This is a genomic window from Pseudomonas sp. IT-P260, assembly GCF_949768395.1.
In the GTDB taxonomy this organism is placed as follows: domain Bacteria; phylum Pseudomonadota; class Gammaproteobacteria; order Pseudomonadales; family Pseudomonadaceae; genus Aquipseudomonas; species Aquipseudomonas parakoreensis.
Window position 1 is genome coordinate 1 of sequence record NZ_CATKPO010000007.1, and the last position, 55,454, is coordinate 55,454.

A 55,454-nucleotide genomic window follows, 5' to 3' on the forward strand; every position below is an offset into this window, starting at 1 on the left:
CCTACAAGGGGAGGGGTAGGCCGGTTACTCGCTGACGTCAGGAATCTTGCGCGGTGCCATGAAGTACATCCAGGTCAGCGCAATGAAGTACATCGCCGGGATCAGCGTGAACAGCACCGTGTAGTTGTTGTTGGTGACGGTCAGGATGTGGCCGACGATCTGGGTCATGAACATTCCGCCAATCGCTGCGCACATGCCGCCGAAACCGAACACCGTGCTCATCATGTGCTTGGGCGTGTAGTCCATCACCAGGCTCCAGATGTTCGCGGTCCAGGCCTGATGCGCGCCGATCGCCAGGGAGATTGCCGCGACGGCGACCCACAGGTTGCTCGAACCGGCGGCCATGATCACGCCGATGATGCAGCAGGCGAACAGGAACATCGACAGCAGCCGCGCCTTGATCGAGTTCATGCCGCGACCGATCAGGAACGAAGACAGAATGCCGCCACCGACGCTGCCGAAGTCGGCTGTCACGTAGATGATGATCAGCGGAATACCCATCTGAGTGACGTTGATGCCCAGGTTGTATTGCTGGTTGAGAAACGGCGGCAACCAATACAGGTAGAACCAGAACACCGGCGCCGTCAGCGAATAGGCGAGGGCGAACGCCCAGGTGCCGCGCATGCGCAGGATGCGTGAGAACGGGACGCGGGCCTGTTGCGGTTCGACTTCTTTCTGGATGTATTCCAGCTCCGACTGTTTGACGCTCGGATGGTCTTCCGGGTTGAAGTATTTCAAGCCCCAGAACAGCAGCCAGATCCCGCCCAGTGCCGACATGCACAGGAACGCTGCCTGCCAGCCCCAGACGTGGAGAATCAGCGGCAGCAGCATCGGCGTGAACATGGCGCCGACGTTGGTCCCGGCGTTGAAGATACCGGTGGCCACCGCGCGTTCACCGGCCGGGAACCACAGGCGCGTGGTTTTCACGCAGGCCGGGTAGTTGGCCGCTTCGGTCAGGCCGAGGATAAACCGGCAGACCATGAAGCCGACGGCCGACGTCGCCAGACCGTGGGCACCGGTGGCCAGGCTCCAGAGCAGCACCGCACAGAAGAACACGCGCTTCACGCCGACCCGGTCGATCAGGCGTCCCTGCAGGACGAAGCCGATCGCGTAGCCGACCTGAAACCAGAAGTTGATGTTGGCGTAATCCATCGCCGTCCAGCTCATTTCTTTGGCAAGAATGGGCTGCATGACGCCGAGGGCTGCGCGGTCGATGTAGTTCAGGGTCGTGGCGAAAAACACCAGCGCCAGCATGCCCCAACGGGTCTTGCCGACAGCCATGGCGCCGCGGATCTTGTCGCCGATGCCACCCGTGGCAGTGCTCATGGCCGGAGCCATGCGGGAAGTCTGTGAAGGAATCATTGTTCCACCCGTTTTTGAATTTGTTATGTGGTGTTGTTTGCACGCACTGCGACCGAAGGTTCATTTCCGGACTCAATGTGAAGTCGATGGTGGGCAGTGGACGAAAAATCGTCAATTCGCCGAAACGCCATAGTGTTCGATAATCGCACGCAAAACTAACCGGCTGGTACACTTTAAATTGCTGCTGAAGACGATGCAGCCAATAATTTCCTCACGATAAAAAACGTACCTCTGCAGGCGCTGCCGAAGGCCGCGATCTTTGTTTGTGAAGATCAAAAGATCGCAGCCTTCGGCAGCTCCTACAGAGGCGCGTGACAAGACGATCCCCATCGGGAGTAGCAACATGCAGCGTTCCATTGCCACCGTTTCCCTGAGCGGCACCCTGCCGGAAAAGCTCGAAGCCATTGCCGCCGCCGGGTTCGACGGCGTCGAGATTTTCGAGAACGATCTTCTGTATTACGACGGCAGTCCGCGGGAAATCAGGCAGATGTGCGCTGACCTGGGGATCGCCATCACCCTGTTCCAGCCATTCCGCGATTTTGAAGGCTGCCGCCGAGATCGGCTGGCGCGCAATCTGGAGCGGGCCGAGCGCAAGTTCGATTTGATGCAGGAGCTGGGCACCGACCTGGTGCTGGTCTGCAGCAACGCCTCGGCAGACAGCGTCGGCGACCGGCAGATTCTGGTCGATGACCTGCGCTTGCTGGCCGAACGGGCCGGCGCGCGCGGGTTGCGCATCGGCTATGAAGCGCTGGCCTGGGGCCGGCACGTCAATACGTATCAACAGGTCTGGGACATCGTCCGCCAGGCCGATCACCCGGCCCTCGGCGTGCTGCTCGACAGCTTTCACACCTTGTCGTTGAAAGGCGATCCAAGCGCGATTGCCGACATTCCCGGCGACAAGATCTTCTTCGTGCAAATGGCCGACGCGCCGATCCTCGCCATGGATGTTCTGGAGTGGAGCCGGCATTTCCGTTGCTTCCCCGGGCAGGGCGAATTCGATCTGCCGGGCTTCCTCGCACCGATCATCCAAAGCGGTTACACCGGCCCGTTGTCGCTGGAAATTTTCAACGACGGCTTCCGCGCCGCGCCACCTCGAGCGAATGCCGCCGATGGTCTGCGTTCGCTGTTGTACCTGGAAGAGAAGACCCGTCAGCGGCTGGAGCAGCAACCAACGCCGGTGGCCAACCGCGAGATCCTCTTCGAAACGCCGCCGGCCAGCGAGTACAACGGCATTGAGTTTCTTGAATTCGCTGTCGACGAAAGCCTCGGCGCCAAACTGAGCAACTGGCTGGAGCGCCTGGGCTTCGTCAAGGCCGGGCAGCATCGCTCCAAGAGCGTGAGCCTGCTGCGTCAGGGCGATATCAACCTGATCCTCAACGCCGAACCGTATTCGTTCGGCCACAGTTTCTTTGAGGCGCACGGCCCGTCGCTGTGCGCCACCGCCGTGCGGGTCAAGGACAGCGCCAGCGCCCTGGCCCGCGCCGTCGCCTACAAGGGCCAGCCCTATCGCGGCCTGGTCGGCCCCAACGAACTGGAACTGGCCGCGGTGCGTGCACCGGACGGCAGCCTGATTTATCTGGTGGACGAAGCGGCGGATGTCTATGGCACCGACTTCAATCTGCTGCCGAACGCTCAGGCCCGTGGCGGCCTCAAGCGCATCGACCACATGGCCATGGCGTTGCCGGCCGACAGCCTCGACAGTTGGGTGCTGTTCTACAAGAGCCTGCTGGATTTCGAGGCCGACGATGAAGTGGTGCTGCCTGATCCGTACGGGCTGGTGAAGAGCCGCGCGTTGCGCAGCCGCGACAGTTCGATCCGCTTGCCGCTGAATATCTCGGAGAACCGCAATACCGCGATCTCTCACGCATTGTCGAGTTATCGCGGTTCCGGTGTGCATCACATCGCCTTCGATTGTGACGACATCTTCGCTGAAGTCAGCCGCGCCAAAGAGGCTGGCGTGCCGTTGCTGGATATCCCGCTCAACTATTACGACGACCTCGCTGCGCGCTTCGATTTCGACGATGAATTCCTCAGCGAACTGGCGTACTACAACGTGCTCTACGACCGCGATGCCCAGGGCGGTGAGCTGTTCCACGTTTATACCGAGCCGTTCGAGGGACGCTTCTTCTTCGAGATCATCCAGCGTAAAAACGGCTATGCCGGTTATGGTGCGGCGAACGTCGCGGTACGTCTGGCGGCGATGGCCAAATCACGCAGCGGCGCGGTGCGCCAGGCGAAGTTGTAGGAATTTCGTAAACGCGGGATTAAACACGGGCCGCGTGGCTTCCTTCACTGTGCAGCGCGGCCCATAATCGCCCACCTGTGCAGTGATGGCCGTGAGCCCGCAATGACAATGACTTCAGAACTCCCCGCCGCCTCCGTCGTATCCGGCATCGAGCCGCGCAAGAGTCGCAAGAACAACCCGGAAAAGACCCGCGAGAACATCCTGCAGGAGGCGATCGTCGAGTTCGTCCAGCAGGGTTTGTCCGGTGCCCGCGTTGACGCAATCGCCGAGCGTATCCATACCTCCAAACGCATGATCTATTACTACTTCGGCAGTAAGGAGCAGTTGTACGTCGAGGTGCTGGAGAAGCTTTACGGCGATATCCGCAGCACCGAAAACCGCCTGCACCTGGCCGAGTTGCCGCCAGTGGTGGCGATCCGCCGACTGGTGGAGTTCACCTTTGACCACCACGACCGCAACGTCGATTTTGTGCGCATCGTCTGTATCGAAAACATCCACAACGCCGAATTCGTGAAGCGTTCGGACGCGATCAAGGCGATGAACAATACGATCCTCGATTCGCTGGGCGAGATTTTGCGCCGCGGTGCCGAGGAGGGCGTCTTCCGCGCCGGACTCGACGCGCTGGATGTGCACCTGTTGATCAGTTCGTTCTGCTTCTACCGCGTCTCGAACCGCCACACCTTCGGTGAGATCTTTCAGATCGATCTGCCGGACGAAAGCATCAAGCAGCGTCATCGCGAGATGATCTGCGAATCGGTGTTGCGCTACTTGCAGCCGTGACACTGTTCCTGTGGGAGCGAGCCTGCTCGCGAAAGCATACTGTCAGTCGATGCATCTGTTAGCTGACACACCGCTTTCGCGAGCAGGCTCGCTCCCACAACGGCGGTCGTTCAGCCGTTCATGCTTTGAAAATGCGCCAGCATGCGCTGCGCATCCGGCACCACGCCGCTGAACAGCTCAAACGCCTTCACCGCTTGAAACACCGCCATGTTGCCGCCGTCCAGCGTGCGGCAGCCCAAGGCGCGGGCGTTGCGCAGCAGTTCGGTTTCCAGCGGGAAGTACACGATCTCCGCGACCCACAACTCCTTGCGCAGCAACTCCACCGGCACGGGCATGCCCGGCAGTTTGGCCATGCCCATCGGCGTGGTGTTCACCAGACCATCGGCCTGATTCAGCGTACCCGGCAGATCGCGCCCGGCCACCGCGCGACCTGAGCCGAAATGCTGGTTGAGGTTGTTCGCCAGACTCTCGGCGCGCTCGCGATCGACGTCGAAAATACTCAGTTGCTGCACGCCTTCGCTCAACAGCGCATGGGCCACCGCCGCGCCTGCGCCACCGGCACCCATCTGCACGACACGCTCACGGGCGACATCTTGCAAGCCGCGACGAAAACCTTCGGCAAAACCCAGGCAGTCGGTGTTGTGGCCGATGCGTTTGCCGTCCTTGAGCACCACGGTGTTGACCGCGCCGATGCCGCGGGCTTCCGGCGACAGTTCGTCGAGCAGCGGGATGATCGCCTGCTTGCACGGGAAGGTGATGTTCAGGCCGGTGTAGTTCATCCGTTCGGCGGCTTGCAGCAAGTCGGGCAGGGCATTGCTGTCGAGTTGCAACTGATCGAGGTCGATCAGCCGATACAGATAGCGCAAGCCTTGGGCATCGCCTTCGTGTTCATGCAGGGCTGGCGTGCGCGAGGCTTGAATGCCCGCGCCGATCAGGCCAGCCAGTATTACCGGTTTACGGGTCATGCTGCGCGCCCCTTCAGTCGCTGACTGAAATGCTCCAGGGCCAGGCGATAGCCATGGCTGCCGAAGCCGCACATCACCGCCGTGGCGATGGCCGAGACGAACGAGTGATGGCGGAATGGCTCGCGGGCATGCACGTTGGACAGATGCACTTCGATCACTGGCAACTCACTGGCGACCAAGGCGTCGCGGATCGCCACCGAGGTGTGCGTCCAGGCTGCCGGGTTGATCACGATCCCGGCGCAACGGCCGCGTGCCGCGTGAATCCAGTCGAGCAGTTCGCCTTCGTGATTGGTCTGGCGAAACTCCACGGCCAGGCCGAATTCTTCGGCGGCGCGCCCGCACAGAGCAGAAATATCAGCCAGGGTTTCGTGACCGTAGGTTGCCGGTTCACGGGTGCCGAGCAGGTTCAGGTTCGGGCCGTTGAGCACCAGAACGATAGGGGGCATGGGGGCAAACTCCACTTATTGTTTTTGGCTTGGGCTGAGGGTTTCAGCCTGTGGAGGTAAAATGTACCAGATGGTTACCATGGTCAATTGAACGGCGTTGCCTCCGACGTTTTATGTTCGGTGATCGCACAGATCAAGAAACTGCACCCACAAAAAAGCCGTCAATCACGACGGCTTTCTCGTATCCGGCATTCGCCATCAACGCCGGGTCAGCAACACCCCGGACTCCATGTGATGTGTCCATGGGAACTGGTCGAACATCGCGCAGCGGGTGATGCGGTGCGTGTCGTGCAGTTGGGCGATGTTGGCCGCGAGGGTTTCCGGGTTGCAGGAGATGTACAGGATGTTGTCGAAGCGCCGGGTCAGTTCGCAGGTGTCCGGGTCCATGCCGGCGCGCGGCGGGTCGACGAACACACTGCCGAACTCGTAGCTCTTCAGGTCGATGCCCTGCAGGCGACGGAACGGGCGCACTTCGTTGAGTGCTTCGGTCAGCTCTTCGGCGGACAGACGTACCAGCGTGACGTTATCCACAGCGTTTTCGCTGAGGTTGCTCAGTGCGGCGTTGACCGAGGTCTTGCTGATCTCGGTGGCCAGCACGTTGCGCACGCGGGTGGCGAGCGGCAGGGTGAAGTTGCCGTTGCCGCAGTACAGCTCCAGCAGATCGTCAGGACGATCGCCCAGTGCTTCGTAGGCCCAGTTGAGCATTTTCTGGTTCACCGTGCCGTTGGGCTGGGTGAACGCGCCTTCCGGCTGACGGTAGCTGAAGGTGCGACCGCCGACGTCGAGTTTCTCCACCACGTAATCGTGGCCGATCACTTCGCGCTTGCCCTTGGAACGCCCGATGACGCTGACGTTGAGATCAGCCGCCAACTTCGACGCGGCCGCATGCCAGTGCTCGTCCAGTGGACGGTGATAGCACAGGGTAATCATTGCATCGCCGGCCAGGGTGGTGAGGAATTCCACCTGGAACAGCTTGTGGCTCAGCGCCGCGCTGGCTTGCCACGCGGCCTTGAGCTGCGGCATCAACTGGTTGATGCGCAGGCTGGCAATCGGGAACTCTTCGATCAGGATCGGCGTGCGTTTGTCGTCCTGGGAGAACATCGCGTAGTGCCGCTCACCGGCCTCGCGCCACAGGCGAAATTCCGCGCGCAGGCGGAAGTTCTGCAGCGGCGAGTCGAACACGGTCGGCTCTGGCGCATCGAACGGGGCCAGCAGGTCACGCAAACGCGTGACCTTGTCTTCGAGCTGAGTGGCGTAGGCCTGGGAATCGAATGTCATGCGTTGAACCAACCCAACTTGATCACGAACAGAATCGACAGAATCACCAGCGCCGGGTTCAGCTCACGGGCGCGGCCCGACAGCAGCTTGATCACGGTCCAGGCGATGAAACCGAAGGCGATGCCGTTGGCGATCGAGTAAGTGAACGGCATCGCCAGCGCGGTGACCACGACTGGTGCGGCAACGGTGATGTCTTCCCAGTCTATTTCCGCCAGGCCCGAGGTCATCAGCACCGCGACGAACAGCAGCGCCGGAGCGGTGGCGAACGCCGGAACGCTGGCCGCCAGTGGCGAGAAGAACAGCGCCAGCAGGAACAGGATCGCCACAACAATGGCTGTCAGACCGGTACGGCCGCCTGCACTCACGCCCGCAGCGGATTCGATGTAGCTGGTGGTGGTCGAAGTACCCAGCAGCGAGCCGGCCATCGCCGCGGTGCTGTCGGCGATCAGTGCACGACCCATTTTCGGCATGTGGCCGTCCTTGCCCATCAGGCCGGCGCGCTTGGCGACGCCGATCAGGGTGCCGGAGTTGTCGAACAGGTCGACGAACAGGAAGGCGAAGATCACGCTGACCAGACCGATGTCCAGGGCGCCCTTGATATCCAGTTGCATGAAGGTCGGGGCCAGAGAAGGTGGCATCGAGGTCACGCCGCCGAACGGGGTGAAGCCCATGGCGATGGAAATGATGGTCACCGCCAGAATGCCGATCAGTACCGCGCCGCGCACTTTCAGCGCTTCGAGGGCGACGATCAGGGCGAAGCCGAGGGTGGCGAGAATCGGCGCCGGGGCTTTCAGGTCACCGAGGCCGACCATGGTCGCCGGGTTGCTGACCACGATGCCCGCGTTGTGCAGGGCGATCAGCGCCAGGAACAGGCCGATACCGGCGGCAATCGCCGAGCGCAGCGGCAGCGGGATGCTGTTGATGATCCATTCGCGGATGCGGAAGATCGACAGCAGGAAGAAGCACACCGCCGAGATGAACACCGCGCCCAGCGCCACTTGCCAGGTGTGGCCCATGTGCAGGACCACGGTATAAGTGAAGAAGGCGTTCAGGCCCATGCCCGGGGCGAGGGCGATCGGGTAGTTGGCGATCAGGCCCATGATGGTCGAGCCGATGGCGGCTGCCAGACAGGTGGCGACGAACACCGCGCCCTTGTCCATGCCGGTCTCGCCGAGGATGCTCGGGTTGACGAACAGAATGTAGGCCATGGCCAGGAAAGTCGTGACGCCCGCCAGAATCTCGGTCCGCACGTTGGTGTTGTGTGCCTTGAGTTGAAACAGCCTTTCCAGCATGTCTGCTCCCCGTGGCGCGCGTGGCGCCGTGAATGTATCGACCTCAACAGCAAAGCACAGACCGTCGCAAGCGCCTGGGAATTTGTGGTGGGCCGGAAAAAGCCGCGCATCATACCAGCAGCGTGAGGAATATGGCGGTTGTTGGTGCCGAACGTCGTCGAAGTTTTGTAGCAGGGTTATCTGCGCCATACTGCGCGCTGAATTTTTCGGGGAAACGCGATCACATGGGCAAGCGCTGGATGCAGGCTTTCGGGTTAATGGCAGGGCTGATGGCCGGGCCGACGGCGGTGCTGGCAGCCTCGGCGCCACCGTTGACCGAAGTGAAAGTGATCAAGGTCCAGTCGCCGGCCTGTGGCCTGGAAGATATTGGCGATAACCAGCCGCAAACCCAGTGCAATCACAGCGGCCCGAGCATCAAGGTGTATGTCCTGGAAATCGGCTATGGCCAGAACCAGCCGCACGCCACGCTGGACGGTTTTGAAGTGAATGGCACCCGCGCCCCGGTGTGCGCTTTCGATACCGGCAATCTGACCGAATGCACCCCCGGCAGCAAAACGGTCGGCTCGCTGTATACCTTCGATCTGGCGGGCAAGCAGGAAGGCACGTTCAGCTTCAGCAACACCTCGATCAACGCGCCACGCAATACGATGTCGACCCAGCTTTACATCAAGTAACGGCTGTCAGCAAACAGGCAGGGCAAAGCTGACTACGCTTTAAAGATCACTCAGCGGATAGCGCCCATGACCTTTAGAGCCCTGATTACCCTCGCCGAGGGCATCGATGATCTGCACAGCGTGACCCTGATCGACGTGCTGCGCCGCGCCGGCATTGAAGTGGTGGCGGCCAGCATCGAAGGCCGGCGCATGCTGACCTGCGCACGCGGTACGCGCCTGACGGCGGACGGCATGCTGGTCGATGTGCTGGCGCAGACGTTTGACCTGATCGTCCTGCCCGGCGGGGCTGTCGGTTCTCAACATCTGGCGGCGCATCAGCCGCTGCAACAATTGCTCAAGGATCAGGCCAGCGCCGGCCGCCTGTTCGCCGCCATCGGCGAAGCCCCGGCCATTGCCCTGCAAGCCTCAGGCGTATTACGCCAACGGCGCATGACCTGCCTGCCGAGTGCCAGTCATCAATTGTCGGGCTGTACGTTTGTTGATCAACCGGTGGTGGTCGACGGCAATTGCATCACCGCCCAGGGCTCCGGCGCCGCACTGGACTTTGCCCTGATGTTGGTGGAGCAGCTTGGTGGCAAGGCATTGCGGGCGAAAGTGGCGGGGGAGATGTAGGTGTGATGGCTTTAGGCGTGGGCAGCGATAGGCGTAATGGCTGGTTGCTCCCGATGCTCTGCTTGCCACAGATCGTAATCGGTTTGAACGCCTAGCCACACACGCGCCTTGCCAATACCTGCTCGCTCCAGCCTTACTGCCAGATCCGGGCTGATCGGTGCATGGCCGTGCAATACGCGGGAAAGATGAGGGCGGGCGAAGCCCAGATGTCGGGCCAATTCACTCACGCTGATACCTAACTCTGGCAAGACATCCATGAGCAGCGTTTCACCGGGGTGTGGCGGGTTGTGCATGGGCATGAGCCTGCCTCCTGTCAGTGGTAGTCCAGATAATCGACCCATTCGATGTCCGAACCGACAAAACGAAAGATAACCCGCCAGTTGCCTGAAACACTGAGCGACCAATATTCGGACAGTTCACCCTTCAGTGGATGCAGGCGCCAACCCGGCAGATCAAGGTCTGCGGGAAGTGCTGCGCGATCCATGAACTGCAGCATACGCGCCAGCCGTTTTGCGTGATCGGCGCGAATTCCGCGGGTCGAACCTGTTTCATAGAAACCACGAAGGCCTTTGTGCTGAAAGGATTTGATCATGGCGGCGAGTGTAAGGCGATACATTACACTTTGTGCGGTAACTATGTACCGCACCTTTTCGATCAATTTGTGCTTGGCGTGTTGATTAGGCTGATGTGCCTCAGACCTTCGCCTCTTCCACCGGCACATGCATCCGGTCGCGTTTGGCCAGGGTCGGGAACAGTTTGATCCACGTCCCGGTGACCACCAGTGTGCCGATCCCGCCCATCACCACGGCTGGGACGGTGCCGAACCAGTGTGCGGTGAGGCCGGATTCGAATTCGCCCAGCTGATTCGAGGCGCCGATGAACAGGCCGTTCACCGCGCTGACCCGGCCGCGCATTTCGTCCGGGGTTTCCAGTTGCACGAAGGAGGCGCGGATCACCATGCTGATCATGTCCGCCGCGCCGAGCACCACCAGCACCGCCAGTGAGAACCAGAACGAGGTCGACAGGCCGAAGGCGATGGTCGCCACGCCGAAGACGCCGACGGCGGTGAACATCACGCGCCCGACATTGCGCTCGACGGCGAATCGCGCCAGAAACAGCGACATCCCCAGCGCGCCGACCGCCGGCGCCGAACGCAGCAGGCCCAGGCCCCACGGCCCGGTGAGCAGAATGTCCTTGGCGAACACCGGCAGCAACGCAGTGGCGCCGCCGAGCAGCACGGCGAACAGGTCCAGCGAGATCGCCCCGAGAATGTCCGGACGGCTGCGAATGAAACGGATGCCCGCCAGCAACGAGTCGAGCGTGGCTTTGCCTTTGTTCAGAGGCGTCTGTCGCGCGGGCAGGTTGAGCATCAAAGTGCAGGCGATGACGTAAAGCAACACCGTCGGGCCGTAGACCCAGACACTGCCAAACGCGTAAAGCAGGCCGCCCAGTGCCGGGGCGACGATGGTGGCTGACTGTTGCGCCGATTGCGCGGCGGCGACGGCGCGCGGGAACAATGCCGTGGGCACGATACTTGGCAGCAGCGCCTGGGTCGTCGGCATCTCGAAGGAGCGCGCGGCACCGAGCAGAAAGGCGAGGATGAAGATCAGTTCCCGGGTGACGTGATCGGTGGCGCTGCCAATGGCCAGGGTCAGCGCGATCAACGCCTGCAATGACTGGCAGATCGCCGCGACCCGGCGCCGGTCATAGCGGTCGGCGACGTGACCGGTGTGCAGCATGAACAGCACCCGTGGCGCGAATTCCACCAGACCGACCAGGCCCAGGTCGAGCACGTTGCCGGTCAACTGATACAGATTCCAGCCGATCGCCACCGTGAGCATCTGAAAGCCACTGGCGGTGAAGATCCGGGCGAACCAGAACGCGAGAAATGGACGATGGTGACGTAACAGCAGGGGCTCTTGGCTGGGCATCTGAAGGACGGTCTGGCTCGGGGCGGAACGGTGAGGTTATCACCAGTCTGTAACAGGAAGTTGCCATGGCGAAAAATTTAGTTAGCCAGACATCTATCTCCGTTCTGGATGCCGATCCCCCTGTGGCGAGGGGATTCATCCCCGATCGACTGCGTAGCAGTCGTGAAAACTGCCGACACGACCAAAAGGCAGTGTGTATCGGAGGGGGGCTGCTTCGCCGCCCATCGGGGATGAATCCCCTCGCTACAGGTCGTGCCGTTCTGGGAATGTATTTCAGAGCGTTGCCCAAGCGCTGAGGCAACTTGTCACGCGGCAAACGACCACGCCGTTCTTCGTCGGAAATGGGACTACTCTTTTAACGTTGCTTGATCCAGATCAAGACCCTCCCGGGCCATGTTCTGGTGGCCCGTTGGCCAGACTCCCTGCGTTGCGATGGCTGTTAAAAAAGAACGAATCAGAATTCGCCGCACTCCATATCCGTGGGGGCAGTAGGCAGGGGCCACAAGCCCCAATGCCGGTATTACCTGACAGAGGAAGACTTATGTTCGGTTTAGAGGCACTCGATCTCGCCCGAATTCAGTTCGCGTTCACCATCTCGTTCCACATCCTGTTCCCGGCCATCACCATTGGCCTGGCGAGTTACCTGGCGGTGCTTGAAGGGTTGTGGTTGAAAACCCATAACGACACTTACCGGGATCTTTACCACTTCTGGTCGAAGATATTTGCCGTGAACTTCGGCATGGGTGTGGTCTCCGGCCTGGTCATGGCCTACCAGTTCGGCACCAACTGGAGCCGTTTCTCGGACTTCGCCGGTTCCGTCACCGGACCGTTGCTGACCTACGAGGTGCTCACGGCATTCTTTCTCGAGGCCGGTTTCCTCGGGGTGATGCTGTTCGGCTGGAACAAGGTCGGACGCAAACTGCACTTCTTCTCCACGGTGATGGTGGCGATCGGCACGCTGATCTCGACGTTCTGGATTCTCGCGTCCAACAGTTGGATGCAGACGCCGCAAGGCTTCGAGATCGTCAACGGTCAAGTGATCCCGACCGACTGGCTGGCGATCGTCTTCAACCCGTCGTTCCCATATCGCCTGATGCACATGGCGACGGCGGCGTTCGTCGCCACGGCGTTCTTCGTCGGCTCGTCAGCGGCCTGGCACTTGCTGCGCGGCAGGGACAACCCGGCGATCCGCACCATGCTGTCGATGGCGATGTGGATGGCGCTGATCGTCGCGCCGATCCAGGCGGTCATCGGTGACTTCCACGGCCTCAATACCCTCGAGCATCAGCCGGCGAAAATCGCCGCGATCGAAGGCCATTGGGAAAACAAAGGCAACGAAGCGACGCCGTTGATCCTGTTCGGCTGGCCGGACATGAAAGAAGAGAAAACCAAATTCGCCGTAGAGATCCCGTACCTCGGCAGCCTGATCCTGACCCACTCGCTGGATAAGCAGGTGCCGGCGCTCAAGGAGTTCCCGCCTGAAGACCGGCCGAACTCGACCATCGTGTTCTGGTCGTTCCGGGTCATGGTCGGCCTCGGTTTCCTGATGATCTTTACCGGTCTGTGGAGCCTGTGGCTGCGCAAGCGCGACACGCTCTACACCTCACGCCCGTTCCTGTATCTGGCGTTGTGGATGGGGCCGTCCGGCCTGATCGCGATCCTCGCCGGCTGGTTCACCACCGAGATCGGTCGTCAGCCGTGGGTGGTCTACGGGCTGATGCGCACGGCGGATGCGTCCTCCAACCACAGCTTCATGCAGATGAGCATCACTCTGATCATGTTTGTCGTGGTGTATTTCGCGCTGTTCGGTGCAGGGCTCGGTTACATGATGCGCCTGGTGCGCAAAGGGCCGAAAACCGACGAAGGCAAGGAGACCAACGAAGGGGGTCCCGGCCAGAAACGCACCCCGGCGCGTCCGCTGTCCGCCGCCGATGACGAAGGCGCCGACGCTGACTCGCCGCGCAGCCTGGAAAAGGAGATTTGACTCATGGGTATTGATCTTCCGCTGATCTGGGCCGTGATCATCATCTTCGGCATCATGATGTACGTGGTCATGGACGGTTTCGACCTGGGGATCGGGATTCTCTTCCCGTTCATTCCCGGCAAGACCGACCGTGACGTGATGATGAACACCGTCGCCCCGGTGTGGGACGGCAATGAAACCTGGCTGGTATTGGGCGGCGCGGCGTTGTTTGGCGCGTTCCCGCTGGCCTATTCGGTGGTGCTGTCGGCGCTGTACCTGCCGCTGATTTTCATGCTGATCGGGCTGATTTTCCGCGGCGTGGCATTCGAGTTCCGCTTCAAGGCCAAGGACGACAAACGTCACCTGTGGGACAAGGCGTTCATCGGCGGTTCGGTGGCGGCGACGTTCTTCCAGGGCGTGGCACTTGGGGCGTTCATCGACGGCTTGCCGGTGGTCAATCGGCAATACGCCGGCGGTTCACTGGACTGGCTGACACCGTTCACTCTGTTCTGCGGCGCCGCGCTGGTGGTGGCCTATGCCTTGCTCGGTTGTACCTGGTTGATCATGAAGACCGAAGGCAAGTTGCAGGAGCAGATGCACAACCTGGCGCGGCCGCTGGCGTTCGTGCTGCTGGCCGTAATCGGTATCGTCAGCCTGTGGACGCCGCTGGCGCATCCGGAAATCGCCACTCGCTGGTTCAGCATGCCGAATCTGTTCTGGTTCATGCCGGTGCCGATTCTGGTGCTGGTCACCTTGTACGGGCTGATCCGCGCGGTGGCACGCAACGCCAACTACATGCCGTTCCTGCTGACCCTGGTGCTGATTTTTCTCGGTTACAGCGGTCTGGGCATCAGCCTGTGGCCGAACATCGTGCCGCCGTCGATCTCGATCTGGGACGCCGCCGCACCGCCGCAAAGCCAGGGCTTCATGCTGGTCGGTACGCTGTTCATCATCCCGTTCATCCTGGGTTACACCTTCTGGAGCTACTACGTGTTCCGCGGCAAGGTCACCCATGAAGACGGTTACCACTAGACTGCCGCCCCGCACACCTGTGGGAGCGAACCTGCTCGCGATGGCGTCCCTGGCGACGCCATCGCCTGATGGAGGAACGATGCAATGAACGGCAAACATTCCCTGCACGAGATTGAAGAAGCCGAAAAAAAGCCGCTGTGGCAGCGGCTCGGCTGGTTGGCCCTGATCTGGATCGGTAGCGTCGGCGCGCTGTTCATTGCCGCCAGTCTGATGCGCCTGTTCATGAGCGCGGCCGGCCTGACCACACACTGAGACATCCCGTCCCGTTGCCCTTGGGCACGGTTTTATGACCCTCTGTACCGCGGAGGGTTTTTTTTGCCTGATGCTTTACTTGCGGGCTTTGAGAATCACGAATTTCGGCGTGGCCGCCACTTGCTCAACGCCACGGAACAGTCGCGCCAGCTTGCTGTGATAGCCCAGGTGGCGGTTGCCGACGATGTACAGAGCACCGCCCACCACCAGCGCCTCACGGGCCTGCTGGAACATGCGCCAGGCGAGGAAATCGCCGACCACTTGCTGTTGATGGAACGGCGGATTGCACAACACCACGTCCAGCGATTGCGGCTCCTGCCCGGCCAGACCATCGCCGGCGCGCACGATCACTTCGCGCTCGCCGAGCGCGGCGCGCCAGTTTTCCGCAGCCGATTGCACGGCCATGAACGATTCGTCGACCAGCGTGTAGTGTGCGTCAGGGTTGTGCAGAGCACTGGCAATGGCCAGTACGCCGTTACCGCAGCCAAGGTCGGCGACCCGGGCGCTGCCGAGGTTTTTGGGCAGGTGCGGGAGAAAGGCCCGGGTGCCGATATCCAGACCTTCACGGCAGAACACGTTGGCGTGGTTGAGCAACTCGATGGCCGGCTCGTCGAGCTGGTAGCGCGACGGGTAGGGCGAGGTCGCCGGGGCTTTGGCCTCGGGTGTCGCGATCAGCAGGCGAGCCTTTTTTACTGCCAGTGAAGCGTGTACCGGGCCAATGTAACGCTCCAGCAGATCACCGGCGGCGCGCGGCAAGTGTTTGACCATGGCCGCTGCCACCACTTCGGCGCCGGGGGCCAGTTGCCCTTGCAGACGGATCAGTTGCTCTTCCAGCAGTGCGAGCGTCTTGGGGACGCGGATCAACACCTTGTCGAACGGCCCGGTCAACGGCTCACTCGCCGCAACGCCGCGCACCGCATCGAATGGCAGTCCGTTGCGTACCAGATTCTTTTCCAGACCCTGGAACGCGAGAAACGAATCGCCGCTGCTGCTGACCTGAACCTTGCCCGCCAGACTCGCTGCCAAGGCCCCGAAGCTGTCATTGAGTACCAATACCCGAGTGTCTGCCGCCGGTTGTTGCGCGGCCAGATGATTGAGCAGGTACTCGTCAGCCGCATCGAAGGCTTGCAGAGGTTCATTCTGCTGCTCGGGCTGGCGGATCAGGTCGAGTTGGGCAAAGGGCGTGTCGAGCAAAGGCATGGGGCGGGGACTCTGGATAATCAACGGGTGGCCCGCGGCCAAGGGAATGTGCGGCGGAACCGTCCGAGTGCAATACGACGTCACTGCTCACGTCATCACTCGGGAAGGCCTCAAATGGTACGTTTTTTTCTGTCGAAATACCCGTGGCTTTTAGGCGGAGGGGGCGTCGAGAAGGCCACAGCGGCTGGCGGCGATGACGGCGGAGATTTTGTTGCAGACGTTCAGTTTGATAATCACGTTTTGCACGTGGTAATTCACGGTTCGTTCGCTCAGGCAGAGGATCCTGGCGATTTCATAGGCTGTTTTGCCAAGCGCCGAGAGCTTCAGCACTTCCAGTTCCCGCGGTGAAAGGTGCGGTTGTTGGGGTTTTTTCGGGGCTGTGGGCAGGGTTCTGGCAAACAGATCACTCAGATGACTGGTCGCGTAAAACATGTAGCCAAAATGCTCGTACAACTCGAGCGGGCTCAGAGGACCATTTTTCCTGACAAGGCTGAGCGTGCTGCACAGCCCGCTGGCTTCATGGTGAAACGACTGGGACCAGCCGTGGCGCAATCCATGTTCCTGTTGCGCGTCCCACAACTGTGGAGTCGGCGCAAACAACTTTTCGGTCCAGACAATCGGCAGCATTGACTGGTTGCAGTGTATGACTATCGGGTCAACTTTGCTGTAGCTTTTCTGTTCATAGAGATTATTCCATTCTTTGGGATAGTTATTGATTTGCAAGGCTTTAAAGTCAGCGGTCCGATTGTTTGATGTCAAAGAGATGGCACAAAAGTTGAAGCCTATGTTTTGAGCGAATCTCAGCAGGATCGGATAAGCGGTCTCTATTTCTCTTGCGAAAGTCAGTTGCTTTAATTGCGACTCCTTCCACATTTCCATCACAAACTCTCCGTGAGTCGTTTTACGCGCAGGGCTGTTTGGATCCAATGAATCCATCACGCAACCGAGTGTAGGACATGTCCTACAGTTGGCGTTGAACTTTTTTGCTCTTTGCAGAGAAGTTTGATTGCAAGAAGGTTATTAGTCCGGAGTAGAGCTTTGTATTCAAGGTGTCATTCAATTTCAGATTGAGATATAAAAATTTCTCCATTGGTTGTATCTGAGTTTGTTTCTCATTGGCTTCGCTAGCTAAATGAAAAGGCATTACAAAAACAGTGGTGTTTACAGTGTCAGTTTGCGCGAAACTGTCTGGGTTCTTTACAGTGGAGTGGCCCATGACTGTCAGTGCAGAAAAGTTTACTGCCCAGACCTTGCTCGATGTGCAGCCCTTGACCCCCAGCCTGTTCACCTTGCGCACCACGCGCGATACGGGTTTCAGGTTCCGTGCAGGACAATTCGCCCGCCTGGGCGTGACCAAGGCGGATGGCAGCACGGTGTGGCGTGCCTACTCGATGGTTTCTTCACCCTTCGACGAGTTTCTCGAGTTCTTCTCTATCGTGGTGCCGGGTGGCGAATTCACCAGTGAACTGAGCCGGTTGCAGGTCGGCGATACCGTGCTGGTGGAGCGCCAGGCCTTTGGTTACCTGACGCTGGATCGTTTTGTCGACGGCCGGGATCTGTGGTTGTTATCCACAGGGACCGGCGTGGCGCCGTTTCTGTCGATCCTGCAGGACTTCGAAGTGTGGGAGCGTTTCGAGCGAATTATTCTGGTGTACAGCGTGCGCGAGGCAAGGGAGCTGGCCTATCAATCATTGATCGCTGAGCTTTCCACACGTGATTACCTGGAAGAGCATGCCCATAAATTACGGTTCATCCCCACGGTTACCCGCGAACGCTGGCCTGGCGCCTTGCACGGTCGCATTACCACGTTGATCGAAAGCGGCGAACTGGAACGTGAGGCCGGCGTGGAACTGACCCCCGAGCACTCGCGCGTCATGCTGTGCGGCAATCCGCAGATGATCGATGACACCCGGGCGTTGTTGAAGAAACGCCACATGAGCCTGAGCCTGGCGCGGCGGCCCGGTCAGGTGGCGGTGGAAAATTACTGGTAAAAAAAACGGCGCCATCAGGCGCCGTTTTCATTCATGAAGCCGTCAAGGCCGATTGTTCTGCGCCTTGAGCAGATCGCGGATCTCGCCGAGCAACTCTTCTTCTTTGGTTGGAACCGGCGGCAGGGAAGGGGCCACGGCTTCTTCGCGTTTCAGGCGGTTGATGGCTTTCACACCCATGAAGATCGCAAAGGCGACGATCACGAAGTCCAGAATGCTCTGAATGAATTTACCGTAAGCCAGTACCACGGCTGGGGCGTTGCCCTCGGCGGCTTTCAGCGTGATGGCCAGATCACTGAAGTCCACCCCACCGATCAACAGGCCGATTGGCGGCATGATCACGTCGCCGACAAACGACGAAACGATTTTGCCGAAGGCTGCACCGATGATGATACCGACGGCCATGTCGACCACATTGCCTTTGACCGCGAAGGCCTTGAACTCACTTAGCACGCCCATAGGTTATTTCCTTGTTACAGATGAGGTTGGTGTACGCAGTGTAAATCAGCAAAACGCGTCCTGCGCGAAACACCTTCTTACAATGCCCGTTTTTATCGACACATGAATCAACGATTAGTTTGCAAAGTGCCACTAATCGCGCGCGAATTACGCCGTAATTCGCTGATCACAAAGCCATTTTTTTCAATCGTCGAGTTACGAACTTTCTATTTATGTTCACCGCCATAGCCCTCTAGCCTCTGGTTTGCGCACCTGGATGCGCCCAAAAAAACCAGAGGAACCTGATATGAACTCCACTCTTGGACTGGGGGCTTTTCCCCATCGCCGTACTTTCGGCGTGCTGGCCGCCAGCTTGCTGACCTTCTCCGTGCACGCTGCACCCCTGACCCGTGATAACGGTGCCGCGGTCGGCGACAACCAGAATTCGCAGACCGCCGGTGCCACCGGCCCGGTGTTGCTGCAGGATGTGCAACTGATCCAGAAGCTCCAGCGTTTTGACCGTGAGCGCATTCCCGAGCGCGTGGTGCATGCCCGCGGCACCGGGGCTCACGGGATCTTCACCGTGACCAACGACCTCAGCGATTTGAGCAAGGCCAAAGTATTCGCCGCTGGCCAGGTCACACCGGTGTTCGTGCGTTTCTCCGCCGTGGTGCATGGCAACCACTCCCCGGAAACCCTGCGTGATCCACGGGGTTTTGCCACCAAGTTCTACACCGCCGATGGCAACTGGGACCTGGTGGGCAACAACTTTCCGACCTTCTTCATCCGCGACGCGATCAAGTTCCCGGACATGGTTCACGCCTTCAAGCCCGATCCACGTACCAACCTGGACGACGACTCGCGTCGTTTCGACTTCTTCTCCCACGTCCCGGAAGCCACTCGCACGCTGACCGAGCTGTATTCCAATTCGGGTACTCCAGCCAGTTATCGGGAGATGGACGGTAATGGCGTGCATGCCTACAAGTTGGTGAACGTCAAAGGCGAAGTGCACTATGTGAAGTTCCACTGGAAAAGTTTGCAGGGCATCAAAAACCTGACACCTGAACAAGTCGAGAAAGTTCAGGGCAAGGATTACAGTCATATGACTAATGATCTGGTCAGCCATATTAACAAGGGCGATTTCCCGAAATGGGACTTGTACATCCAAGTGCTAAATCCGCAAGATTTGTCCAAGTTTGATTTCGATCCATTGGACGCTACCAAGATCTGGCCAAATGTTCCTGAGCGAAAAGTTGGACAAATGGTGTTGAACCGTAATCCGGCCAACGTGTTCCAGGAAACCGAACAAGTTGCGATGGCCCCGGCCAATGTTGTGCCGGGTATCGAACCTTCAGAAGATCGTCTATTGCAAGGCCGAGTGTTTTCTTATGCCGATACGCAAATGTATCGTCTGGGAGCCAATGCTCTGCAGTTGCCGATCAACGCGCCCAAAGTTGCCGTCAACAATGGCAATCAGGACGGTGCGATGAACTTCGCAGCCACGCAGTCTGGCGTGAACTATCAGCCAAGCCGCCTGCAACCGCGTGAAGAGCCGCAAAGCGCGCGTTACAGCCAGCTGGCGCTGTCCGGCAGCACCCAGCAGGCGAAGATTCAGCGTGAGCAGAACTTCAAGCAGGCCGGTGATCTGTACCGCTCGTTCAGCCAGCAGGAACGTCAGGACCTGATTGCCAGCTTCGGCGGCTCGTTGGCCACCACCGATGACGAGAGCAAGCACATCATCCTGTCCTTCCTTTATAAGGCCGATCCGGAATACGGCACTGGCGTGACCAAAGTGGCCAAGGGTGACCTGAGCCGGGTCAAGGCGCTGGCAGCGAAACTGGTCGACTGATCTCGACGCCATGCAACGCGGGGCCTGATGCAGGCCCCGTTCTGCTCAAGGAGAAGGTTGATGCGATTTTGTCTGTTATTGCTGCTCGGTTGCCTGTCATGCACAGCGCTGGCCGAACAGAGCCCCGAGGCGATCAAGGCCCAGTTGCAGGATTACTATTTTGATGCCGCCCGGCGTGGTGATGTGCCGATGCTCGAGACCTTCATCGAGTCCGGTTATTCCCTCGATACCCGCGACAGCAAGGGCTACACCGCACTGATTCTGGCGGCGTATCACGGCCAGGGGGCGGCAGTTGAGCGATTGCTGGCGGCGGGTGCTGATGCCTGTGCGCAGGATAAACGCGGCAATACGGCGCTGATGGGCGCGATTTTCAAAGGCGAGATGCAGATTGCTCGAAGGCTGATGGCCACCGATTGCAGCCCCGATCAACGCAACGGCGCCGGCCAGACTGCGGCGATGTACGCCGGGTTGTTCAAGCGCATCGAACTGCTCGACGCGCTCAAGGCCAAGGGCGCCGACCTCAATGCCGAGGATCCGCTGGGCAATAGCGCCGCGCGTCTGGCCAACGGCGAAATCCGCACCGCCGTGCCGCGCTGAGCGGTGGCTGCGTTATCATCGCGGTTTTTGCCGGGGGATCCAGATGGCCAAGGCCAAGCGCATGTACGGCTGCACCGAATGCGGCGCAACCTTTCCCAAATGGGCGGGCCAGTGCGGCGAGTGCGGCGCCTGGAATACCCTGACCGAAACCATGATCGAGAGCGGCGGCGCCACGGCGCCCACCGGGCGTACCGGCTGGGCCGGGCAGCAGGCGCAGATCAAGACCCTGGCCGAAGTCAGCATCGAAGAGATTCCGCGTTTCTCTACCGCGTCCGGTGAGCTGGACCGGGTCCTGGGTGGCGGTCTGGTCGACGGCTCGGTGGTATTGATCGGCGGTGACCCGGGCATCGGCAAGTCGACGATCCTGTTGCAGACACTGTGCAACCTCGCCAAGAGCATGCCGGCGCTGTACGTCACTGGCGAAGAATCCCAGCAACAAGTGGCCATGCGTGCTCGCCGTCTCGGACTGCCGCAGGATCAACTGCGGGTGATGACCGAAACCTGCATCGAAACCATCATCGCCACCGCCCGCCAGGAAAAACCCAAGGTGATGGTGATCGACTCGATCCAGACCATTTTCACCGAACAGCTGCAATCGGCGCCGGGTGGCGTCTCGCAGGTGCGTGAGAGTGCGGCGTTGCTGGTGCGGTATGCCAAGCAGAGCGGCACGGCGATTTTCCTCGTCGGCCACGTCACCAAGGAAGGCGCGCTCGCCGGCCCGCGAGTTCTGGAGCATATGGTCGATACCGTGCTGTATTTCGAAGGCGAATCGGACGGGCGTTTGCGCTTGCTGCGGGCGGTGAAAAACCGTTTCGGCGCGGTCAACGAACTCGGCGTCTTCGGCATGACCGACAAGGGCCTGAAAGAAGTCTCCAACCCTTCGGCGATTTTTCTCACCCGTGCCCAGGAGGAAGTCCCGGGCAGTGTGGTGATGGCCACCTGGGAAGGCACGCGGCCGATGCTGGTGGAAGTGCAGGCGCTGGTCGATGACAGTCATCTGGCCAACCCGCGCCGGGTCACCCTGGGTCTGGACCAGAATCGTCTGGCGATGTTGCTGGCGGTATTGCATCGGCACGGCGGCATTCCGACTCACGATCAGGACGTGTTCCTCAACGTGGTCGGCGGGGTGAAGGTGCTGGAAACCGCGTCCGACCTGGCGTTGATGGCGGCGGTGATGTCGAGCCTGCGCAACCGGCCGCTGCCGCACGATCTGCTGGTGTTTGGCGAAGTCGGTTTGTCCGGCGAAGTACGCCCTGTGCCGAGCGGTCAGGAGCGCTTGAAGGAAGCGGCCAAGCATGGCTTCAAACGCGCGATTGTGCCCAAAGGCAATGCGCCGAAAGAGGCACCGGCGGGGCTGCAGATCATTGCCGTGACCCGTTTGGAACAGGCGCTCGACGCATTGTTTGAGTGAACGCTTAAGCTGTGGGAGCGAGCCTGCTCGCGAAGGGGCCGTGTCAGTCGGCATCATTGCTCAATGACACACCGTCTTCGCGAGCAGGCTCGCTCCCACAGGGAGTTTGTATTGATGGCTAGATTTCGATCAGGGCACCCAATTCGCGCTCCAGTTCGGCTTCGTCAGCCAGGTTGAGTTCGATCAACCGCCGCAAGCGCTGGATCGATTCCAGGCTGATATGCCGGCAGACAAACCCCAGTTGCCCGTGATCCTCATGGGCCAGATGCACATCCATTTGAATATCCACGTCATCGCTCAGATGAATGTCGACGAAGAAATCCTGTTCCTTGTCCCCCAGCCAAGGCTCCGGCCGCTCGATCAGCAGCCCCTTGAGGGACAGATCGATCAGTTTCACCGGCCAGATGAATTGGCCCTGACTCAGCTCGGTTCTGGCATCGAACGCAATACGTTTGAAGCGACGGCGATTGGCTGGTTGTTCGCTCATGGCGCAATCCTCGGAAGCGTTCGCTGACTATAGACCCGACCGGCGGGTGGCTGCCAATCGACAAGGCGTCTAGACCAACGTCGGGGTATGGCCTTTGGCGCCGTAAGCGCTAAACTCGGGGTGGCTGTCTTTCTTGTCCACCCTGGCTGGAATAATAAAATGAAAAATAATAATAGCCTGCTACGCCACTTACCCTGGCTAGTGCTGGCAATCGTAGGAGCGTGCGCCCTGGGCGTAGTGGCATTGCGCCGAGGAGAGGCGATCAACGCCTTGTGGATCGTGGTCGCGGCGGTGGCCATTTATCTGGTTGCGTACCGTTACTACAGCCTGTTCATCGCTAACAATGTGATGCAACTCGATCCGCGTCGGGCCACCCCCGCCGTGCTCAACAACGACGGTCTGGACTACGTGCCGACCAACAAACACATTCTTTTCGGTCACCACTTCGCCGCGATTGCCGGCGCAGGACCTCTGGTCGGCCCGGTATTGGCGGCGCAGATGGGCTACCTGCCCGGCACGTTGTGGCTGATTGCCGGGGTGGTGCTGGCGGGTGCGGTGCAGGACTTCATGGTCCTGTTCATGTCGACCCGGCGCAACGGCCGTTCCCTGGGCGACATGGTCCGTGAAGAAATGGGCCGCATCCCCGGCACCATCGCCCTGTTCGGCTGCTTCCTGATCATGATCATCATCCTTGCGGTGCTGGCGCTGATCGTGGTCAAGGCCCTGGCCGAGAGTCCGTGGGGCATCTTCACCGTGATGGCGACCATCCCGATCGCGATGTTCATGGGCATCTACATGCGCTACATCCGCCCGGGCCGCATCGGCGAAATCTCGGTCATCGGCGTGTTGCTGCTGCTCGGTTCGATCTGGCTGGGTGGGCAGATTGCCGCCGATCCGGTCTGGGCCAAGGCTTTCAGTTTCACCGGTGTGCAAATCACCTGGATGCTGATCGGTTATGGCTTCGTCGCCGCCGTGTTGCCGGTGTGGCTGATCCTCGCACCACGCGACTACCTGTCGACGTTCCTCAAGATCGGCACCATCATCGCTCTGGCGATCGGTATTCTGGTGACCATGCCCGAGCTGAAAATGCCGGCGCTGACCCAGTTCGTCGACGGCACCGGGCCGGTGTGGAAGGGCGGTCTGTTCCCGTTCCTGTTCATCACCATCGCTTGCGGTGCAGTATCCGGTTTCCACGCACTGATCTCGTCGGGCACCACGCCGAAGCTGCTGGATAACGAAACCAACGCCCGTTACATCGGTTATGGCGGCATGCTGATGGAATCGTTTGTGGCGATCATGGCGATGGTTGCCGCTTCGGTGATCGAGCCGGGCGTGTACTTCGCCATGAACAGCCCGGCCGCGGTGGTCGGTGGTGACGTGGCATCGGTGGCGCAGATGGTCAGCAGTTGGGGCTTCGCGATCACGCCTGAGGCGCTGCAAGCGGTTGCCCATGACATCGGTGAAACCACCATCCTCGCCCGTGCCGGCGGTGCGCCGACCCTGGCGGTCGGTATCGCGCAGATCCTGCACAGTGTCCTGCCGGGTGAAAACACCATGGCGTTCTGGTACCACTTCGCGATCCTGTTCGAAGCACTGTTCATCCTGACTGCTGTGGACGCCGGCACCCGTGCCGGGCGCTTCATGCTGCAGGATCTGCTCGGCTCCTTCGTTCCGGCGCTCAAGCGTACCGAGTCGTGGACCGCCAACCTGATCGCCACCGCCGGTTGTGTGGCGATGTGGGGCTGGTTGCTGTATCAGGGCGTGATCGATCCACTGGGCGGCATCAACACCCTGTGGCCACTGTTCGGTATCTCCAACCAGATGCTGGCGGGTATCGCGCTGATGCTCGGCACTGTGGTCCTGATCAAGATGAAGCGCCAGCGCTACATCTGGGTCACCCTGCTGCCGGCCGCCTGGCTGCTGATCTGCACCACGACTGCGGGCTTCATCAAGCTGTTCGACGCCAACCCGGCGATCGGCTTCCTGTCGCTGGCCAAGAAGTACAGCGATGCCCTGGCCGCCGGCCAGGTCATTGCGCCGGCCAAGAGCATCGAGCAGATGCAGCACGTGATCTTCAACGCCTACACCAACGCAACGCTCACCGCGCTGTTCCTGTTCGTGGTCTTCAGCATCCTGTTCTATGCGCTCAAGGTCGGCATTGCCGCCTGGGGCAAAAAAGAGCGTACGGATAAAGAATCGCCATTCCAGGCCCTGCCGGACGCGTAACCAGAGGATTGCACCATGTTCAATGACCTGAGTCGCCTCGGTAAATACCTCGGTCAGGCCGCACGCCTGATGGTCGGCATGCCCGACTACGACACCTACGTCGAGCATATGCAAACCAAACACCCGGACAAGCCGGTGATGAGCTACGAGATGTTCTTTCGCGAGCGTCAGGAAGCGCGTTACGGTGGCAAGGGTGGGCCGAAGTGCTGTTGAGCTGACAGCCTGCGGTTGATGCAATCCCCCTTGTGGGAGCGAGCCTGCTCGCGAATGCGGAGTGTCAGTTGATGAATGATTTGACTGACACACCGCTTTCGCGAGCAGGCTCGCTCCCACATTTGTTTTTGTGTTGTTCATTCATTTTGTGAAGGGGATCTGTTTTGTCTTCTCCCATACCCGTAACGGTACTCAGTGGTTTTCTCGGTGCCGGCAAGACCACTTTGCTGCGCCATCTGCTGAAAGCCGAGCACGGTCTGAAAATCGCCGTGATCGAGAACGAATTCAGCGACGCCGGCATCGACACCCAGTTGCTCGGCGATGAACCGGTGCAAGTCATGACCCTGGCCAACGGCTGCGTCTGCTGCACCATTCACACTGATCTGACCAAGGCCCTGTACCTGCTGCTCGAACGCCTGGACAGCGGCGAAATCGCCTTCGACCGGCTGGTGATCGAATGCACCGGTCTGGCCGATCCAGCGCCTGTGGCGCAAACTTTTTTCATCGATGAAGAGCTGCGCGAACGCTATCTGCTCGACGGCATCATCACATTGGTCGACGCCGCCCACGCCGACCTGCACTTGACCCAGACCATCGCCCAGGCACAGATCGGTTTCGCCGACCGCTTGCTGGTCAGCAAGACTGATCTGGTGGATGAGCCGACGTTCAATGCACTGAGCGAACGCCTGACGCGGATCAACCGCCGTGCGCCGATCCGCGTGGTCGAGCACGGCAACATCGATCTGGCGGAACTGCTTGATGTGCGGGGTTTCAACCTCAACGCCGATCTGGGCGGCGGGGTCAGCCTGCGTCCGGTGAGCAAGGCGCCTTCCATCGATCGCATCTCCAGCCTGGTGCTGCGCACGGACCAGCCGCTGGATATCGATCGGCTCAGCGAATTCATGAATGAGTTGCTGGAAGAGCACGGCAAGCAATTGCTGCGTTACAAAGGTGTTCTGAACATTGCGGGTGAAGATCGGCGCCTGGTGTTTCAGGGCGTGCTGAAGCTTTACGGTTTCGACTGGGACACCGAGTGGGCCGAGGGTGAGGCGCGGGAAAGCGTGATCGTGTTTATTGCCGATGATCTGCCGGTAGAGAAGATTCGGGCGGGGTTTGCCAAGGTGGCTTCTGCCTGATGGATCCTGGTTGTCAGCGATGGCCTCTTCGCGAGCAGGCTCGCTCCCACAGTAATCCGCATTCTGTCAGGAGGAATGCAGTTCACTGTGGGAGCGAGCCTGCTCGCGAAGACGATCTAACCGACAGCGCAATGCTCAAGGGCTGAACCCAGCAGGGTCTGCTCAAGATGATCCAGGTGCTGATTCATCAACAAACCAGCCTTGGGAACATCTCTCAGCTCCACCGCCTCGATAATCGCCAGGTGCTCCTGCCACGCGCAGCAACCGAGCGTTGATCCATCACACCGCGCAATCGCCAGCGACGTCAACGGCACCAGGCTACCGAGAAAATGCGCCAGCGGTGCATTCCCCGCCATCTGCGCCAACTGCAGATGAAACTCGCCGGACAAACGAATCGCCGCCGCACGCCGTTCCTGAACCACGGCCAGGCGTTCGCGTTCGACCAGCGTGCGCAAGCGTTTCAAACCCTCCGCCGACGCAATCTGACAAGCCAGACGCACCAGCGTCGCTTCGGTCAGGCGCCGAGCGTGCAGGGTTTGTCGGGTCTGCTCTGCATCCGGTGCGGCAACCCGCGGCCGATGATTGGCGCGCAGCACAATCACCTGCTCATGGGACAACTGCGTCAGTACCCGGCGTACATCGGCGCGGCTGACGCCAAACATCTGCTTGAGACTGTCTTCGGTGAAGCGGCTGGCCGGGTCGATTCGCCGGTCCAGAATCGCCTCGAACAGCCGCGGGTACAGAGCATCTGCCGGCGCTCGCAGGCGCGAGAAGGGCAGAGGTGCCGACATCTGACGAGTGTGCGGCGACGTGGCAAGACTGTTCATGGCCGGTCTCCAGTGTGAGTTCTTCAGTGGTTGAGGTGGTCTTCCGGGATATTCAGTTCGATGCCCATCCGCTGGCCTTCGCGCAGGATGTGCCGACGCATTTCCGCGCTGGCCTGAGCGCTGTTCTTGCTGCGGATCGCGCGCACCACCGCTTCGTTTTCTTCCAGGCGCTCGGCCAGATGCTCAGGCGAATTGCGCAGCACTTCGGCGCTTTGCTTGAGGGCATTGCTGGTCTGCTGCACCACGCTCTGGAAAATCGGGTTCGAGGTCAGGGTGAACAGCTCTTCGTGGAAGGCGATGTAGGCGCTGACGCCGGCTTCGCTGTCGCCCGCTTCAAGGGCTTCGCGCATGTCCATCAAGGTCAGGCGCAACTGCCCGACCTCTTTGCTGCTGATCGACTGCGCGACCAGGCCAACAATGAACGGCTCAAGGGTGTAGCGCAGTTGCAGCACGTCTTCGAGGCTGGCGCCGGCGACCGCGCTGTCGTGGCTCTGGCTGTCACTGAGCTGGGCGTCGAGCACTACCACGCCTTTGCCCGGCATCGAACGGACCAGGCCCAGGGTCTCCAGAACGATCACCGCTTCACGCAGGCTCGGACGGCTGATGCCCAGTTGTTCGGCCAGTTCGCGCTGGCCCGGCAGCATGTCGCCGGAGCGCCACTGACCACGGGCGAGGGCGGCGCGCAGTTTTTCTACGACTGAGTTGACGACGGTTGATGTGGTGATCACTTGTCTAGCTCCGTAAGCCTATAGGGGATGCCGCAAACAAGATCAAAAGATCGCAGCCTGCGGCAGCTCCTGCAGGGTTGAAAATCAGAACTCTTGCTGGTGCGCCGGAGTTCCGGTTTTACGCGGTTGAAAGGTATAGCCCTGCTGACCGCTGAGTACTTTGTTGGCGCGTTGTACGTCGATGTCCTTTTCCCAGCGGGCGATGGCCACGGTGGCGACACAGTTGCCGATCAGGTTGGTCAGCGCCCGGCCGATGCCCATGAACCAGTCCACCGCCAGCACCAGCACCAGCCCGACCACCGGAATCGCCGGGATCGCTGTCAGTGTCGCCGCCAGAATCACCAGCGCCGAACCGGGAATGCCGTGGGCACCCTTGGAGGTGATCAGCGACACCAGCAGAATCGTCAGCAGGTCGGTCATCGCCAATGGCGTGCCGGTGGCGTTGGCGATGAACACAATGGCCAGCGTCAGGTAGATCGAAAAACCGTCGAGGTTGAACGAGTAGCCGGTGGGAATCACCAGCCCGACCGTCGAGCTGCCGATGCCCAGATGTTCGAGTTTGCGCATGATCTGCGGCAGCACGGCATCGGAGGAGGCGGTGCCCATGACGATCAGCAGCTCTTCACGCAGATATTTGAGCAGTGGCCACAGGCGCAGGCCCGAGGCACGCATCACCACACCGAGGATCACGCTGACGAACGCGACGCAGGTCAGGTAGAACAAGCCGACCAGACTGCCCAGGTGCTGCAGCGAATCGAGGCCGTACTTGCTGGTGGTGAAGGCGATGGCGCCGAACACGCCGATGGGCGCCAGACGCACGATCATGCCCATGATCCGGAAGATCACATGGCTGAGTTCGTTGATCAGTCGCGAGATCCCGGAGGCCGCTTCACCCACCAGATTCAGTGCGCTGCCGAACAGCACCGAGAACAGCAGCACTTGCAGGATGTTGTTGTCGGCAAAGGCGCCGAGCACCGAGGTCGGGATCAGGTCCATCAGGAACTGCGTGGTGGTGTGCATGTGCTGGCCGCGTTCGGCGATGTCGCCCATGTCAGCGGCGGACAACTGCTCCAGATGGATATTCGCGCCGCTGCCGATCCCGGTGCTGAACGCGAACACCAGACCGATCACCAACGCAATGGTGGTCAGTACTTCAAAGTAGATCACCGATTTGAGGCCGATACGCCCGACCTTCTTCAGATCCCCTGCGCCGCTGATGCCGCTGACCACCACGCAGAACACGATCAGGCCGATCAGCATCTTGATCAGTTTGATGAAGCCGTCGCCCAAGGGTTTGAGCTGAGCGGAATATTCGGGAAGGGTCAGTCCGCAGATGATGCCGAGCACCAGTCCGAGAACCACTTGGAGGAAGATTGAACGCGAGCACCATCTGAGCATGGGAGGAATCCTGGTCGGTGTCCTGGCTGCCGTGTGCGGAGCACATCAGATTCAGGACTTAATTATTGTGGTCTTACCGGTATGTCCAGTGCAGGCGCAGTCTACGCGCGGGATTTCTTGAAATACAAGAGGGAGGTCGGAAATTGGCATGACCGGTCTGACCAGTGGTGCTTTGCACGGTGTTGCTGTGGAGCTCGTTCGCAACGAAAAAGCCCGGCGATGTTCGGCCGGGCTGGTTTGTGCTGACGCTGGCGGATTTCAATCTGCTCAGTAAGGCACGTTGCGCTTCAGGATATTGAGCTTGAAGTCGAGAACACCGGCGCTGCGGTTCGAGTTGGTGCGTACGAACGTGCCGACTCTGGGGTCATGCTTGTTGCGACTTTGCCCGGCGCACAACAGCGCGCCGCTTCGGGTCTGGATTCTGACGGTGGGCGTATCCGTTTCGATCTGATCCAGCGTGATGATATTGCCCTTGGCGTTGAGCAAGTTGAACGTGGTCTGGTCTCCATCTTCGGTTGCATAAGCGTTCAAGAAGTCTTTTTCTTCACGGCTGATGGTTCTGTAGTAGTACTCGCCTGGCGTGAAGATATAGATAGTGTAGTAGTCGTCAAGGCAGCGGAAGTAAAGAGTCAGTGCGTCCGGTGCAACATCCGGCTTGAGAAAGAGATAGTTTGAAACATCCAGGTGGTGAGAGAATGTAAAAGCTTCATAATCAGGACGCGGAGTCGTGACCTTTCTGCCATACGTCAACTTGGGGAAGTGTGGGTAGCCATAGCGAGTGCTCAATGTTGCAATAAAGGATTTTTCCTGATTGGTGCTCATGGTATTACTCGATTATTTGAGTGCTGATAAATAAACAGCGGACTGTTCAATGGCGTAAATATTGAATATTTGAACGTTGATGTCAGATTTCGTCGGGATCACTGAGAAACGATGCATTGCGCTCGATGATGTTCAGTGTGAACGGCAGGCCTGTGTTATCCGTCTCGGCCAGGTAGGTGTAGGGCGCGCCTCGTCGACGCAGCGCTGTTATCTGGCCTGCGTTGCGTGCCTTGAGCCGCACTCGCTGACGATCACCGCCCATATCCTGCAAGGTGATGATCCGGTTATCGTGGCTCAGCAAGTTGAAAGAGGTGGTATCGCTGCCCGCCGGCAGAAAAGCCCCTAATACCCCGGCGCGACCCTTGCTCAAGCAATAGCCGGTGTGCGTGGCGTGGTCGCGTATGTAAAGGTGGTAATAGTCATCAGTGCAGCGGAAATAAATGTTCATGGGTTGAACATTCTTTACTTCCCTTTGGGGGCGGCAACCCAATAGATGGGCATCATCGATCGTTTTGGGGGCGCCTGTATAAAAACCGCCGGAAAATGAATGGTCATATCGCAAGACTGGGTTTTCATAAAGCGCTCCCAGGACGTTCAGGTGGTGCTGGTCCAGTGTCAGTGTTGCGATAAATGACTTTTGCCTGTTTGTTGTCATGAACTCTTCCTTGAGTTTTTGATGGGTGTTTCTTTGTTTTGTGTGGATTTTTAGTTGATGTTGCGTGTTCTGTTTTTAACACTAACAGCTAAGTTTTGTGGATGTCCTGTTTTTCTTCGAAGTTGTTGTTTCAAGTTTTAAGTGAGGCGGCAGCGACTTTCACGCAGACGAAAAAAAACCGGCCAATCACTTGGCCGGTTTTTCATGCTGCTGATTTAACGTCGCATCAAGCGCCGTATACCGGCAGTTTCTTGCAGATGGCTTTGACTTTCTCACGAACGGCATCGATCACCGCTTCGTTGTTCAGGTCAGCCAGGATGTCGCAGATCCAGCCGGCCAGCTCTTTGCACTCTGCCTCTTTGAAGCCACGAGTGGTCACAGCCGGAGTACCGAAGCGCAGGCCGGAAGTGACGAACGGCGAGCGTGGATCGTTAGGCACGGAGTTCTTGTTCACGGTGATGAACGCTTTGCCCAGCGCGGCGTCGGCGTCTTTACCGGAGATGTCCTGCTTGATCAGCGACAGCAGGAACAGGTGGTTCTTGGTGCCGCCGGACACCACGTCGAAACCGCGCGCGATGAACACTTCGGCCATGGCCTGGGCGTTCTTCACCACTTGTTCCTGGTAAGCCTTGAACTCAGGCTGCAGCGCTTCCTTGAAGCAGATCGCTTTAGCAGCGATCACGTGCTCCAGCGGGCCACCCTGGGCGCCCGGGAATACTGCAGAGTTCAGCTTCTTCTCGATGTCGGCGTTGGCGCGCGCCAGGATCAGACCGCCACGTGGACCGCGCAGGGTCTTGTGCGTGGTGGTGGTCACGACGTCAGCGAAAGGCACCGGGTTCGGGTAGACGCCAGCGGCGACCAGACCGGCCACGTGAGCCATGTCGACAAACAGGTAGGCACCGACTTTGTCCGCGATGGCGCGGAAGCGCGGGAAGTCCAGAATCTGCGAGTAGGCAGAGAAACCGGCCACGATCATTTTCGGCTTGTGCTCAACGGCCAGACGCTCGACTTCGTCGTAGTCGATCAGGCCATTGGCGTCGATGCCGTACTGCACGGCGTTGTACAGCTTGCCGGAGGAGGAAACGCTGGCGCCGTGGGTCAGGTGACCACCGTGGGCCAGGCTCATGCCCAGAATGGTGTCGCCACCTTGCAGCAGGGCCAGGTAAACAGCGGCGTTGGCTTGCGAACCAGCGTGCGGCTGAACGTTGGCGTAATCGGCGCCGAACAACTCTTTGGCGCGGTCGATGGCCAGTTGTTCAACGACGTCAACGTACTCGCAACCACCGTAGTAGCGCTTGCCCGGATAGCCTTCGGCGTATTTGTTGGTCAGTACCGAGCCTTGAGCTTCCATCACCGCAGGGCTGGTGTAGTTTTCCGAAGCGATCAGCTCAATGTGCTCTTCCTGGCGCTGAGCTTCTTGCTCCATGGCGGCAAAGAGATCGGCGTCGTACTTGGCAATAGTCAAATCACGGCTGAACATGGCGGTCCTCAAGGATCGGGGGCAGAAAAGGGGGGCATTCTAACCCAATGGGTTTTGGATGGCATATGAAACGACATCATGTCGCAGACAAGTGGCGTTCATGACAGATGTGCGGTGCTTTTGCCGGCCTCTTCGCGAGCAGGCTCGCTCCCACAGTAATCGAGGCAGACCTGCGATTATGTGATCGACATCAATCCCTGTGGGAGCGAGCCTGCTCGCGAAGGGCGCGCCGCCGATGTTCAGTCGAACATGAACAGCGCATCATTGCTGAACTGCGCTTCAAACCGGCTCGCCGGCATCGGTCGTCCGAACAGATAGCCCTGCACTTCATCGCAGCCATGCTCGCGCAGGAAGTCCAGTTGCTCATGGGTTTCCACGCCCTCGGCGATCACCGCCAGATTGAGGCTGTGGGCCATGGCGATGATCGCGCGGGCGATCTGCGCGTCCTGCTCGCCGGACGGCAGTCCGTCGACGAAGGTGCGGTCGATCTTCAGCACGTCGATCGGGAACTGCTTGAGGTAGTTCAGTGATGAATAACCGGTGCCGAAATCGTCGACCGCGATACTCAGACCAAGGTTTTTCAGCCCGGCGAGAATCTGCATCGCCTCGCTGACTTCGCGCATCAGGATACTTTCGGTCAGCTCCAGCTCCAGGCACGCCGGTGGCAGCCCGGTTTCTCGCAGGATGGTGGCGATCCGCGTGCCGAGCTGGCCATCGGAGAACTGCCGCGCCGAGATGTTCACCGACACCTTCGGCACGCGCACGCGGTTCTGGTGCCAGGTCTTGAGTTGGCGGCAGGCTTCGCTGATGACCCAGTCGCCAACGTCGACCACCAGACCGAGTTCTTCCAGCACCGGAATGAAATCCCCCGGCGGCACCAGCCCGCGACGCGGATGACGCCAGCGCAGCAGCGCTTCGGCACCGGTCAGGCGTTTGCCGTCGCCGCTGAATTGCGGCTGGTAATACAGGACGAATTCGTTCTGTTCCAGCGCATGGCGCAGGTCGCTTTCCAGCTCAAGACGCTCCAGCGCACTGGCGTTCATGTCGGCCTGATAGAACTGGAAGTTGTTCTTGCCACGCTCCTTGGCGTGGTACATCGCGGTGTCGGCGTTCTTCATCAACTGACTGAGTTCGTTGCCGTCCTGCGGACTCAAAGCAATGCCGATACTGGCAGTGACGAAGAACTCGCGGCCTTCCAGCACGAACGGTTTCACCAGGCTGGCAAGGATCTGCTCGGCCACATGAATCGCCCGGTTCAGCGCCATTTCGCGGCTGGAGCGGTGCTGCAGGAGCAGGGTGAACTCGTCGCCGCCCATGCGCGCCACGGTGTCGTCATCGTCGACGCAGGCCAGCAGCCGCGTGGCCATGTCTTTCAACATGCGGTCGCCGGCGGCGTGGCCAAGGGAGTCGTTGATCGGTTTGAAGCGGTCGAGGTCGAGGAACATCAACACCACCCACGACTTCTGCCGCTCGGCCGATTGCAGCGCGGTGTGCAGGCGATCCTGGAACAGCGTGCGGTTCGGCAGGTGGGTCAGGGCGTCGTAGTAGGCGAGGCGATGAATGCGTTGTTCGCTGGCCTTGCGCTCGCTGATGTCGCTGAAGAAACACACGTAACTGGCGAGGTCGCCTTCATCGTCGAGCACTGCGGTGATGCCGACCCACGCCGGGTAATGCTCGCCGTTACGACGCTTGAGCCAGACTTCGCCTTCCCAGGTGCTGTGCTGATGCAGTTGCTTGAGCACGTAACGCAGGTGCGCGTCCTGTTGCTCGTCGACGGTGAGCATGTTCGGCAACTGATCGAGCACTTCCGAGACTGCATAACCGCTGACCCGGCTGAAGGCTTCGTTGGCCTGCACGATGTAACCGGCGGGGTCGGTGATCAGGATCGCCGAAGTCGAGTGTTCGAATACCGTGGCCGCCATGCGCAAATCTTTCTCGGCGCGGCGTTGCTGACTGATATCGCGACCGACGCCGAGCACGCCTTCGAAGGCGCCGTGTTCGTCCCACACCAGCACCAGCCGCAGCTCGATCGGAATCTTGCGACCGTCGGCGCGCAAGCAGTCGAACAGGAACATCTGCGTCTGCACCTGACTTCGCAGTTGCGCGAGTTGCTCAGGCTTGTCGAGCGCTTTGCTGACCCGGTCCATCAGGGAATAGATGCCGCTCAGCTGTTGCGGGTTGGCGATGGTCGATTGCCAGCCGTTCTGGAAAATCCACTCGGCGTCGTAACCCAGCACCGCCTGCACCGACGGGCTGACGTAGTTCAACGACAGCTTGCTGTCGGTGGAGAAAATCACGTCGCTGATGCTTTCGGCGAGCATGCGGTAGCGCTGCTCGCTGTCACGCAGCGATTCACTGGCCTCGATCTGCTCGGTGATGTCCTTGGCCACGCCGATGATCCGCGTGACCTGATCGTGTTTGTCGCGGGCCAGCGCTTGCTCACGAAAGTCGAAGCGCCGCCACTTGCCGTCACGATGGCGGAAGCGCAACTGGCATTGCAACAGCTGACTGTACCCGGCGTGCCGCTGCATCTGCCGTGAGCGGTGGTAATAGTCGGCGTCTTCCGGGTGCAGGAGGATTTCCCAGAAGTACTCGCCCATCTGGTGCAGCTCGGAGCGGTTGTAACCGAGGGTCTGGCCGAGGTGATGGTTGCTGAAGATCATCCGCTGGCTGATCACGTCCTGCACATACAGATGATCCGGCACCGTGCGCACCACGTCCGACCAGAAGCCCTCGCGCTCCAGCAGCGACAGTTCGATCAGCTTGCGGCTGGTGATGTCGTTGATGCTCAGAATCACCGCTTTATAGTCGTGCAGCTCTTCAGGCAGGCGCAGAACCATCCACAGGTGCTGATCGCGACCGTTGATGTCCGGCAGTCTGATTTCCAGTTCCAGTTGCTTCTGTTGCTGCAGAACCGCGTCGAGCACCTGGTTACCGATGGCGCACTGGCTGTGCGGTTGGCCGTCGATCAGCAGTTGCCAGGCGTGCTCGCAGGAATTGACATTGAGCAGCTGCAGCGCGACCTGATTGACCTCGGTAACGCGCAGTTCTTGCAGCAGTTGCTGGCGCTGGACCGGTTGGTCGAGCCAGGCCTTGAGCTGGTCGCTGGTCTGGATCTGCGCCTTGTCGAACACTTGCTTGAGGCCGGACAGATCGAGCACGCACAGCGCAACACCGGTGCCTTCAAAGATGTCCTGATAACGCCGGCGGCCTTCATGCAACTGGCGCTGGCGGCGACGCATGTTCAGCAGCGCGATCACTGGCAGCATCGAGAACGCCAGACCCAGCAGGCATTTGCCGATAAACGCTGGCAACAGTTCTTCGAGCACCCGCTGGCGATCGAACAGCCCGCGCAACTGCCAATCGCTGCTGCTCAGCGGCACGGTTAATACAGTGTTGGCCAGGTCGTCGGGGCTCAGCACGCCGGGCCTGGCTGTAGACAGCGCTTCGTCGCGGCTGATGATCTGGTGGTTGAGGCGGTTTTCCACCAGCCACAATGGGCGGATGCCGGTTTCGCCCTGCTGGGTCAGCGAGTCGAAGAAGGTCGGGGTCAGGCGCAATACCCAGTAACCGCGCGTGCTGCCGCTGGCTTGATGCAATAACAGATGCACCACCGAGCCGTCGTCGGCGTTGCTGAAGTAATGCGCCTGGGCGCGGCTGCGGCGCACCAGTTCAGCGAGGTAATCGGCGTCGTGGCTGTCGCTGGCGCTGTCGTTGAGGATTTTCCCGGACGGGCTGAGCAGGGCCAGGCTGCGCACGTCCGGCAGCGATTGCTGGAGCTTGCGCAGCAGCGCCTGCAGTTCGTCGGACGACTGTGGCTGTTCGACGATCGGTAGCAGGTTGAGGGCGATTTGCGCATTCAGCGACATGTTCAGGCTGACCTGCGAGGCGAGGTCGGCGGTGTAGTCGATGGTGTACTGGCGCTGGTTTTTCTGGGTCTCGCGCAATTGGTCGAGCAACTGCCAGAACAGCAATGCCAGCAGCAAAAGTACCAGCGTCGCCAAGGCACCCTTCAATGTTCCGCGCAGGGGCGAGCCGGTCCCCGGATTGGACGCGCTCACAGAAGCTGGCGGGGTAACGTTGGACAAGCTGAAATCCTGCGGTTTGGCTGGACTGGCGCGACGTGCACTATAAGCCGGACGCCCGAAGGGCGGCTAGCATGCCTTGAGTTGTGGCGAAGTGCCAGCCCCACTCGGCTGGACTGCCACCGGTCATTCAGGTAGCTTTGCCGGTTACGCGGGAGCGTTCCAGCTCCTAGACTCAGACTTTTTCAGCGCGCACGCATTGATGACCATCAAGTGAACGACGCGCATCGGTCTGGCCGGGCATCGCCTGCGCTCCAATCATTCATCTGTCACTGACCCAAGGTTCTCCATGGCTCAATACGTCTTCACCATGCATCGGCTGGGCAAAGTTGTTCCGCCGAAGCGGGAAATCCTGAAAAACATTTCGCTGTCGTTCTTCCCCGGCGCCAAGATCGGCGTACTCGGCCTCAACGGTTCGGGTAAGTCCACGCTGCTGAAAATCATGGCCGGCGTCGACACCGAGTTCGAGGGCGAAGCCCGTCCGATGCCGGACCTGAACATCGGTTATCTGCCGCAAGAGCCACAACTTGATCCGACCAAGACCGTGCGTGAAGTGGTCGAGGAAGCGGTCAGCGTGATCAAGGACGCGCAAGCGCGTCTGGACGAGGTCTACGCCGCTTACGCCGATCCGGATGCCGACTTCGACAAGCTGGCTGCCGAGCAGGCCAAGCTCGAAGCAATCCTGCAGGCCAGCGATGGTCACAACCTGGAGCGTCAACTGGAAGTCGCCGCCGATGCGCTGCGTCTGCCGGCCTGGGACGCCAGGGTCGAACACCTGTCCGGTGGTGAAAAACGTCGTGTGGCCCTGTGCCGCCTGCTGCTGTCCGCTCCGGACATGCTGCTGCTCGACGAACCGACCAACCACCTGGACGCTGACTCCGTGGCGTGGCTGGAGCACTTCCTGCACGACTTCCCGGGCACCGTGGTCGCGATCACGCACGACCGTTACTTCCTGGATAACGTTGCTGGCTGGATTCTGGAACTCGACCGCGGCGCGGGCATTCCTTACGAGGGCAACTACTCGGGTTGGCTCGAAGCCAAGTCCGATCGTCTGGCCCAGGAATCCAAGCAGCAGTCGGCTCACGAAAAAGCCATGAAGGAAGAACTGGAGTGGGTGCGCAAAGGCGCGAAAGCCCGCCAGTCGAAATCCAAGGCACGTCTGCAACGCTTCGAAGAAATGCAGTCGCAGGAATTCCAGAAGCGTTCGGAAACCAACGAGATCTACATCCCGGCCGGTCCGCGTCTGGGCGACAAGGTCATCGAATTCAAGAACGTCACCAAGGGCTACGGCGATCGCGTCCTGATCGACAACCTGTCGTTCTCCATGCCGAAGGGCGCCATTGTGGGCGTGATCGGTGGTAACGGTGCCGGTAAATCGACCCTGTTCCGCATGCTCATGGGCAAGGAAACGCCGGATTCGGGCAGCATCGAAATCGGCGAAACTGTGCAACTGGCCTGCGTTGACCAGAGCCGTGAAGACCTCGACGGCAGCAAGACCGTGTTCCAGCAGATCTCCGACGGTTCCGACCAGATCCGCATCGGCAACTACGAGATCCCGTCGCGCACCTACGTCGGTCGCTTCAACTTCAAGGGCGGCGATCAGCAGAAGTTCGTCAAGGACCTGTCCGGTGGTGAGCGCGGTCGTCTGCACCTGGCGCTGACCCTGAAGGAGGGCGGCAACGTCCTGCTGCTCGACGAACCGTCCAACGACCTCGACGTTGAAACCCTGCGTTCCCTGGAAGAAGCCCTGCTGGACTTCCCGGGCGCCGCCATTGTGATCTCTCACGATCGCTGGTTCCTGGACCGCGTCGCGACCCACATCCTGGCGTACGAAGACGACTCGCAAGCGGTGTTCTTCGAAGGTAACTACACCGAGTACGAAGCCGACCGCAAAAAGCGTCTTGGCGAAGCGGCTGCCCAGCCACACCGGGTCCGCCACAAGAAACTGGCCTGATTCGGGTTGGTTGCATGAAAAAGCGGAGCCTTCGGGCTCCGTTTTTTTTGAGTTTTTTTCAGTGATACCGAGTCGCGCCCTTCGCGAGCAGGCTCGCTCCCACATTTGAAATGCAGTCCCCCTGTGGGAGCGAGCCTGCTCGCGAAAGCGGTGTAATTGCTGGTGCAACTTTCAGATTGGTTCTCACCATTCAGGTGCAATATCAGTCCAAAAAGCCCTCTGATTTATATCCTGTGCACCATTTAATTTCATAACTGCGACATTTTGCGCTGTTCCTGTGCGCAATTCGTTTGTTACAGTCCGGCTCAATCGCTTCCAACGACAATAAATTTGCCGAGACTTTTCCCATGATCGAATCCGTCGAATCCTTCCTCGCCCGCCTGAAAAAACGCGACCCGGATCAACCCGAATTCCACCAGGCCGTCGAAGAAGTCCTGCGCAGTCTGTGGCCGTTTCTCGAAGCCAATCCGCACTACCTGACTTCGGGGATTCTGGAGCGTATCTGCGAGCCAGAGCGGGCGATTGTGTTCCGCGTGTCGTGGGTCGACGATCAGGGCAAGGTCCAGGTCAATCGCGGTTTCCGCATCCAGATGAACAGCGCCATCGGCCCGTACAAAGGCGGCTTGCGTTTTCATCCTTCGGTGAACCTGGGCGTGCTGAAGTTTCTCGCCTTCGAGCAGACCTTCAAGAACTCTCTGACCTCATTGCCCATGGGCGGCGGCAAGGGCGGTTCGGACTTTGATCCGAAGGGCAAGAGCGACGCTGAAGTGATGCGTTTCTGTCAGGCGTTCATGAGCGAGCTGTACCGCCACATCGGCGCGGACGTTGACGTGCCGGCTGGCGACATCGGTGTCGGGGCGCGGGAGATCGGCTTCCTGTTCGGCCAGTACAAACGCCTGAGCAACCAGTTCACCAGCGTGTTGACCGGCAAAGGCATGACCTACGGCGGCAGCCTGATTCGCCCGGAAGCTACCGGTTTCGGTTGCGTGTATTTCGCCGAAGAAATGCTCAAGCGCTGCGGGCAGACCGTCGAAGGCAAGCGCGTGGCGATCTCCGGGTCCGGCAATGTCGCGCAGTACGCGGCGCGCAAGGTCATGGACCTGGGCGGCAAGGTGATTTCCCTGTCCGACTCCGAAGGCACGCTGTACTGCGAATCGGGCCTGAGCGAAGAACAGTGGCAGGCGCTGCTGGAACTGAAAAACGTCAAACGCGGACGCATCAGCGAACTGGCCACGGCGTTCGGTCTGGAATTCCGCGCCGGGCAGTTGCCGTGGTCGCTGCCGTGCGACATCGCGTTGCCGTGCGCCACGCAGAACGAACTCGACGCCAACGCCGCGCGCACACTGCTGCGCAACGGCTGCGTGTGCGTCGCCGAGGGCGCAAACATGCCGACCACGCTGGAGGCTGTGGATATCTTTATCGAGGCCGGCATTCTGTTCGCCCCGGGCAAGGCGTCGAACGCCGGTGGGGTCGCGGTCAGCGGGCTGGAGATGTCGCAAAACGCCATGCGCCTGCTGTGGACCGCTGGCGAGGTGGACAGCAAGTTGCACGCGATCATGCAGTCGATCCACCACGCTTGCGTGCATTACGGCGAAGAGAACGGGCGGATCAACTACGTCAAAGGCGCGAACATCGCCGGCTTCGTCAAAGTCGCCGATGCGATGTTGGCCCAAGGCGTGGTTTAAGCCGGTTCGATGCGAATCACTTCAATCACCTGATCGCCAGCGGGGCGCTGCCACAGCACCTCGTCATTGAGCCGGGCGCCGAGCAGCGCCCGGCCCAGCGGCGAGCCCCAGTTGATCAGGCCCTGACTGGCGTCGGCCTGGTCTTCGCCGACCAGTTGCACCCGACTTTCGGTGTCGTGCTCGTCGGCAAAGGTCACCCAACTGCCAATCTGCACTTTTTCGGTAGAGGTCGCGGGGGCCGCGACTTGTGCACTGGCGAGGCGTTGGTTGAAGTAGCGCAAATCCCTTTCGAGATCGGCCAGGCGCTGCTTGTCGGCTTGTTCGCCCTTGGCCGATTGTTCGGCGTGCAGGGCTTGCAGCTCGGTGACTTTGGCCTGCAGCTGCGCCAGCCCCTGCGGTGTGACGTAATTGGGCTGCGCGCTGACCTGCCGTTCGACGGGCTGATCGGCTTGCGCGGCGGCATTGTCTTCGTTGACGAAAGCGCGGCTCATGCTGTCCTCCTCTGCATAGAGTTTGGGCCATGGTCGCCGGCATTTGGTTTCACTGGATGTCTGGAAACGACTTATTGCGAGCGATAAGCCCGTCCGGCGTCCTGATCCTTCTGTTGCTGCCAGGCGCGCTCGCGCTCGTCCCAGTGTTCATTGCGATACTCTTCGCGATCCTTGTTCTCGAGCATCGCCTGACACTGGCGAAAGCCGTCGGTCCAGCCTTCGGCGTATTGCTTGTCTTTGAGGTAGCGCGGCACGTTCTTGCGAAACTCGCCACTGATCGAGCCGGCGGCTTGCCGGCCACTGACGCAGCCATCGTCAAAACCGTCGGCGAAGGCCGGTGGATAACCTTTGGCGATCAAGTCTTCATGGGTGGTCTGGCAACCCCCGAGCAACAGCAAAACACCCAACAGTCCCGCACACCGCCACATTGCACTCTCCTGCGCCGATTTTCGGCTGATAGTGAAAGTCTAGAAGCGGATTTATGAGACGGATGTCGAAGACGAGTGAAAAATCCATTTTCCCCCAAAAAACCAATGTGGGAGCGAGCCTGCTCGCGAATGCAATCTGGCATTCAACAATGATGCTGAATGGCCCATCGCTTTCGCGAGCACGCTCGCTCCCACAGCGGGTATTTGTCGGGCTTCAGGTCAGTAGTGATACCACTTCACTTCAAGCATGACCTCCGTTTCTGGGGTGGCGAGGTGGCTGAACTCACGCTGTGCCGTGAGGCGCAAACCGAGGTTGCGCGACAGCTCCCATTGCTGATTCAGGCTCAAGCTACGGCGCACTTCACCATTGAAGAAGTAATCGCCCTTGGCTTCCAGGCTGAGATTGCCCAGCGGGTTTTTCCACAACACACCGGTATTGAAACCGCCGGCCGGGGAGACGAATTCGGCGAAGTCATTGTTGTGTTCGATGCGCACCGTGCCAAGGGCAAAACCGAGCGTGTCTTCGCCCAGTTGCCAGGTGCCGCCACCGCCGCCGTTGACGTGGCTGACCAGGTTCTCGTCATCGTGTTTGCCCGGTACGCGCTCAAGGCCGCCAGTGACTTGCCACGACAGCGGCTGCAGCAACTCATTGCGCGGGGTCAGCGAACGAATGGTCGCCAGATCCAGTTGCTGGAATTGCCATTGGTTGCCTTCGTACTGGCGCAGCTTCATTTGCAGGATTTCGATCTGTGCGCCGAGGGGGAAGCTTTCGGCGTTGTCGTTGAGATCGTGATAGGCCATGCGCAAACCGTACTCGCCGAACGCACGGTCGCCCCGGGTGCCGATGCCGGCCTGCCAGGTGCGTGATTCGTGGCCGTCTTCGGGCAGGCCCGGTTGGGGGATCTGCAGCTCCGCCGCCGGTTTTTTGTTGATCGCCCGCAGCAGTTCGAAGCTGCGCTGAGCGCGTTGCGGATCACGTTCCTGACCGTTGGCGCGGTAGCGTTCCAGACGATACGCAGCATCGATGATCAGCGCCTGCCGATCCCGGGGCAGGGCTTTGAAGGTCGGGTCTTGCAACACTTGCTGATCGGCGCTGACCTTCAGCACCCATTGCTGTTCGTCACTGCTCAACGGCTGGGCACGGCTGAGCAGTTCACGTTCGCGGGACGGGCGGTATTCGATACTTTCCACCAGTCCGGCTTCCTTCACGGCTTTTACCGTGTCGGTAGGGATGGCGGTCAGCGGGAATTGCTCGGTCAGGCGCAGGCTTGGACGCGCCACCTGCAGCAGTTCGAGCAGGCGATAGGAGCAGTTTTCGTCGAAGAAGAAATAGTCGAACTGGATCTGCTTCAGTTCCCACACATGTTCGACCATGCGCGCGGTTTCTGCTTGCGTCAGGTTCAGCCGGTATTCCCACAGGTCGCGGTTTTCCAGGCTGCGGTACTCGGAGAGTTTTTCCTGATACGGCACCAGCGCGAACAGCCCCGGGTAGCCGCCCATCAAACCTTTCCAGGCATAGAGGATGCTGTTATCGGAGCCTTCGATGTAGGCGCCGAAGTTGATCGCGTAACTCAACAGCGAAGTCTTGTCGGCCTGCACGTCAGCCTGATCGATGCGCAGCAGGGTGTGGCCGAACATCGACGACGGGCTGTTGAGGTAGGCCGCCGGGAAGATCATCACCGCGCTGTGCGGCGAGACGTCCTTGAACCATTTCTTGAATTCGGCGCAATCGGGGGCGGGCAGATCGGTCAGGTTGAGCTGCGCTTTCAGCCAGCGGGTGCGGGCCGGATAGACGCACTGCGCGTGCTGCTCGCCGAGACTGGTCGGGGCGTACAGCGCTTGCACGGTGGCGGCCAACTCATGGTCGGGGTGTTCGTTGCCATCAGGCGCGAGAAAGAATTTCCTGTCGCTGACATAGCTGCGCCAGCCGCCAAGCTTGGCAGTTTCGTAATGACCGAGGGAAATCCAGAAGCGGTCGTTGGCCAGTTGCTGCAAACGTTGAGGGTCGATGTGAGGCGCGGCGGACAGCGGGGCGCAGACACAGAGCGCCAGCCAGGCAAGGCGTTTGAGCATAAGTGGCAACTTAAGTCGAAAAGAAACAAAAGACCCAAGGAGGGCAGGTCCAAAAAAACAAAACCCGCTTCCCGAAAGAAGCGGGTGGGGTCGAGCTTAAGCCTGAGTGGCGTACTTGGCCAGACGTGGGTCTGATTTCAGTACAGCCAGGGTGTTGGTATGCACGTCTTCGGCGGTCACGTCAGCCTTGCTGAAGATCTGCTGGAAGTGCTCGTGAGTGACAGCGGCGAAATGCGCACGGTCTTCCGGCGCCACGCCCAGTACCACAGCGTAAGTCGTCAGCGCTTCGCCGTTGCCTTTTGCCATGTCTTCGGACAGCTCGTTCATCATGCCATTCATGGCGAACCAGGATTTACCGCCGTAGGTCAGCGACGCGTTGGTCGAGCAACCGTTGGTGCCGGAAGTCATACCGAACGTAGCGTTACCGGAGGTGCCGTTGGTGGTGGATGCCAGGAAGTGGGCCGGGGTGCCACGCTGACCTTCGAACAGCATGTTGCCCCAACCGCAATCCGGACCGCCTGGCGCTTGCGCCATGGCATTGAGGGAAACAACGGTGAAGAGAGTACCGAGAAGAATCCGTTTCATAGCTTTGTTCTCTTTGTGTGCATACCAATGGACAGGGTTCTGGCCCCCCAAGTGCTGCCTAGACAGACCCTTTTGAAGCCAGTGGGCCGGTTATTAGTTCCAGCCGCGCAGTTTGGAGTTTAGGCACGTTCCCGTGGTTCCGTGATTTTTTGCTGATTATTCGTTGAAAACCCCGGATTCACGGGGCGGGCCGCGCGGCTCGGCGCTTGTCTATGCTTTGTCGCATGACGCGCCTTGCCAGTGGGGCACGGGCAGCGCCAGAATGCCGCTATCTGCCCCGCCTGATTGTTAAGGAAGCCCGATGCCTGATCCTGTTGCTGCCAGCTTGCGTCTAGCGCCCGAAGCGCTGACCCGTCCGTTTTCCGCTGAACAGTTCAGCTTCACTACCACCAATGATCTGGAGCCCTTTCGCGGTGTGCTTGGCCAGGAACGTGCGGTCGAAGCCTTGCAGTTCGGTGTGGCCATGCCACGCCCCGGTTACAACGTCTTTGTCATGGGCGAACCGGGCACCGGTCGCTTCTCATTTGTCAAACGCTACCTGAAGGCCGAAGGCAAACGCCTGCAGACCCCGGCGGACTGGGTCTACGTCAACAACTTCGATGAGCCGCGCGAACCCCGCGCGCTGGAGCTGCCATCGGGTACGGCGAGCGCATTCATCGGTGACATCAACGGCTTGATCGACAACCTGCTGGCGACGTTCCCGGCGGTGTTCGAACACCCGTCCTACCAGCAGAAAAAAAGTGCCATCGACCGCGCCTTCAACCAGCGCTACGACAAGGCACTGGACGTCATCGAACGTCTGGCCCTGGAAAAAGACGTCGCCCTGTACCGCGACAGCAGCAACATCGCCTTCACCCCGATGCTCGAAGGCAAGGCGCTGGATGAAGCCGAGTTTTCGCAATTGCCGGAAGCCGAGCGCGAGCGTTTCCACGAAGATATTTCCGGTCTCGAAGAGCGGCTGAATGAAGAGCTCGCGAGCCTGCCGCAGTGGAAGCGCGAGTCGAACAATCAGTTGCGCCAGCTCAACGAAGAAACCATCACCCTGGCCTTGCAGCCGTTGCTGTCGCCGCTGTCGGAAAAGTACGCGGAGAACGCCGCGGTCTGCGGTTACCTGCAAGCGATGCAGGTGTATCTGCTGAAAACCGTGGTCGAGCAACTGGTCGACGACAGCAAGACCGACGCCGTGGCGCGCAAGCTGCTGGAAGAGCAATACGCGCCGAGCCTGGTGGTCGGTCATCCGCACAGTGGCGGTGCGCCGGTGGTGTTCGAACCGCATCCGACCTACGAAAACCTGTTCGGCCGCATTGAATACACCACCGATCAGGGGGCGCTTTACACCACTTATCGCCAGTTGCGCCCGGGCGCATTGCATCGCGCCAATGGCGGCTTCCTGATTCTTGAAGCGGAAAAAATGCTCAGTGAGCCGTTCGTGTGGGACGCACTCAAGCGCGCCCTGCAATCGCGCAAACTGAAGATGGAATCGCCGCTGGGCGAGATGGGCCGTTTCGCCACCGTGACCCTGAATCCGCAGCACATTCCGTTGCAGGTCAAAGTGGTGATCATCGGTGCGCGGCAGTTGTATTACACGCTGCAGGACCTGGATCCCGACTTCCAGGAGATGTTCCGCGTGCTGGTCGACTTCGACGAAGACATCCCGATGGTCGACGAAAGCCTCGAGCAGTTCGCCCAGTTGCTGAAAACCCGTACTTCGGAGGAAGGCATGGCGCCGCTGACCGCCGATGCGGTGGCGCGTCTGGCGACCTATAGCGCACGGCTGGCCGAGCATCAGGGGCGTTTGTCGGCGCGGATCGGCGATCTGTTCCAACTGGTCAGCGAGGCGGATTTCATTCGTCATCTGGCCGGTGATGAAATGACCGACGCCGGGCACATCGAGCGTGCGCTGAAAGCCAAAGCCACTCGCACTGGCCGCGTATCGGCGCGGATTCTCGACGACATGCTCGCCGGGATCATCCTGATTGACACCGACGGCGCCGCGGTCGGCAAGTGCAACGGGCTGACCGTGCTCGAAGTCGGTGACTCGGCGTTCGGTGTACCGGCGCGGATTTCCGCCACGGTGTACCCGGGCGGCAGCGGCATCGTCGACATCGAACGCGAGGTCAATCTCGGTCAGCCGATCCACTCCAAGGGCGTGATGATCCTCACCGGGTATCTGGGCAGCCGTTACGCCCAGGAATTCCCGCTGGCGATTTCCGCGAGCATTGCGCTCGAGCAATCCTACGGTTACGTCGATGGCGACAGTGCGTCGCTGGGCGAGGCTTGCACGTTGATTTCGGCGCTGTCGAAAACCCCGCTCAAGCAGTGCTTCGCGATCACTGGTTCCATCAACCAGTTCGGTGAAGTGCAGGCGGTCGGCGGGGTCAACGAGAAAATCGAAGGCTTCTTCCGTCTCTGCGAAGCACGTGGGCTGACGGGTGAGCAGGGCGCGATCATTCCGCAGGCCAACGTCGCCACATTGATGCTCGACGAGAAGGTGCTGGCGGCGGTGCGCGCCGGGCAGTTCCACGTGTACGCGGTGCGTCAGGCCGATGAGGCGCTGAGCCTGTTGGTCGGCGAGCCGGCCGGTGAGCCGGATGCTGACGGTCAGTTCCCTGAGGGCAGCGTCAATGCGCGAGTGGTTGAACGTCTGCGGGTGATTGCCGAGATGATCAGTGAAGAGGATCTGAAAGAGGCCGAGAAGGAGTTGGCGCAGGAGGCGTTGGCAGAAGCCAAACCTGCCTGAGCCTTCATGCAGTAAATCTGTGGGAGCGAGCCTGCTCGCGAAAGCGGTGTATCAGACGACGAATGAGTTGCCTGACACTCCGCATTCGCGAGCGGGCTCGCTCCCACAGTGTTTTTCCAGATTGATTTTTGCGCTGATCTTCGGGAAAAGTGCCACTACTCTGGCGTCAGAATTCACACAATGACCATTCGGCGCCTTCTGGTTCTATCCGGCTTGCACGACGGACTTTTCTTCTATTCTCAGCTCAAGGACATCGACAGTATCACTGGATCGAAACAGCCTTCGCGTGAAGGCTGAATACAGGTTTTACCGAGGGTCGCCGCCATGTCGCGCAACCTCTGCCTCACCCGTCAATGCCTGGGTCTTGTGACCCGTATCGAATGCGCCATCAAACCCCTGGCCGGCGATAACGGCATGTGGACCTTGCTCTTCGCTGCCGGCATGGCCGGCGAACAACCCTCCGCCATCAAGGCCCAGGGCCCGTTTCACGGGCCGGTCGCCGCCGAGTCGATTCTCGACACCATTGTGGAAAGCCTGACGATGCACGGCTACGAGCTGGCCAATGATCCGCAGATCTGGAGCCTGCACCTGCAGGCGCAGCTGCGCCAGATCAACGGTGGCCGTGGACGTCCGGTCGGCGTGTTCGACCATTAGGTGTAATCACCGCGCTGTGTCGGGCAACGGCGCCTTGTCGAGCTTGACCTCAAAGCCGTATTGCACGGTATTGAGTTCAGTTCGCTGATAGGTCTCCACCTGCGTTGGACGGCCATAGAAGTAATGCACGCCGAACAGCGCCGGGCCTTGCGCACTCGCGTCGTGGCTGACCGAGAGAATTTGTTTCAGGTAGTTGCCGCTGTCGTCCTTGACGAAGAAGCGCCAGGCGTTGGCCGGGAACCGTTTCAGGTCCACCACCAGTGTGTTGTTCTTGATCTCCAGGCCTTTGGGCAGGGCCTTGGCGTCGTAGGTTTTCTTGTCGACGCTCGCCAGAAACAGCGGCATCGAGCCCACAGCAATTGCCGGAGTTTCCGGGAACAGGTTCAAATCGTAAGTGATGGTCGCTTGCAGCGGATCGACCTGATAGGCCTCGGGTGGCAGTTCGATCGGCTCGTCGAGTTTGCCGCTGCGTTTCTCGGTGAAGAACGTCACCGGGCTTTCTCCCGGGCTGAAATCATCGCCGAGCAATTCATCGTTGAAGGTACGCCGGTGGGAGAACTCGATGCGCGCGGCGCTCGGGTCCTCCACGGACTGATGGATGCGGATGCCGGCCTTCAACGCTTCCTCGGTCAGGCTCGCGCCCTTTAGCCAGTTCGGCGCCAGATCGTCATAGACCACTACGTTCGGGTCCAGCGGCTGGATGGTTTTGTCCGTGGTGTGCTGATTGAAGGTGCGCACCGGCAGATCCAGTGCCTTGCGGGTCACGGTCGCCGATGAAAAATCGAGCACGCTGACCTCTAGGGTATCGACGGGGCCGTTGAAGTAGACCTTGTTATAGCGGCGCGGATGCTGCTGTGCGAAGGCCTGCTGTTCGTCCTCAAGCTGTTTTTCCAGCGCCTCGCTCCAGGTTTTCTGCTGTTGCAGTTGCGCCAGTTGTTTCTCGTAGAAAGCCACCTGTGCCGGGCTCTCATTGATTGAGCCGGCGCGCACCAGGTATTGCCCGGTGGTGTCGCGGGCCTGAACGATCAACGGATTGAGCTGCACACCCTCGACCTCTGGGGCCAATGGCAGGCTGTTGCTGAATTCGACTTCGGCGTAGTTTTTTGCAAGCTTCAGCAGGGTGACGCTGAGGTTGTCATCGGTGCGGGTCTGGCCGACATCCTTCTGACTCAGGTTGAAGCTGAACAGGCGGCGCGGCGTGATGACTTCGACGTTGCCCTGCAGGCTCACTGGCTGCGGTTGTGTCTTCTTGTCGACGTCCAGCCCCTCGATGAACGGGTAGGTCACGGTCAGGTCATCGGGGTTGTTGACATTGGAACTGGACGGGCTCAACTGAATGCCGGGATCGGTTTCCGACCATTCCGGCTGATAGGTGATCACGCGCTTGTTGCTCAGGGTCACCGACTGCCATTCCACGCCATGCGGAAACAGAAAACCGCCGGGAATGTTCAGGTTGAACGGGAACACCGGCTGCAGGTCGGTGAGGTAGTCGGAGCTGGCGTCCTTGTGCAGCACGAACAGTCCGTTGATGAAAGTATCGACCAGCGCCTGCGGCGAAGGGTAGTGCTTGAGGATGCCGAGGGTGTCTTCGCCGTAGACGGTTTTCAGGGGGGTGCTGTCGAGCTTGAGTTGCGCGCGTTCGAGCAACAGCAGCGAACCGCCGAGTTCGGTCACGGCATCCTTGAGCTTCGGATCGGTGATGGCGTCCAGTGAATGTTCGAAGGTTGCCGTCTTCGCGTCGAGGCTGACCGAGGGTTTTTTCTCTTCGCCGGGAGAGCAGCCGCCCAGCAGCAGAGCGAGGCAAATCCCGGCAGTTTTCAACGGCAATCGCACATCCATTTCCAGTCGTCCTGTCCACTTTCGCTAGGCGGTCAATGGTTTGGACAGTAGCAGAAAAAAAATCATACACACACGCAGGTTGCGCCGACTGGAGGTGCGAGCCGGGCGGTTTCTGGCTGTTATGGTCGGCTGGTATACTCGCCGCCGATTTCAATCCTTATTGTGTGAGAGTCAATGGAACGCTTTATCGAAAATGCAATGTACGCCACGCGCTGGCTGCTGGCGCCGATCTATATCGGGCTGTCCCTCGGGCTGCTGGCGCTGGCATTGAAATTCTTCCAGGAAGTGTTTCATGTCATTCCCAACGTGTTTTCCATGGCCGAATCGGATCTGATCCTGGTGCTGCTGTCGCTGATCGACATGGCGCTGGTGGGCGGCCTGCTGGTGATGGTGATGATTTCCGGCTACGAGAACTTCGTGTCCGAGCTGAACATCGACGAAGGCAAAGAGAAGCTCAGCTGGCTGGGCACCATGGACTCCTCGTCGCTGAAGATGAAAGTGGCGGCGTCGATCGTGGCGATTTCCTCGATCCACCTGCTGCGGATCTTCATGGATGCCAAGAACGTCGATCCCGAGCACCTGATGTGGTACGTGATCATCCACATGACCTTCGTGATTTCGGCGTTCGCGATGGGTTACCTGGACAAGCTCACCAAGCACTGATCATTGTTTGATCGCTGCAAAAACACCGCCCGTCTGTTGCGAAACAGACGGGCGGTGTCGTTTGTGGCTTGTGCTTTGGCGCGCGCGGGCATATCCCTGTAAGGGTCCTGGCTCGCCACCGCACGAGGTGCGTTCATGAACCTGCAAGAGTTGAATGCGTTTGCCATCGCCAGAAAGGTCGATGAGCTGAACCTGATCTCCATGGAGGGCGGGATTTATCTGCTCGAAGCGCGGATGCATGGAGCCGCGTATCCGTTGAGTGATCTCAAGGGCGAGATGCTGCAACTGCGTTCGGTGGAGCACGCGCGGGATTTGCTGCATAACTTTCCGGTGCTGCCGTTCAACCTCGTCCATACCTCGGTGCACGATGAAATGTGCGGCCTGGGCGGCAGCGTCGATGAAAGCCTGAAAGTGCCGCTGGCGTGGCGCTCGGCCCTGTAGGCGTCGCGCGCCATCGCTGGGCATCTGTGCTAGTCTGCTCGCCCTTTTAGGTTCCGGGCGCGCCGGGACGCGCTGTGCACGCACGGCAAGTCTTGCGGCCGTCCGCACAGCGGAGCAGTGTCATGTCCGAAGTAAATCTGTCCACCGACGAAACCCGCGTCAGCTACGGCATTGGCCGTCAGCTGGGCGACCAGCTGCGCGACAACCCGCCACCGGGTGTCAGCCTGGACGCCATCCTGGCCGGTCTGACCGACGCATTCGCCGGCAAGCCAAGCCGTGTCGATCAGGAAGCCATGTCCGCCAGCTTCAAGGTGATCCGCGAGATCATGCAAGCCGAAGCCGCCGCCAAAGCTGAAGCGGCTGCCGGCGAAGGCCGTGCGTTCCTGGCTGAAAACGCCAAGAAAGACGGCATCACCACCCTGGCTTCCGGTCTGCAATTCGAAGTGCTGACCCAGGGCGAAGGCGCCAAGCCATCCCGTGAAGACACCGTGCGTACTCACTACCACGGCATGCTGATCGACGGCACCGTGTTCGACAGTTCCTACGATCGTGGCCAGCCAGCAGAATTTCCGGTGGGCGGCGTGATCGCCGGCTGGACCGAAGCCCTGCAACTGATGAACGCCGGCAGCAAATGGCGCCTGTACGTGCCGAGCGAACTGGCTTACGGCGCTCAAGGCGTTGGCAGCATCCCGCCGCACAGCGTTCTGGTATTCGACGTCGAGCTGCTGGACGTTCTGTAATTCCAGGCCTGCCCTAGTGGCAGGTTATTAATGTGGGAGCGGGCTTGCTCGCGAAGGCGTCCTTTCAGGTAACTCATTCGTTGCCTGACACACCGCTTTCGCCAGCAGGCTGGCTCCCACAGTTTTTACCGCGCTACTCATATTTCGATCTTGTGATGCAGCTCATGGGTCGGGCGCAAGGCCCGGGCATAGCAGAACAGGAACAGATTGCGCACCAGCTCCTTGAGCACCAGCGGCTCGCTGGAATTCAGGCTGCTGACGTCCAGATCGCCCTGATCCTGCAGCTCATGCAGGGCTTCTTCTTCCAGAACCGCACAGACTTCGCCGGTTTCCCGATGCAGGATCCTGAGGTACGGGTGTGGGCGATCCAGCCAGGCATCGATCAAATAAGTCATGGGTTTCATCTCCTTGAAAGGTTTCAATGAGAATAATTCTTATTCGTTAAATAGCAAGTGCCTATTGGCGCAATGCGATTTTTTCCGGGTAAAGATTGCGTAAGGTCAAAACGGCTGGCGTCTGGCTATTACGCGAGTATGCGGGAGCAAAGCGGTGGGAGGGCGGAGCTCCATCCCACGCCGGGCGTGGGATGGCTGACAGCAGGATCAGACCTTTCTGACAAACTCGGACTTGAGTTTCATCGGGCCGATGCCGTCGATCTTGCAGTCGATGTCGTGGTCGCCATCGCACAGGCGGATGTTCTTGACCTTGGTGCCGACCTTGACCACCAGCGAGGTGCCCTTGACCTTCAGGTCCTTGATCACGGTGATGGTGTCGCCGTCCTGCAGGACGTTGCCGACCGAATCTTTCTTCACGGCATCATCGGACGCCACTTCGGTTTCGCCGTTGGCCGACCACTCGTGGGCGCACTCAGGGCAGATCAGTTGGGCACCGTCTTCGTAGGTGTATTCGGAATTGCATTTCGGGCAGGGTGGCAACGTGCTCACTAAGGCTCCTTGAGATGTGGATCGCTAAAAGTCGCACATTGTATAAGGTTTTAGCCTTTGATGGAGCTAAAAGCAGAAGATCGCAGCATTCGGCAGCTCCTACAGTTGATAGGTAGGAGCTGCCGAATGCTGCGATCTTTTGATCGTGCTTCAGCGATATCAGTGCGTGCGGGCGACCGCAAACTCGCTCAGTTCCACCAGTGCATCGCGGTATTCGCTGGCCGGCAGCGCATCGAGGCACTTGATCGCACGGGCCACGTAGTCGCGGGCCAGTTGCGCGGTGTACTCCAGCGAACCCGAGGCTTCCACGGCGATGCGGATGCTTTCGAGGTCTTCGATTCCGCCTTTCTGGATCGCCTGGCGTACCAGGGCAGCCTGTTCCGGCGTGCCTTCGCGCATGGTAAAGATCAGCGGCAGGGTTGGCTTGCCCTCGGCCAGATCGTCACCGACGTTCTTGCCCAGGGTCTCGGCGTCACCCTTGTAGTCCAGCAAGTCGTCAACCAGTTGGAATGCCACGCCGAGGTGATCGCCGAAGGTGCGCAGGGCTTCGCTCTGCTCGGCGGTGGCACCGGCCAGTGCGGCAGCGCTGTGGGTCGAGGCTTCGAAGAGCATCGCGGTCTTGCCGCGGATGACTTCCATGTAGGTTTCTTCGGTGGTGCTGGCGTCGCGCACCTTGGACAGTTGCAGCACTTCGCCTTCGGCGATGATGCGCGTGGCCTGGGACAGGATCTTCATCACCGGCATCGAGCCCAGTTCGACCATCATTTCGAACGAGCGCGAGTACAGGAAATCGCCGACCAGCACGCTCGGGGCATTGCCCCACATGGCGTTGGCGGTCGAGCGGCCACGGCGCATGCCGGACATGTCGACCACGTCGTCATGCAGCAGGGTCGCGGTGTGCAGGAATTCGATGGTGGCGGCCAGCAGACGCAGGTCGTCGCCTTCGCGACCCAAGGCCTTGCCGCACAGCAGCACCAATAAAGGACGCAGGCGTTTGCCGCCGGCCGAGGTGATGTAATCGCCGATTTTCGATACCAGCGGCACTCGGGAAGTCAGCTGCTTCTTGATGATGCCGTCGACGGCGTTAAAATCGTCCGCCACCGCGCGGTAGAAAGCTTGGGGTTGCATCAGCGACAGTTGCTCCAGAAGGGTTGCGCGGCATGCTAGGACCCCCACCGGGGCCTGTCAAGGCGCGATGGACGGCCTCTTGCGTGACTCTCGATGCTTGCGTACAATCGCGCACCCTGAACTTCCTGGGCAGCACCTGCCTTACGCAATTGCACTTGGGCCGTTCCAGCCCCATGCAGCCATGCCAGCCAATACCTCTTCTTATAAAGAGCTGGGTGAGCAGGATTATCGGAGAAATACCATGTACGCAGTAATCGTTACCGGCGGTAAGCAATACAAGGTCGCTGAAGGTGAATACCTGAAGATCGAAAAACTGGAAGTCGCTACTGGCGAATCCGTGACTTTTGACCGCGTTCTGTTGGTCGCCAATGGCGATGACGTGAACATCGGCGCACCTGTTGTTGCTGGCGCAACCGTCAAGGCTGAAGTGATCTCCCAAGGTCGTCACGATAAAGTCCGCATCATCAAGTTCCGTCGCCGTAAGCACCACATGAAGCGTATGGGCCACCGCCAGTGGTTCACCGAGATCAAAATCACCGGTATTCAGGCTTAATTACAGCCTAATTCCTCACTAGGAGAATTGAACTCATGGCACACAAAAAAGCTGGTGGTAGTACCCGTAACGGTCGCGACTCAGAAGCCAAACGCCTTGGCGTGAAGATGTATGGCGGCCAGGTCATCAAGGCCGGCAACATCATCGTGCGTCAGCGCGGCACCCAATTCCACGCTGGCTACGGCGTTGGCATGGGTAAAGATCACACCCTGTTCGCGAAAATCGAAGGCGTGATCAAGTTTGAAGTAAAAGGCGCCTTCGGTCGTCGTTACGTGAGCGTTGTCGCGGCTTAATCGCGAGATCGCTGGAAGAGCCCTGTCTTGCGACGGGGCTTTTTCGTTTGTGGGGTGAGTCTCTTGCAAAACTGTTTGTATGGGCTGTCGGCGTGCGATGCAGGTCGTGTTTTGGGGTCGCTGCGCTCATTTTTGCAAGAGTCTTATGTCTTGATTGTTTTTCGGCTCGTCCGTATGGCGAGAGGCGTTGAGTTATGAAGTTTGTAGACGAAGTATCGATCCGCGTAAAAGCTGGCGACGGCGGCAATGGCTGCATGAGTTTCCGTCGGGAAAAATTCATTGAGAACGGCGGCCCGAACGGTGGTGACGGCGGTGACGGCGGTTCCATCTACATGATGGCCGACGAAAACCTCAACACCCTGGTCGACTACCGTTACACCCGGCACTTCGATGCCGAGCGTGGCTCCAACGGCGGCAGCACCGATTGCACCGGCAAGAAGGGTGAAGACCTGATCCTGCGCGTGCCGGTCGGTACCACCGTGATCGACTCGGCCACCCAGGAAGTGATTGGCGACCTGACCAAGGCTGGCCAGAAACTGATGGTAGTGCAGGGCGGCTGGCACGGTCTGGGCAATACGCGTTTCAAATCCAGTACCAACCGTGCGCCGCGCCAGACTACGCCGGGCAAGCCGGGTGAGCAGCGCGACCTGAAACTGGAAATGAAAGTGCTGGCTGACGTCGGTCTGCTGGGCTTGCCGAACGCCGGTAAAAGTACCTTTATCCGTTCGGTGTCGGCGGCCAAGCCGAAAGTCGCCGACTACCCGTTCACCACGCTGGTGCCGAACCTGGGTGTGGTCAGCGTCGACCGCTGGAAAAGCTTCGTCATCGCCGACATTCCGGGTCTGATCGAAGGCGCTTCCGACGGTGCCGGTCTGGGCATTCGCTTTCTCAAGCACCTGGCGCGTACGCGTCTGTTGCTGCACCTCGTCGACATGGCGCCGCTGGATGACAGCAGTGCACCGGACGCGGCTGAAGTGATCGTCAATGAGCTGGTCAAGTTCAGTCCGTCGCTGGCCGAGCGTGACCGCTGGCTGGTGCTGAACAAATGCGACCAGATCCTTGAAGAAGAGCATGAAGAGCGCGTCAAGGAAATCGTTGATCGCCTGCAGTGGGAAGGTCCGGTCTACGTGATCTCGGCCATCGCCAAAGAAGGCACTGAGCGTCTGACGCGCGACATCATGCGTTACCTGGAAGATCGTGCCGATCGCCTGGCTAACGACCCGGCGTACAAGGAAGAGCTGGCCGATCTCGATCAGCGCATCGAAGACGAAGCCCGTGCACAGTTGCAGGCGCTGGACGACAAACGTGCCCTGCGTCGCAGCGGCGTGAAGTCGGTCCATGACATCGGCGACGATGACTGGGACGAAGAAGATGTGGATGATGAAGACGGTCCGGAAATCATTTACGTGCGCGACTGATTCGTTGCAGTAAACTTAAGCGCCGCTCAATCGAGCGGCGTTTTAGTATCTGGAAATCGCAAGTCACAAATAACGACATGGGCGGCGCTGGGTCGCGCTGCCCTCAAGCTAAGGTTGAAGATGATGCGGAGCAAGGTGACAGGTGCGCAGCGTTGGGTCGTGAAGATCGGCAGCGCTTTGCTGACAGCTGATGGCAAAGGGCTGGATCGCGCGGCAATGAGTGTCTGGGTCGAGCAGATGGTGGCCTTGCATGAGGCGGGTGTCGAGCTGGTGCTGGTGTCTTCCGGTGCTGTGGCTGCCGGCATGAGTCGTCTCGGCTGGACCGCGCGACCCAGTGCGATGCACGAGCTCCAGGCTGCCGCGGCAATCGGTCAGATGGGCCTGGTGCAGGCCTGGGAATCGAGCTTTGCCGAGCATGGCCGGCACACCGCGCAGATTCTCCTGACTCACGAT

General features: G+C 59.8%; 53 protein-coding genes (1 of these 53 running past the window's edge). 25 read left to right on the forward strand and 28 right to left on the reverse strand.

The window, feature by feature from the left end; translation table 11 throughout:
• Nucleotides 1–24: 24 nt before the first annotated feature.
• Nucleotides 25–1,362: an MFS transporter gene (locus ACM6HV_RS05110; protein WP_414903689.1), complete on the reverse strand. Its 1,338-nt coding sequence runs from the start codon at nucleotides 1,360–1,362 to the stop codon at nucleotides 25–27.
• A 111-nt stretch (nucleotides 1,363–1,473) separates the two neighbouring features.
• A complete protein-coding gene (locus ACM6HV_RS05115) occupies nucleotides 1,474–1,707 on the reverse strand; it encodes a hypothetical protein (RefSeq protein ID WP_414903690.1) in 234 nt (77 codons plus the stop codon).
• Between ACM6HV_RS05115 and quiC the strand changes: the two genes are divergently transcribed.
• Together quiC and ACM6HV_RS05125 are read left to right on the forward strand one after the other, a co-directional pair.
• Complete coding sequence (gene quiC / locus ACM6HV_RS05120) at nucleotides 1,706–3,607, forward strand: 3-dehydroshikimate dehydratase QuiC (RefSeq protein WP_041065181.1); 1,902 nt, start codon at nucleotides 1,706–1,708, stop codon at nucleotides 3,605–3,607. The two genes, ACM6HV_RS05115 and quiC, sit on opposite strands and share 2 nt — an antisense overlap.
• A gap of 102 nt (nucleotides 3,608–3,709) precedes the next feature.
• Nucleotides 3,710–4,387: a TetR family transcriptional regulator gene (locus ACM6HV_RS05125; protein WP_041065184.1), complete on the forward strand. Its 678-nt coding sequence runs from the start codon at nucleotides 3,710–3,712 to the stop codon at nucleotides 4,385–4,387.
• 110 nt (nucleotides 4,388–4,497) lie between these two features.
• Here the strand turns inward: ACM6HV_RS05125 and ACM6HV_RS05130 are convergent, their stop codons facing one another.
• The 4 genes from ACM6HV_RS05130 to ACM6HV_RS05145 all read right to left on the reverse strand — a co-directional run bounded on the left by ACM6HV_RS05130 (nucleotide 4,498) and on the right by ACM6HV_RS05145 (nucleotide 8,368).
• Nucleotides 4,498–5,352: a shikimate dehydrogenase gene (locus ACM6HV_RS05130; protein ID WP_145598309.1), complete on the reverse strand. Its 855-nt coding sequence runs from the start codon at nucleotides 5,350–5,352 to the stop codon at nucleotides 4,498–4,500.
• Complete coding sequence (aroQ, locus tag ACM6HV_RS05135) at nucleotides 5,349–5,798, reverse strand: type II 3-dehydroquinate dehydratase (protein WP_025108744.1); 450 nt, start codon at nucleotides 5,796–5,798, stop codon at nucleotides 5,349–5,351. The genes ACM6HV_RS05130 and aroQ overlap by 4 nt, the downstream gene beginning before the upstream one ends.
• 198 nt (nucleotides 5,799–5,996) lie before the next feature.
• Nucleotides 5,997–7,076, reverse strand: coding sequence for a tRNA (uridine(54)-C5)-methyltransferase TrmA (gene trmA / locus ACM6HV_RS05140; RefSeq protein ID WP_414903691.1), 1,080 nt, complete (start codon nucleotides 7,074–7,076; stop codon nucleotides 5,997–5,999).
• On the reverse strand, nucleotides 7,073–8,368 hold the full coding sequence (locus ACM6HV_RS05145; RefSeq protein WP_047296708.1) for an NCS2 family permease: 1,296 nt from the start codon (nucleotides 8,366–8,368) through the stop codon (nucleotides 7,073–7,075). The genes trmA and ACM6HV_RS05145 overlap by 4 nt, the downstream gene beginning before the upstream one ends.
• A gap of 224 nt (nucleotides 8,369–8,592) precedes the next feature.
• On the opposite strand from ACM6HV_RS05145, the gene ACM6HV_RS05150 reads away from it, so the two are divergent.
• On the forward strand, nucleotides 8,593–9,042 hold the full coding sequence (locus tag ACM6HV_RS05150; protein ID WP_041065194.1) for a DUF4879 domain-containing protein: 450 nt from the start codon (nucleotides 8,593–8,595) through the stop codon (nucleotides 9,040–9,042).
• A gap of 66 nt (nucleotides 9,043–9,108) precedes the next feature.
• The gene (locus ACM6HV_RS05155) at nucleotides 9,109–9,654 is read left to right on the forward strand and encodes a DJ-1 family glyoxalase III (RefSeq protein WP_414903692.1); all 546 of its coding nucleotides are present in this window, start codon (nucleotides 9,109–9,111) and stop codon (nucleotides 9,652–9,654) included.
• Between the two features lie 11 nt (nucleotides 9,655–9,665).
• Here ACM6HV_RS05155 and ACM6HV_RS05160 read toward each other — a convergent pair whose 3' ends face one another.
• The 3 genes from ACM6HV_RS05160 to ACM6HV_RS05170 all read right to left on the reverse strand — a co-directional run bounded on the left by ACM6HV_RS05160 (nucleotide 9,666) and on the right by ACM6HV_RS05170 (nucleotide 11,585).
• Nucleotides 9,666–9,953: a HigA family addiction module antitoxin gene (locus tag ACM6HV_RS05160; protein WP_108183866.1), complete on the reverse strand. Its 288-nt coding sequence runs from the start codon at nucleotides 9,951–9,953 to the stop codon at nucleotides 9,666–9,668.
• 14 nt (nucleotides 9,954–9,967) lie between these two features.
• Nucleotides 9,968–10,246 carry a type II toxin-antitoxin system RelE/ParE family toxin gene (locus tag ACM6HV_RS05165; protein WP_121187832.1) on the reverse strand — a complete coding sequence of 93 codons (279 nt, stop codon included), beginning with the start codon at nucleotides 10,244–10,246 and terminating at the stop codon, nucleotides 9,968–9,970.
• Nucleotides 10,247–10,346: 100 nt separating this feature from the next.
• On the reverse strand, nucleotides 10,347–11,585 hold the full coding sequence (locus ACM6HV_RS05170; RefSeq protein ID WP_145598305.1) for an MFS transporter: 1,239 nt from the start codon (nucleotides 11,583–11,585) through the stop codon (nucleotides 10,347–10,349).
• 541 nt (nucleotides 11,586–12,126) lie between these two features.
• On the opposite strand from ACM6HV_RS05170, the gene ACM6HV_RS05175 reads away from it, so the two are divergent.
• The 3 genes from ACM6HV_RS05175 to ACM6HV_RS05185 all read left to right on the forward strand — a co-directional run bounded on the left by ACM6HV_RS05175 (nucleotide 12,127) and on the right by ACM6HV_RS05185 (nucleotide 14,832).
• Nucleotides 12,127–13,569, forward strand: a complete 1,443-nt coding sequence (locus tag ACM6HV_RS05175; RefSeq protein ID WP_041065206.1) for a cytochrome ubiquinol oxidase subunit I — start codon at nucleotides 12,127–12,129, stop codon at nucleotides 13,567–13,569.
• A 3-nt stretch (nucleotides 13,570–13,572) separates the two neighbouring features.
• The gene (gene cydB, locus ACM6HV_RS05180) at nucleotides 13,573–14,580 is read left to right on the forward strand and encodes a cytochrome d ubiquinol oxidase subunit II (protein ID WP_007963753.1); all 1,008 of its coding nucleotides are present in this window, start codon (nucleotides 13,573–13,575) and stop codon (nucleotides 14,578–14,580) included.
• Between the two features lie 84 nt (nucleotides 14,581–14,664).
• Complete coding sequence (locus ACM6HV_RS05185) at nucleotides 14,665–14,832, forward strand: DUF2474 domain-containing protein (protein WP_080963309.1); 168 nt, start codon at nucleotides 14,665–14,667, stop codon at nucleotides 14,830–14,832.
• Nucleotides 14,833–14,907: 75 nt separating this feature from the next.
• Here the strand turns inward: ACM6HV_RS05185 and ACM6HV_RS05190 are convergent, their stop codons facing one another.
• Complete coding sequence (locus ACM6HV_RS05190) at nucleotides 14,908–16,032, reverse strand: methyltransferase (protein ID WP_198758316.1); 1,125 nt, start codon at nucleotides 16,030–16,032, stop codon at nucleotides 14,908–14,910.
• A 150-nt stretch (nucleotides 16,033–16,182) separates the two neighbouring features.
• Complete coding sequence (locus tag ACM6HV_RS05195; protein ID WP_414903693.1) at nucleotides 16,183–16,911, reverse strand: helix-turn-helix transcriptional regulator; 729 nt, start codon at nucleotides 16,909–16,911, stop codon at nucleotides 16,183–16,185.
• 335 nt (nucleotides 16,912–17,246) lie between these two features.
• Between ACM6HV_RS05195 and ACM6HV_RS05200 the strand changes: the two genes are divergently transcribed.
• Nucleotides 17,247–18,023, forward strand: a complete 777-nt coding sequence (locus ACM6HV_RS05200) for a ferredoxin--NADP reductase (protein ID WP_414903694.1) — start codon at nucleotides 17,247–17,249, stop codon at nucleotides 18,021–18,023.
• 42 nt (nucleotides 18,024–18,065) lie between these two features.
• Here the strand turns inward: ACM6HV_RS05200 and mscL are convergent, their stop codons facing one another.
• Entirely contained in the window at nucleotides 18,066–18,479 is a 414-nt protein-coding gene (mscL, locus tag ACM6HV_RS05205) for a large-conductance mechanosensitive channel protein MscL (protein ID WP_007963760.1), read from the reverse strand.
• Nucleotides 18,480–18,765: 286 nt separating this feature from the next.
• Here mscL and katB point away from each other — a divergent pair, with 286 nt between their 5' ends.
• Genes katB through radA form a run of 3 tightly spaced genes read left to right on the forward strand, consistent with a single transcriptional unit; the run spans nucleotide 18,766 to nucleotide 22,315 of the window.
• A complete protein-coding gene (gene katB, locus ACM6HV_RS05210; RefSeq protein WP_414903695.1) occupies nucleotides 18,766–20,307 on the forward strand; it encodes a catalase KatB in 1,542 nt (513 codons plus the stop codon).
• A 60-nt stretch (nucleotides 20,308–20,367) separates the two neighbouring features.
• On the forward strand, nucleotides 20,368–20,904 hold the full coding sequence (locus ACM6HV_RS05215) for an ankyrin repeat domain-containing protein (protein ID WP_414903696.1): 537 nt from the start codon (nucleotides 20,368–20,370) through the stop codon (nucleotides 20,902–20,904).
• 43 nt (nucleotides 20,905–20,947) lie between these two features.
• A complete protein-coding gene (radA, locus tag ACM6HV_RS05220) occupies nucleotides 20,948–22,315 on the forward strand; it encodes a DNA repair protein RadA (protein WP_003228407.1) in 1,368 nt (455 codons plus the stop codon).
• Nucleotides 22,316–22,433: 118 nt separating this feature from the next.
• Here the strand turns inward: radA and ACM6HV_RS05225 are convergent, their stop codons facing one another.
• Entirely contained in the window at nucleotides 22,434–22,802 is a 369-nt protein-coding gene (locus ACM6HV_RS05225) for a PilZ domain-containing protein (RefSeq protein ID WP_041065221.1), read from the reverse strand.
• Between the two features lie 159 nt (nucleotides 22,803–22,961).
• Here ACM6HV_RS05225 and ACM6HV_RS05230 point away from each other — a divergent pair, with 159 nt between their 5' ends.
• From ACM6HV_RS05230 to yjiA, 3 genes are all read left to right on the forward strand, one after another.
• A complete protein-coding gene (locus ACM6HV_RS05230) occupies nucleotides 22,962–25,028 on the forward strand; it encodes a carbon starvation CstA family protein (protein WP_007963766.1) in 2,067 nt (688 codons plus the stop codon).
• A gap of 15 nt (nucleotides 25,029–25,043) precedes the next feature.
• Complete coding sequence (locus ACM6HV_RS05235; RefSeq protein WP_003228401.1) at nucleotides 25,044–25,241, forward strand: YbdD/YjiX family protein; 198 nt, start codon at nucleotides 25,044–25,046, stop codon at nucleotides 25,239–25,241.
• Nucleotides 25,242–25,405: 164 nt separating this feature from the next.
• Nucleotides 25,406–26,377: a GTPase gene (gene yjiA, locus ACM6HV_RS05240; protein ID WP_414903697.1), complete on the forward strand. Its 972-nt coding sequence runs from the start codon at nucleotides 25,406–25,408 to the stop codon at nucleotides 26,375–26,377.
• 116 nt (nucleotides 26,378–26,493) lie between these two features.
• Here the strand turns inward: yjiA and ACM6HV_RS05245 are convergent, their stop codons facing one another.
• The 7 genes from ACM6HV_RS05245 to ACM6HV_RS05275 form a co-directional block, all read right to left on the reverse strand.
• Nucleotides 26,494–27,204 carry a GntR family transcriptional regulator gene (locus tag ACM6HV_RS05245; RefSeq protein ID WP_414903698.1) on the reverse strand — a complete coding sequence of 237 codons (711 nt, stop codon included), beginning with the start codon at nucleotides 27,202–27,204 and terminating at the stop codon, nucleotides 26,494–26,496.
• A 23-nt stretch (nucleotides 27,205–27,227) separates the two neighbouring features.
• Entirely contained in the window at nucleotides 27,228–27,932 is a 705-nt protein-coding gene (locus ACM6HV_RS05250; RefSeq protein ID WP_414903699.1) for a FadR/GntR family transcriptional regulator, read from the reverse strand.
• Nucleotides 27,933–28,016: 84 nt separating this feature from the next.
• A complete protein-coding gene (locus ACM6HV_RS05255; RefSeq protein ID WP_095668274.1) occupies nucleotides 28,017–29,330 on the reverse strand; it encodes a C4-dicarboxylate transporter DctA in 1,314 nt (437 codons plus the stop codon).
• Nucleotides 29,331–29,597: 267 nt separating this feature from the next.
• Nucleotides 29,598–30,152 carry a hypothetical protein gene (locus tag ACM6HV_RS05260; RefSeq protein WP_108183857.1) on the reverse strand — a complete coding sequence of 185 codons (555 nt, stop codon included), beginning with the start codon at nucleotides 30,150–30,152 and terminating at the stop codon, nucleotides 29,598–29,600.
• An 82-nt stretch (nucleotides 30,153–30,234) separates the two neighbouring features.
• Complete coding sequence (locus ACM6HV_RS05265; RefSeq protein ID WP_414903700.1) at nucleotides 30,235–30,807, reverse strand: hypothetical protein; 573 nt, start codon at nucleotides 30,805–30,807, stop codon at nucleotides 30,235–30,237.
• A 226-nt stretch (nucleotides 30,808–31,033) separates the two neighbouring features.
• On the reverse strand, nucleotides 31,034–32,287 hold the full coding sequence (glyA, locus tag ACM6HV_RS05270; RefSeq protein ID WP_041065242.1) for a serine hydroxymethyltransferase: 1,254 nt from the start codon (nucleotides 32,285–32,287) through the stop codon (nucleotides 31,034–31,036).
• 239 nt (nucleotides 32,288–32,526) lie between these two features.
• Nucleotides 32,527–36,375, reverse strand: a complete 3,849-nt coding sequence (locus ACM6HV_RS05275; RefSeq protein WP_414903701.1) for an EAL and GGDEF domain-containing protein — start codon at nucleotides 36,373–36,375, stop codon at nucleotides 32,527–32,529.
• A gap of 286 nt (nucleotides 36,376–36,661) precedes the next feature.
• Between ACM6HV_RS05275 and ettA the strand changes: the two genes are divergently transcribed.
• Nucleotides 36,662–38,326: an energy-dependent translational throttle protein EttA gene (ettA, locus tag ACM6HV_RS05280; RefSeq protein ID WP_011336021.1), complete on the forward strand. Its 1,665-nt coding sequence runs from the start codon at nucleotides 36,662–36,664 to the stop codon at nucleotides 38,324–38,326.
• A gap of 347 nt (nucleotides 38,327–38,673) precedes the next feature.
• The gene (gdhA, locus tag ACM6HV_RS05285; RefSeq protein WP_414903702.1) at nucleotides 38,674–40,011 is read left to right on the forward strand and encodes an NADP-specific glutamate dehydrogenase; all 1,338 of its coding nucleotides are present in this window, start codon (nucleotides 38,674–38,676) and stop codon (nucleotides 40,009–40,011) included.
• On the opposite strand, the gene ACM6HV_RS05290 is transcribed toward gdhA, so the two are convergent.
• The 4 genes from ACM6HV_RS05290 to ACM6HV_RS05305 form a co-directional block, all read right to left on the reverse strand.
• Nucleotides 40,008–40,502: a GreA/GreB family elongation factor gene (locus tag ACM6HV_RS05290; protein ID WP_414903703.1), complete on the reverse strand. Its 495-nt coding sequence runs from the start codon at nucleotides 40,500–40,502 to the stop codon at nucleotides 40,008–40,010. The genes gdhA and ACM6HV_RS05290 overlap by 4 nt on opposite strands.
• A 71-nt stretch (nucleotides 40,503–40,573) precedes the next feature.
• On the reverse strand, nucleotides 40,574–40,930 hold the full coding sequence (locus tag ACM6HV_RS05295) for a hypothetical protein (protein ID WP_007963787.1): 357 nt from the start codon (nucleotides 40,928–40,930) through the stop codon (nucleotides 40,574–40,576).
• 219 nt (nucleotides 40,931–41,149) lie between these two features.
• On the reverse strand, nucleotides 41,150–43,003 hold the full coding sequence (locus ACM6HV_RS05300) for a DUF4105 domain-containing protein (RefSeq protein WP_414903704.1): 1,854 nt from the start codon (nucleotides 43,001–43,003) through the stop codon (nucleotides 41,150–41,152).
• A 96-nt stretch (nucleotides 43,004–43,099) separates the two neighbouring features.
• Nucleotides 43,100–43,588, reverse strand: coding sequence for a DUF3015 domain-containing protein (locus tag ACM6HV_RS05305; RefSeq protein ID WP_041065261.1), 489 nt, complete (start codon nucleotides 43,586–43,588; stop codon nucleotides 43,100–43,102).
• 301 nt (nucleotides 43,589–43,889) lie between these two features.
• On the opposite strand from ACM6HV_RS05305, the gene ACM6HV_RS05310 reads away from it, so the two are divergent.
• Both ACM6HV_RS05310 and ACM6HV_RS05315 read left to right on the forward strand, forming a co-directional pair.
• Nucleotides 43,890–46,328: a Lon protease family protein gene (locus ACM6HV_RS05310; protein WP_041065264.1), complete on the forward strand. Its 2,439-nt coding sequence runs from the start codon at nucleotides 43,890–43,892 to the stop codon at nucleotides 46,326–46,328.
• 324 nt (nucleotides 46,329–46,652) lie between these two features.
• Entirely contained in the window at nucleotides 46,653–46,982 is a 330-nt protein-coding gene (locus tag ACM6HV_RS05315) for a hypothetical protein (RefSeq protein WP_047296668.1), read from the forward strand.
• 6 nt (nucleotides 46,983–46,988) lie between these two features.
• On the opposite strand, the gene ACM6HV_RS05320 is transcribed toward ACM6HV_RS05315, so the two are convergent.
• Nucleotides 46,989–48,821 carry a hypothetical protein gene (locus ACM6HV_RS05320; protein WP_145598288.1) on the reverse strand — a complete coding sequence of 611 codons (1,833 nt, stop codon included), beginning with the start codon at nucleotides 48,819–48,821 and terminating at the stop codon, nucleotides 46,989–46,991.
• 174 nt (nucleotides 48,822–48,995) lie between these two features.
• Between ACM6HV_RS05320 and ACM6HV_RS05325 the strand changes: the two genes are divergently transcribed.
• The 3 genes from ACM6HV_RS05325 (at nucleotide 48,996) to ACM6HV_RS05335 (ending at nucleotide 50,665) form a co-directional block, all read left to right on the forward strand.
• On the forward strand, nucleotides 48,996–49,484 hold the full coding sequence (locus ACM6HV_RS05325; protein WP_007963798.1) for a TIGR00645 family protein: 489 nt from the start codon (nucleotides 48,996–48,998) through the stop codon (nucleotides 49,482–49,484).
• Between the two features lie 135 nt (nucleotides 49,485–49,619).
• Complete coding sequence (locus ACM6HV_RS05330) at nucleotides 49,620–49,925, forward strand: DUF6482 family protein (protein ID WP_027612827.1); 306 nt, start codon at nucleotides 49,620–49,622, stop codon at nucleotides 49,923–49,925.
• Between the two features lie 122 nt (nucleotides 49,926–50,047).
• Entirely contained in the window at nucleotides 50,048–50,665 is a 618-nt protein-coding gene (locus tag ACM6HV_RS05335; RefSeq protein ID WP_047296663.1) for an FKBP-type peptidyl-prolyl cis-trans isomerase, read from the forward strand.
• A gap of 137 nt (nucleotides 50,666–50,802) precedes the next feature.
• On the opposite strand, the gene ACM6HV_RS05340 is transcribed toward ACM6HV_RS05335, so the two are convergent.
• The 3 genes from ACM6HV_RS05340 to ACM6HV_RS05350 form a co-directional block, all read right to left on the reverse strand.
• Nucleotides 50,803–51,060, reverse strand: coding sequence for a hypothetical protein (locus tag ACM6HV_RS05340; RefSeq protein ID WP_008078558.1), 258 nt, complete (start codon nucleotides 51,058–51,060; stop codon nucleotides 50,803–50,805).
• Nucleotides 51,061–51,267: 207 nt separating this feature from the next.
• Nucleotides 51,268–51,609, reverse strand: a complete 342-nt coding sequence (locus tag ACM6HV_RS05345) for a zinc ribbon domain-containing protein YjdM (RefSeq protein ID WP_041065279.1) — start codon at nucleotides 51,607–51,609, stop codon at nucleotides 51,268–51,270.
• Nucleotides 51,610–51,768: 159 nt separating this feature from the next.
• Nucleotides 51,769–52,737: a polyprenyl synthetase family protein gene (locus ACM6HV_RS05350; RefSeq protein ID WP_108183848.1), complete on the reverse strand. Its 969-nt coding sequence runs from the start codon at nucleotides 52,735–52,737 to the stop codon at nucleotides 51,769–51,771.
• A 241-nt stretch (nucleotides 52,738–52,978) separates the two neighbouring features.
• Between ACM6HV_RS05350 and rplU the strand changes: the two genes are divergently transcribed.
• From rplU to proB, 4 genes are all read left to right on the forward strand, one after another.
• Nucleotides 52,979–53,290: a 50S ribosomal protein L21 gene (rplU, locus tag ACM6HV_RS05355; RefSeq protein ID WP_003228361.1), complete on the forward strand. Its 312-nt coding sequence runs from the start codon at nucleotides 52,979–52,981 to the stop codon at nucleotides 53,288–53,290.
• 35 nt (nucleotides 53,291–53,325) lie between these two features.
• Entirely contained in the window at nucleotides 53,326–53,583 is a 258-nt protein-coding gene (rpmA, locus tag ACM6HV_RS05360; RefSeq protein ID WP_003228360.1) for a 50S ribosomal protein L27, read from the forward strand.
• Between the two features lie 194 nt (nucleotides 53,584–53,777).
• Nucleotides 53,778–55,001 (forward strand): Obg family GTPase CgtA, encoded by a 1,224-nt coding sequence (gene cgtA, locus ACM6HV_RS05365; protein ID WP_041065287.1) that lies wholly within the window; start codon nucleotides 53,778–53,780, stop codon nucleotides 54,999–55,001.
• Nucleotides 55,002–55,124: 123 nt separating this feature from the next.
• Nucleotides 55,125–55,454, forward strand: the 5' end (the start) of a protein-coding gene (gene proB, locus ACM6HV_RS05370) for a glutamate 5-kinase (RefSeq protein WP_041065290.1). It continues 789 nt past the right edge of the window; the window shows 330 of its 1,119 coding nt (coding positions 1–330); the start codon lies at nucleotides 55,125–55,127; its stop codon lies beyond the right edge, outside the window.

Coding starts and splice junctions, on each gene's coding strand:
- ACM6HV_RS05165 (WP_121187832.1), bottom strand. CDS start 10,246: ATGATCAAATCCTTTCAGCACAAAGGCCTTCGTGGTTTCTATGAAACA.
- gdhA (WP_414903702.1), top strand. CDS start 38,674: ATGATCGAATCCGTCGAATCCTTCCTCGCCCGCCTGAAAAAACGCGAC.
- ACM6HV_RS05260 (WP_108183857.1), bottom strand. CDS start 30,152: ATGAGCACCAATCAGGAAAAATCCTTTATTGCAACATTGAGCACTCGC.
- ACM6HV_RS05265 (WP_414903700.1), bottom strand. CDS start 30,807: ATGACAACAAACAGGCAAAAGTCATTTATCGCAACACTGACACTGGAC.
- ACM6HV_RS05330 (WP_027612827.1), top strand. CDS start 49,620: ATGAACCTGCAAGAGTTGAATGCGTTTGCCATCGCCAGAAAGGTCGAT.
- ACM6HV_RS05255 (WP_095668274.1), bottom strand. CDS start 29,330: ATGCTCAGATGGTGCTCGCGTTCAATCTTCCTCCAAGTGGTTCTCGGA.
- ettA (WP_011336021.1), top strand. CDS start 36,662: ATGGCTCAATACGTCTTCACCATGCATCGGCTGGGCAAAGTTGTTCCG.
- ACM6HV_RS05320 (WP_145598288.1), bottom strand. CDS start 48,821: ATGGATGTGCGATTGCCGTTGAAAACTGCCGGGATTTGCCTCGCTCTG.
- ACM6HV_RS05150 (WP_041065194.1), top strand. CDS start 8,593: ATGGGCAAGCGCTGGATGCAGGCTTTCGGGTTAATGGCAGGGCTGATG.
- ACM6HV_RS05305 (WP_041065261.1), bottom strand. CDS start 43,588: ATGAAACGGATTCTTCTCGGTACTCTCTTCACCGTTGTTTCCCTCAAT.
- cgtA (WP_041065287.1), top strand. CDS start 53,778: ATGAAGTTTGTAGACGAAGTATCGATCCGCGTAAAAGCTGGCGACGGC.
- rpmA (WP_003228360.1), top strand. CDS start 53,326: ATGGCACACAAAAAAGCTGGTGGTAGTACCCGTAACGGTCGCGACTCA.
- cydB (WP_007963753.1), top strand. CDS start 13,573: ATGGGTATTGATCTTCCGCTGATCTGGGCCGTGATCATCATCTTCGGC.
- ACM6HV_RS05170 (WP_145598305.1), bottom strand. CDS start 11,585: ATGCCCAGCCAAGAGCCCCTGCTGTTACGTCACCATCGTCCATTTCTC.
- ACM6HV_RS05125 (WP_041065184.1), top strand. CDS start 3,710: ATGACAATGACTTCAGAACTCCCCGCCGCCTCCGTCGTATCCGGCATC.
- ACM6HV_RS05195 (WP_414903693.1), bottom strand. CDS start 16,911: ATGGAAATGTGGAAGGAGTCGCAATTAAAGCAACTGACTTTCGCAAGA.
- ACM6HV_RS05130 (WP_145598309.1), bottom strand. CDS start 5,352: ATGACCCGTAAACCGGTAATACTGGCTGGCCTGATCGGCGCGGGCATT.
- ACM6HV_RS05115 (WP_414903690.1), bottom strand. CDS start 1,707: ATGTTGCTACTCCCGATGGGGATCGTCTTGTCACGCGCCTCTGTAGGA.
- ACM6HV_RS05350 (WP_108183848.1), bottom strand. CDS start 52,737: ATGCAACCCCAAGCTTTCTACCGCGCGGTGGCGGACGATTTTAACGCC.
- ACM6HV_RS05230 (WP_007963766.1), top strand. CDS start 22,962: ATGAAAAATAATAATAGCCTGCTACGCCACTTACCCTGGCTAGTGCTG.
- ACM6HV_RS05160 (WP_108183866.1), bottom strand. CDS start 9,953: ATGCCCATGCACAACCCGCCACACCCCGGTGAAACGCTGCTCATGGAT.
- ACM6HV_RS05190 (WP_198758316.1), bottom strand. CDS start 16,032: ATGCCTTTGCTCGACACGCCCTTTGCCCAACTCGACCTGATCCGCCAG.
- ACM6HV_RS05340 (WP_008078558.1), bottom strand. CDS start 51,060: ATGACTTATTTGATCGATGCCTGGCTGGATCGCCCACACCCGTACCTC.
- ACM6HV_RS05235 (WP_003228401.1), top strand. CDS start 25,044: ATGTTCAATGACCTGAGTCGCCTCGGTAAATACCTCGGTCAGGCCGCA.
- rplU (WP_003228361.1), top strand. CDS start 52,979: ATGTACGCAGTAATCGTTACCGGCGGTAAGCAATACAAGGTCGCTGAA.
- mscL (WP_007963760.1), bottom strand. CDS start 18,479: ATGGGCGTGCTAAGTGAGTTCAAGGCCTTCGCGGTCAAAGGCAATGTG.
- ACM6HV_RS05185 (WP_080963309.1), top strand. CDS start 14,665: ATGAACGGCAAACATTCCCTGCACGAGATTGAAGAAGCCGAAAAAAAG.
- ACM6HV_RS05290 (WP_414903703.1), bottom strand. CDS start 40,502: ATGAGCCGCGCTTTCGTCAACGAAGACAATGCCGCCGCGCAAGCCGAT.
- ACM6HV_RS05335 (WP_047296663.1), top strand. CDS start 50,048: ATGTCCGAAGTAAATCTGTCCACCGACGAAACCCGCGTCAGCTACGGC.
- ACM6HV_RS05145 (WP_047296708.1), bottom strand. CDS start 8,368: ATGCTGGAAAGGCTGTTTCAACTCAAGGCACACAACACCAACGTGCGG.
- ACM6HV_RS05110 (WP_414903689.1), bottom strand. CDS start 1,362: ATGATTCCTTCACAGACTTCCCGCATGGCTCCGGCCATGAGCACTGCC.
- ACM6HV_RS05225 (WP_041065221.1), bottom strand. CDS start 22,802: ATGAGCGAACAACCAGCCAATCGCCGTCGCTTCAAACGTATTGCGTTC.
- katB (WP_414903695.1), top strand. CDS start 18,766: ATGAACTCCACTCTTGGACTGGGGGCTTTTCCCCATCGCCGTACTTTC.
- ACM6HV_RS05245 (WP_414903698.1), bottom strand. CDS start 27,204: ATGAACAGTCTTGCCACGTCGCCGCACACTCGTCAGATGTCGGCACCT.
- glyA (WP_041065242.1), bottom strand. CDS start 32,287: ATGTTCAGCCGTGATTTGACTATTGCCAAGTACGACGCCGATCTCTTT.
- ACM6HV_RS05315 (WP_047296668.1), top strand. CDS start 46,653: ATGTCGCGCAACCTCTGCCTCACCCGTCAATGCCTGGGTCTTGTGACC.
- trmA (WP_414903691.1), bottom strand. CDS start 7,076: ATGACATTCGATTCCCAGGCCTACGCCACTCAGCTCGAAGACAAGGTC.
- ACM6HV_RS05325 (WP_007963798.1), top strand. CDS start 48,996: ATGGAACGCTTTATCGAAAATGCAATGTACGCCACGCGCTGGCTGCTG.
- ACM6HV_RS05215 (WP_414903696.1), top strand. CDS start 20,368: ATGCGATTTTGTCTGTTATTGCTGCTCGGTTGCCTGTCATGCACAGCG.
- ACM6HV_RS05310 (WP_041065264.1), top strand. CDS start 43,890: ATGCCTGATCCTGTTGCTGCCAGCTTGCGTCTAGCGCCCGAAGCGCTG.
- aroQ (WP_025108744.1), bottom strand. CDS start 5,798: ATGCCCCCTATCGTTCTGGTGCTCAACGGCCCGAACCTGAACCTGCTC.
- ACM6HV_RS05300 (WP_414903704.1), bottom strand. CDS start 43,003: ATGCTCAAACGCCTTGCCTGGCTGGCGCTCTGTGTCTGCGCCCCGCTG.
- ACM6HV_RS05200 (WP_414903694.1), top strand. CDS start 17,247: ATGACTGTCAGTGCAGAAAAGTTTACTGCCCAGACCTTGCTCGATGTG.
- ACM6HV_RS05295 (WP_007963787.1), bottom strand. CDS start 40,930: ATGTGGCGGTGTGCGGGACTGTTGGGTGTTTTGCTGTTGCTCGGGGGT.
- ACM6HV_RS05175 (WP_041065206.1), top strand. CDS start 12,127: ATGTTCGGTTTAGAGGCACTCGATCTCGCCCGAATTCAGTTCGCGTTC.
- radA (WP_003228407.1), top strand. CDS start 20,948: ATGGCCAAGGCCAAGCGCATGTACGGCTGCACCGAATGCGGCGCAACC.
- ACM6HV_RS05155 (WP_414903692.1), top strand. CDS start 9,109: ATGACCTTTAGAGCCCTGATTACCCTCGCCGAGGGCATCGATGATCTG.
- quiC (WP_041065181.1), top strand. CDS start 1,706: ATGCAGCGTTCCATTGCCACCGTTTCCCTGAGCGGCACCCTGCCGGAA.